Here is a 57671-nt window from a genome sequence, read left to right as displayed (position 1 = left end):
GTCGTCATCGCCCTCATGGTCCACTCGGCCAGCGAAGGACTGGCGCTGGCCGCCCTGCTGGACATGGCAGGGCAGCGCCTGGCTCCGTGGCTGGTGGTCTCCTGCCTCAGCCCGGCCGCCGGCATCCTGATCGCCACCTTCGCCCCGCTGCCCGGCCAGATCGTGCCGCTCCTGCTCGGCACGGTCACCGGTGTGCTGCTGCGCACCGCGGTCGTCGGCCTCAGGCTCGCCGCCGCCGGTCAGGAGGGGGGCCGGCTGTCCAAACGCCACCTGACCATCGCCGCAGGCGTCGCCGTCACCGGGGGCGCCCTCCTGATCGCCACGCACGGCGTACTGGGTGAAGACCACCCGCAAGCCGGGCGCAGACCTCACGTCGCCGGCCATGCGGCACCGGGCTCACCCGCCCCCACGCCTTCCGCCCGGCCGACGACCTCGCCGTCGCCGGCTCCGCTGACCCAGGCTCAGTTGCGCGAAGCGGTGGTCACCGGGCGGATGCCCCTGACCGAGGTGCTGGCCCGTACCGACGACGCCGTCAAAAACGCCTGGGTCGGATGGCTCCTGTCCCTCCTGCCCGGCCACGATCCCGCCGAGATGACCAGGTTGCTGACGGTGGGCGGGATCGATGCCGGCCGCCGCGTCGGTGACCTGACCGAGCAGCAACGCCGCTACCTGCTCGATGCCATCACCAGGTAACCGCCGGCCTCGGTGGGTCTTGTCCTCCCGTCGCGCTACCGGCGCACCATCTCGGTGATCCAGATGGGCGCGAACGGAGACGTGCAACCCGGGGAGGTCGGGTAGTCCTTGAGCACCTCCAGGCGCTCGCCGATGTCGATGGCACGGGCGCGGTGCTCGGCGTGCTCGATCCCGATCTGCGCCAGGCAGTGGTTCATCGCCCACTGCAGGCGGTCCGGGGCGTCCTTCATCTCCGCCTCGATGACGTCGAGCAGCCCCGCGAGGTCGAGGACCTCGGGCTTCCTCGCCACGCGTTCGGTGGTCAGCGCCCAGCCGGCACTCGCGACCACCGGATCCGGATCGGCCGACCAGGCCAGGCGCAGCTCCTCGAAGTGCGGGTTCTTCTTCACCACGTAGTTCACGAGCCAGTCGTGCACCTTGGGCGTGCGCGCCCCGCGCACCATGGCGTCCAGCTCGTCACGCTCGAACGCCTTCGGGCGGCAGATCAGGATCGCCAGCAGTCTCGCCGCGCTGTCATCCGTCTCCCAGAGGCGGCACGCGAGTTCCTGCTGCGTCTTCAGCCGCTTCGCGAGCGCGCGCAGCTTGCCGAGGTTCACACCGTGATCGTCGCCGTGCTTCTCGTTCACCTCGCGTATCCGCGGATCCGCGAGCTCGGCCAGCTCGGCCATCACCTCGGCCACCATCGTCTGGGCCACCTCAGCCTTCCGTCCGTCATGTGCGAGATCCAGCCTACGGCGGAAGCCGGTCTCCCGCCGTACCCGCCGGTTCGGCGGCGGCCACCGGCAGGAGATCCCGCGGATCCGCGGCATCTCCCGGCACCCGTGTCAGTCGCTGACCGGGACGCGCTGAAGCGCACGGGCGAGCCGGGCGAGATCGACGCCTTCGAGGTGGTCGAGAAAGTGCCGGCGCACGCTGGCCAGGTTGCTCGGCCACGCCCGCTCCAGGCGGGCGAGGCCGGCCTCGGTGAGAACGGCGCTCCACCCGCGGGCGTCGTTGTCGCACCTGACCCGTTCGATCATGCCCTGGCCCTCCAGGCGGGTGACCACGCGGGTCATCCCGCTCAGCGAGAGTTCACAGGCGACCGCGAGCTCGCCCATCCGCATCTGCTTCTGCGGCGTTTCGGACAGCCGCATCAGGGCCGTCCACTCGATGAGCGGCAACTGCTGTTCGCGGGTCATGTCGGCGTCGATCGCGCGGGGCAGCGCGTACATCAGGCGAGGCAGCGCACGGATCAGCGCTTCCTCGTCGGGGGTCAGTGGCTGCAACGGCCGCGTCGTGGTCATGGACACATCCTATTTGCTTCACGCAGCAAGCACTAGTACTTTCCTTTCTTGACGAAGCAACCATCTACCGTCAGAGAAGCGGAGCACACCGATGACCAAGATCGGGATCATCCTTGGCAGCACCCGTCCCGGACGCAACGGGGAGGCCGTCGCCCGCTGGGTGCAGCAGGTCGCCGCCCAGCGGACCGACGCGGAGTTCGAACTCGTCGACCTGCTCGACTACAACCTCCCGCACCTCGACGAGGCGATGCCGCCGTCGTTGGGCCAGTACAGCCAGCCGCACACCCTGAGGTGGGCGAACAAGATCGCCTCGTTCGACGGGTTCGTCATCGTGACGCCCGAGTACAACCACTCGACGTCGGGTGCGCTGAAGAACGCCATCGACTTCCTGTACGGCGAGTGGAACAACAAGGCCGTCGGGTTCGTCAGCTACGGCTCGGCCGGCGGCACCCGCGCCGTGGAACACCTGCGCCTGATCGCGGCCGAGCTCCAGATGGCCGACGTACGGAACCAGGTGGCGCTGTCGCTCTTCACCGACTTCGAGAACTTCAGCGTGTTCAGGCCCAACGACTTCCAGCGCGAGTCGCTCACCGCGATGCTGGGTCAGGTCGTCGCATGGAGCACGGCGCTCGCACCGATGCGCGTCCGCTGAACACACCGCCCCGCGAGCCGATCCGACGAGGGCGGACCTCACGATCGACGCGTGCGAGCCGTCCGCGTCGGGCGGCACGGACATCGCGAACCTCTCCGCGACGGCACCCATGAACCGCGATCGGGGCCGGTTCAGGGGCGTCGCGACCCCGGTGACGGCGGAGTACCACCGGCGGAGGGCATCCGCGGGGCCGATCGTGACGGAGGCCGTCCGTCCCGGCCGGCTCGCGCGGTCATCACTTGAACGAACCACGGATCAGGAGTAGCTCCATGGGAACGCTGGACGGGAAGGTAGTGCTGATCACCGGCACCGCGGGAGGTCAGGGTCGCGTCGCGTCGCTGATCTTCGCGAGAGAGGGCGCGAAGGTCGTCGGGTGCGACATCCAGGCCGACGCCAACGACGAGACGGTCGAACTCGTCCGTCGCGACGGCGGTGAGATGACGGGCATCGCGCCGGTCGATCTCACCGATCCGGAACAGGCGCGGCAGGTCGTCGAGGACGCCGTGACCGCCTACGGCGGCCTCGACGTGGTCTACAACAACGCGGCCCTGCAACGTTTCGGCCCGATGCCGGATTTCTCGGTCGACGACTGGCGGGTGGGCATAGCCGGCGAACTCGACATCCCCTTCTTCGTGTCGAAGTTCGCATGGCCGCACCTGGTCCGGCGCGGTGGCGGCGTCATCATCAACGTCGCCTCCATGGCCGGCACGATCGCCGGCGAGGTCCCTCCGATGGTCGCGCACACCGCGGCGAACGCCGGCGTCATCGGCATGACGCGGCAACTCGCGCTCGAAGGCGCGCGCCACGGGATCCGCGCGGTGGCGATCAGCCCCGGGCCCGTCCTGACCCCGGCCAGTGACCGCGACCTCGGCGACGACCAGGCGGCCCGGGACGCGGTAACCGGCAAGACGCTCCTCAAGCGATTCGCCCGGCCCGAGGAGATCGTCGAGGTGGCGGCCTTCCTCGCCTCCGACCGCGCGTCGTACATCACCGGCGCCAACTACCCGGTCGACGGCGGCGCGACCGCCTGGTAGCGCCGCGAAATCCACGCCCGGAGAAGACGGCGGCGCGACCGCCTGGTAGCGCCGCGGGACCCCTCGCCCGGAGAAGGAGGCACGCCGCGGGACCCGCGCTCAGTCGCCCGAGGACGCGGTGGAGCCACGGATGATCAGGCGGCAGGGCATGCGGTGCACGCCGGGGGTGGCCCGGCCGTCGATCGCGGCGAACAGGTGCTGGGCGGCGGTGCGGCCCAGGCTCTCCAGGTTCATGTCGATCGTGGTCAGCGGGGGCCTGGTCTCGGTGGCCAGGACCTCCCAGTTGTCGTAGCCGACGACCGCCACGTCGTCCGGGACGCGGCGCCCGCGCTCGCGGGCCGCCTCGACGAACCCGGCGGCGATCTGGTCGCTGCCGCACACCACCGCGTCCAGCTCCGGATCGGCCCGCAACGCGATCTCGGCGGCCTGCCGCCCCCAGCGCTGCGACCACTCCCCGCTCAGCACCTGCCCGCAGGCCAGGGAGAGCCCGGCCTCCTCCAGAGCCGAGAGGACGCCCTCGGCCCGGTCCCTGGCGGCCTGGTAGTGGGTGGGCCCGGTGATGTGCGCGATGCGCCGTCGGCCGATCGTCACCATGTGCCGTACGGCGGTGCGGGCTCCCTCCACGTCGTCGGGGACGAACGAGACGTCCTGCGGGTCCTCGGACGGCGCATAGGCGTAGACCACGGGCAGCGGCAGGTCTCGGCTGATCGACGGGCGCGGGTCGGTGCTCTGCCCCACCACGATGAGGCCGTCGACCCGGCGGGCGAGCAGGGTGCGCAGGTGGTGCTGCTCGCGGATGGCGTCGCCTCGGGCGTCGCAGAGCAGCACGGACATCTCGCCCGCGCCGAAGGCGTCCTCGGCGCCCAGGAGCACCGGGATGCCGAAACGGCCCACGCTGTCGCTGGTGAGCAGGCCCACGGTGCGGGTCTGGCCGGATATCAGGCCGCGGGCCAGCGCGTTCGGCTGGAAGGCCAGCTTCTCGGCCGCTCGCAGCACCCGTTGCCGGGTCTCCTCGCGGACCTGGGCACGCCCGTTGAGCGCCTTGGAGACGGTCGCGATCGACACGCCGGCCAGCGCGGCCACGTCGGTGATCGTGGCCGCGCGCGACTGCTGAGAACTCATCACTACGAAAACCTTTTCGTTCGAGATGAAATTGTTACCTAGCCACACGTCAGTTGGTTTCTGCAGAAAATAGCCCCGGAGGCCACCCCAGGGCAAGCCATCGAGCTCATCGCGACTATTGACAGCCTTTCATGTTGCGCTTACGTTTCCGAAAACCTTTTAGGTAGGTTTCGGTGCGTCTCGGGGGATGCAGAGGAGAAGATCATGGAAAGCGGGATACCCCGGCGCCGCAGAGGTAAAGCGGCGTTCGCCGTACTGTGCACCGCCGTCCTGTCGGCCGCGTGCGGCCAGGCACAGCCGGCGGCCGGCCCGTCGCAGCCGGCCGCCGTCACCATCACCGTGTGGACCAGGGCGGCGACCGAGTCCCACACCAAGGCTCTGGCCGACGCCTACAACGCCTCCCACACGAACAAGGTCAAGGTGACCGCCTACCCCAACGAGGAGTACCCGGCCAAGATCGCCACCGCCGCGGGCGGCAGGAACCTGCCCGACCTGTTCGCCTCCGACGTGGTGTTCGCGCCCAACTACATCTCGCAGGGGCTGTGGCAGGACGTGACCGACCGGTTCGGCGCCCTGCCGTTCAAGGACAAGGTGGCGCCCGCGCACATCAAGGCCGCCACGCAGGACGGCAAGATCTACGCGGTGCCGCACACCGTGGACATCTCCGTGCTGTTCGTCAACAAGGACCTGTACAAGAAGGCCGGGCTCGACCCGGACAAGGCCCCGGCGACGCTCAAGGAGTTCGCCGAGCAGGCCACCACGATCCGCACCAAGCTCGGCGGCAAGACCTACGGCACCTACTTCGGCGGCAACTGCGGCGGCTGCGACGTGTTCACCTTCTGGCCGTCGGTCTGGGCGGGCGGCGGCGAGGTGATGAACCCCGAGGGCACCCGGAGCACGGTCGACGACCCGCAGATGGCGGCGGTCTTCGACGTCTACGCCAAGCTCTACGCCGACGGCGTGGCCGCCCCCGGCTCCAAGGACGAGAACGGCACGACCTGGCTCGGCGCCCTGCAGGCCGGCACCATCGGCATCGCCCCCGGGCCCTCGGTGTGGCTCGGAATGCTGGAGGAGAAGGGCGTCGACGTCGGTGTCGCGCCCATCCCCGGCGTCGACGGCGGCACGTCCACCTTCGTGGGCGGCGACGTCATCGGGGTCAGCGCGACCAGCGAGCAGGCGGAGGCGGAGGCGGCCTGGGAGTTCCTGTCCTTCACCCTGTCGGACAAGGTCCAGGCCGACCTGCAGGCCAAGGGCAAGTCGACCGTCGCCCGCACCGACCTCACGGCCACCGACCCCAGGGTCCAGGCGATGAACGAGATCATGGCCACCGGCCGGACGCCCTACGCGCTGAAGTTCAACGAGTCCTACAACGACCTCCAGAGCCCCTGGCTCAAGACGCTCCGCGCCGCGCTGTTCGGAACCGACCCGGCCGGGGCGCTCAAGGAGGGCGCCACCGCCATCACCGCCTCGCTGAACCAGCAGTGACGCACCGGTCCCGGCCCGCATCCGGCGGGCACCACCGGTCCTGACGCGCGCCGGGCACCGACCACCGGTCCAGTACGAGCACGCAAGGTGTCCCGGCCGGATCGGCGGCCGGGACACCGGCTGGAGAGAACATGCCAGACCTCCTCGAAACCCGCGCCGTCTCGCGCGAGCGCCTCTCCCTGACCCGCCGCCCCCGCCGCCCTCGCCGCCGTCCCCGGGGGCGTTCGCCCGGCCTGGTCGGGCTCGCCTACGCGGCCCCGGCCGCCCTCGTCGTCGGGCTGTTCTTCCTGCTCCCGCTCGGCCTCGTGGTCTGGATGTCACTGAACAAGTGGCCGCTGCTGGCCCCTCCGACGTTCAACGCGCCCGGCAACTACACCCGTATCGCCGACAACGCGCTGGTCGCCGACGCGGTCGTGTTCACCCTCAGGTACACCGCCGTCGTCACGGTCCTGCTGTTCACGATCTCCTTCGGCCTGGCCCTGCTGGTCCAGAACCGGCGCAGGGGGGCGGGCTTTTTCAGGGGCGCCTTCTTCCTGCCGGCCGCCGTCGGCTGGGCCACCGCGACCCTGCTGTTCTTCGGCCTGCTCAGCGATCAGATCGGCCCGCTGAACGACATCCTGACGGCCGTCGGCCTCATCGACGAGCCCGTGTCGTGGACGGCCGGAGACCCCTCCGTCGCCTTCGGCTCCACGGTCACGCTGGTCATCTGGCGCTGGGCCGGGTTCAACATGCTCATCCTGCTCACCGGCCTGCAGGCCATCCCCACCGAGCTCTACGAGGCCGCGAGGGTGGACGGCGCCACGGCGTGGCAGGCGTTCCGCCGCATCACGCTGCCGCTCATGCGGCCGACCATCGCGCTGGTGCTCTGCCTGATGATCACCGGTTCGATGCTCGGCTTCGAGCAGTTCTACATCCTCACCAGGGGCGGTCCCGGCAACAGCACGACCTCGGTGGTCATGGTCATCGTCCGCGAGGCGTTCATCCGGTTCGACCTGGGGTCGGCGGCCGCCATGTCCGTCCTCATCCTGCTCGCGCTCGTCCTCCTCAACGGGCTCCAGCTCGCCTTCATCCGAAAGAGGAACCCGTGAAACGAGCGGCCCACCATCTCACCGCGGGGATCCTGGCCCTGTTCTTCGTCTATCCGCTCGTATGGAGCGGCTGGTCCTCGATCCGCCTGGGCGACGCCTTCAGCCTCGACAGCTACCGGCGGCTCGCCTCCTACGGGGAGGGCCTGGGCACCTACGTGGTCAACACCGTCGTCCTCGTCACGCTCACCGTGGCCGGGACGCTGGTGGTCGCCACGCTCGCCGGCTACGCCTTCGCGCGCCACCGCTTCCCCGGCAGGGGCGTGCTGTTCGTGCTCATCCTGGCCATCCTCATGGTCCCCTACCCCACCATTCTCATCCCGCTCTACGTGCTGCTCGGCTGGCTGGGGCTGCAGGACTCGCTGGCCGGCCTCGCCCTCGTGATGATCATGTTCCAGCTGCCGTTCGCGGTGTTCATGATGCGCAACGCGTTCGAGTCGGTGCCCCGCGCGCTGGACGAGGCCGCGATGATCGACGGCTGTGGCACCTTCGGGGCGCTGGTCCGGGTGCTGCTGCCCGCGGTCGCCCCCGGGCTCGTCACGGTCGGCCTGTTCGCCTTCCTGGCCTCCTGGAACGACTACGTGGCCCCGCTGATCCTGATCAGCTCCAACGACAGGTTCACCCTGCCGGTCGCGGTGGTCAACATGCGGCTGCACGACTTCGGCGCGGTCGACTTCCCGACCATGCAGGCGGGCGTGGTGTTCATGGCGCTGCCCTGCCTCGCCCTCTTCCTCCTCCTCCAGCGTTACTACGTGCGCGGATTCATGTCAGGAGCACTGCGTGGCTAACCCCGTCGTCCCGTCCTCCGGCGTGCTCACCCCGCTCGGGCTCGATGCCGTACGGCTGGATCCCGGCTTCTGGGGGGACCGCCGGACACTCGACCAGGACGTGATCATCGGCCACTGCCTGGAGTGGATGGACAAGCTCGGCTGGATCGGCAACTTCCGCAGCGAGCCGCGCCGGGGCAGGGAGTTCGCCGACTCCGAGGTGTACAAGCTGCTGGAGGCGATGGCCTGGACCGGCGACCGGCGCTTCGACGAGCTGGCCGCGACCGTGGTCGCGGCCCAGGAGCCCGACGGCTACCTCAACACCCGCTGGAGCGGCGACCGCTACCGCGACTTCGAGTGGGGCCACGAGCTGTACTGCGCGGGCCACCTCATCCAGGCGGGTGTCGCCCGCTGGCGGACGGCGGGAGAGCACCCGCTGACCGACGCCGTCCGGCTCGCCGCCGACCAGGTCTGCCGGCGTTTCATGGAGGGCCACGAGGTGTGCGGCCATCCCGAGATCGAGATGGCGCTGGTCGAGCTGTACCGGCTCACCGGCGCCGAACGCTACCTGGAGATGGCCCGCCGCTTCGTCGAGCGGCGCGGCCGGCCGGCCCTGGCCGACATCGAGCTCGGCCGCGCCTACTTCCAGGACGACGTCCCGGTACGGCGGGCCGCCGCCTTCGGCGGGCACGCCGTCCGGGCGATGTACCTGGCCTGCGGCGCGGTCGACGTGGCCGTGGAGACGAGGGACGCGGAACTGCTCGCCGCGATCGAGGCGCAGTGGGAGCACACCGTCGCCCGGCGCACCCACCTGACCGGCGGCATGGGTTCCCGGCACACCGGCGAGTCCTTCGGCGAGGACTTCGAGCTGCCGCCCGACCGGGCCTACGCCGAGACCTGCGCGGGGATCGGCTCGGTCATGCTGGCGCACCGGCTGCTGCTGGCCACCGGCCGCTCCCGCTACGCCGACCAGGCCGAGCGGACCCTCTACAACCTCGTCGCCGCCTCCCCCGCCCTGGACGGCCGCTCCTTCTTCTACGCCAACCCGCTGCACGTCCGTACCCCGGGCCGGGTCGCCGAGGACGTCAGCCCCCGCGCGGAGAGCGCGTCGCGCGCTCCCTGGTTCCAGGTCTCCTGCTGCCCGACCAACCTGGCCCGCACGTTCGCCTCCCTGCCCGCCTATGTCGCCACCGCCACCCCGGGCGGGATCCAGATCCACCACCCCACGGCCTGCGAGATCAGCCACGACGGGCTCACCGTGCGCGTGGAGACCCTCTACCCCTGGTCCGGCTCCGTCGCCGTCCGCGTGCTGGAGGCTCCGGCCGATCCCCGCCACGTCTCCCTCCGCCTCCCCCCGTGGGCCGCCGGCGCCCCGCACCCCGGAGACACCGTCTCGCGGGGGCCGGAGGACCTGACGCCCGTACGGCGGGGGTCGGCGCTCGTGTTCGGCGAGCGGGTCTGGGCACCCGGCGAGGTGGTCGCGGCCGAGCTGCCCATGGAGGCGCGCTGGGTGCGTCCCGACCCGCGGGTGGACGCGGTGCGCGGCTGCGTGGCCGTCGAGCGCGGCCCCCTCGTCTACTGCGCCGAGTCGCCCCGGGACGAGGTGCGGCTGGCCGAGGTGGTCGTCGACCTCTCGCGGCCCCCCGCCGAGCGCACCGGCGACGAGCTCCGGAGCGGCGCGGCCGGCGACGCCCCGGCCCACGACGGTCCGCCGCACGACGGCGTGGTCCGGGTGGAGGTCCGCGCGTCGCGACGACCGGAAGGTGACAACGGCCGGCCGTACGCAGAGGCCGGCGACACGCCGCGAGAGGAGGAACTCACGCTACGGCTCGTGCCCTACCACCGATGGGGCAACCACGGCCCCGCCACCATGCGCGTCTGGCTTCCCGCCGGCTGAACGCACCCCCGATCCCACCCCCCGACCCGATCGGATCACCAAGCGATGAGAAGAATCGTCATGGCCCTGCTTCTCTTAGCGGGCTCACTCGCCGCCACCTCTCCCGCGCACGCCGACCAGACCATCGGATTCCCCACCTTCAACGGCCCGGCGATCCCGGCCCCGCCGGTCTCCTACACCCCCGGCAACATGATGCGGTCCATCTACGACGCCGAGAGCTCCGGCACCGACTTCTGGATGGACCGGCTGCTGGCCCGCACCGGCAACGACCCGGCCGGCACCTGGCTGATGAGCAGGGGCCGCGCGGTCTTCATGAAGACCCACAACCCCTCGGTGCTCGGCTTCGGCGGCCAGGTGGCGTACTGGGAGAGCATCAGCGACAACAACGCGTACACCGTCGCCGTCACCCCCGGCACCTTCACCGAGCAGGTGAGCCAGCGGCGGCAGGTGCCCAGCCACTGGAGGAGCGTGCACACCAGCGGCTCGGTCACGGTGACCCAGACGAAGTTCGTCACCGACAACAACGTCGCCGTGACGAACCTGTCGATCACCAACGGCGGCGGCGGCCCCACCACCCTGCAGCTGCGGGCGACCTCGCCCTACGCCACCTCCGGCTCGGGGAACGAGCTGACCGGGCAGGTCAACGCCCGCAACAACCTCACCACCCTCTACCCGAGGCTCAGCGGCGACGGCTTCAGCGTCTCGAGCGGCGGGCTCAACAGGTCCGTCACCGTCGCGGCCGGGGCGACCGTGACCGCCAAGGTCGTGATGGGCTTCGTCGCAGGCGAGATCCCCGAGTCGCTGACGGAGTACAACGCCTACAGGGGGTACTCCAACACCACCGCGTTCGCGACCCACGTGCGCGCCTACAACCTGTGGTGGGCGCGGAACGTGCCCTACATCGACGTGGCCGAGCCGGCGATCAAGAAGAACGTCTACTACCGCTGGTGGCTGATGCGCTTCAACCACCTCGACGCCGACATCCCCGGCCAGACCTTCCAGTTCCCCACCTCGACCGAGGGCGTGCTGGGCTACAACAACGCCATCGCGCTCACCCAGCCGATGCACATCGACGACCTCAAGTATCTGCGCGACCCGATCTACTCCTACGGCAACTGGCTCAGCGTCGGCCAGACCTCCAAGAACGGCCGCTTCCTCGACAACCCCGGCGACCCGGAGAACTGGTCCAACAGCTACACGCAGTACATCTCCGAGGCGGCCTGGCGCAGCTACCAGATCCACGGCGGCCAGAGCGGCATCGTGGCCAACCTCGCCCGCTACGCCGAGCAGGACGTCAAGGGCCAGCTCGCCTACTACGACCACGACGACAACAAGCTCATCGAGTACGACTGGGGCGCCCTGACCGGCAACGACGCCGACGCCGTCTCCTTCCACTGGAAGAACGGCAACATGGACCGCGCCGAGTCGGCGTACCAGTACAGCGGCGCGCTCGCCGCGGCCCAGGCCTACGAGGCGATCGGCAACACGGCCAAGGCCGGCGAGATGCGCACGCTCGCCACGCAGATCCAGAACGCCATCGTCAACGTGCTGTGGAACCCGAACCGGCAGCTCTTCGAGCACCGGCTGAAGTCGACGAACGAGTGGGTGCCCTGGAAGGAGATCAACAACTACTACCCGTTCGCGGTCGGCGCCATCCCCAACACCGCCACCTACCGGCAGGCCCTGCGTCTGTACGACAGCCCCGCCCAGTATCCGATCTTCCCCTTCTACACGGCCAACCAGGTGGACAAGGCGGCGGCGGCCGCGGCGGGCAACCCGGGCTCGAACAACTTCTCCACCATCAACTCCACCGTGCAGTTCCGGCTGTACTCGTCGGTGCTGCGCAACTACCCCAACGAGTGGATGAACGCGACCGACTACAAGAAGCTGCTGTACTGGAACACCTGGGCCCAGTACGTCAACGGCAACACCTCCTGGCCCGACGCCAACGAGTTCTGGGCCGACTGGAACGGCTCCTCGGTCAACTACCGCTCCTGGATCCACCACAACATCCTGGGCAGCAGCAACTGGACGGTGATCGAGGACGTCGCCGGCCTGCGCCCGCGTAACGACGCGAAGGTGGAGCTGTCGCCGATCAACATCGGCTGGACCCACTTCACCGTCAACAACCTGCGCTACCGCAACGCCGACCTGACCATCGTCTGGGACGACCCGGCCGACGGGGTGGTGCGCTACCCGGGCGTGCCCGAGGGCTACTCCATCTACGTCAACGGCACCCGGACCGCCACCGTCGGCTCCCTGGTGCCCTTCACCTGGGACCCGGCCACCGGCAACGTCACCACCGGCGGCACGGTCACCCACAGCGCCGCCGCCCCCGGCCTGCAGGCCCCCGGCCAGGTGGCGCAGAGCGGCGCCCGGATGGTGGACATGCTCGCCAAGGCGGGCGTCGACCTGACGGCCAACCTGACCAACCTCGCCGCCGGGGCGACCGCGTCGGCCTCGCACACCGGCTCGGGCGGCAACCTGGCCGGCGCGATCGACGGCCTCCCCACCAACGAGCCGTTCTGGGGAGCGGGAGGCTCCCCCAACGCCCAGGACTGGTACGAGCTGAACCTCGGCTCCGCCAAGACCCTCAACGAGGTTCGGCTGCACTTCAAGGACAGCCGCCCGGCCGGCGGCACCTACCGGGCGCCGTCCTCTTACGACGTCCAGTACCACAACGGCAGCTCCTGGGTCAGCGCGCCGGGCCAGGTCAAGACCCCGGCGGCGCCGCGGGCCAACTACAACGTGGTGCGCTTCTCCCCGGTCAGCGCGCAGCGGGTACGGGTCCTGGCCACCAACGCCTCCGGCGCCAAGACCGGGCTCACCGAGATCAAGATCTACAACCGGGGCGGCGTGCAGCCGCCCGCCAACCTCGCGACCTCGGCGACCGCGTCGGCGTCCTACACCTCCGCCTGGGAGAGCGTCACCGCCCTCAACGACGGCATCGACCCGCCCTCCTCCAACGACACCGTCAACCCCCGCTGGGGCACCTGGCCACAGACCGGCCAGCAGTGGGCCGACCTCACCTGGACCACGGCCAGAACCCTCAACCGCGCCGACGTCTACTTCTTCGACGACGAGGACGGCATCGACATGCCCGCCTCCTGGAAACTGCAGTACTGGAACGGCACCGCCTACGCCGACGTCCCCGCAGCCGGCTCCCACACCCTGGCCAAGAACCAGTACAACACCGTCACCTTCCCCACCCTGTCCACCACCCGCCTGCGCGTCCTGCTCACCGCCACCGCAACCAGCTCCGTCGGCCTCCTCGAGGTCAAGGCCTACGGAACCTGACCCCGCCCGTGGGGGCGCGCCCCCACGGTCCACGCGGGGGAGGGGCCGGTACGGCACGCCCCCCCGGCCGCGCCGGTCTCCCGCCCCGGGTGCCGGCGCGGCCCACGACACGACGGGAGGGACCTGATGGCACCGAACCGCGGCCGGACGCGGGCCAGGTCGGCGGTGCTGCGCGACGTGGCGGCGCTGGCCGGGGTCTCGGCCATGACGGTGTCGCGTACGCTCAACGCCCCCGAGCGGGTGCGCCCGGACACCCGGGCGCGGGTCCTGGCGGCGGTGAAGAGCCTCGGCTACCGGCCCAACCAGGCCGCCCGCCGGCTGGCCACCGGCCGCTCGGGCGTGCTGGGGGTGGTGGGCTTCGACATCACCCTGCACGGCCCGTCCGCCACGCTGTACGCCATCGAACGGGCCGCCAGGCGGCACGGCTACGCGATCAGCATCGCCTGCCTCGACTCGGCCGATCTCGGCTCGATCGGCGAGGGGGTGCGCGGGCTGCGCTCCCAGGAGGTCGACGGCGTCATCGTCGTGGTGCCGCACGAGGCGGCCGCCGGCGTCGTGCGCGACCTCCACCCCGGCCTCGCCCTGGTCGTGGTGGACGCCGGGACGGGCATGCCCGTCCCGGTCGTCATGACCGACCAGGCCGGCGGCGCGGCCACCGCCACCGGGCACCTGCTGGACCTGGGCCATGAGACGGTGTGGCACATCTCCGGCCCGGCCGGCTGGACGGCCACGCGGGAGCGCGTCCAGGGATGGCGTTCGGCACTGGAGGCCGCGGGACGGCCGGTACCCGAGGTGCTGTCCGGCGACTGGAGCCCGCAGTCGGGCCACCGGCTGGGCAGGCGGCTGGCGGAGTGCCCGCACGTCACGGCGATCTTCGTGGCCAACGACCAGATGGCCCTGGGGGTGCTGCGCGCGTTGCGCGAGGCGGGGCGGCGCGTCCCCGAGGACGTGAGCGTGGCCGGCTTCGACGACGTCCCCGAGACCGGCTACCTGCGGCCGTCGCTGACCACGGTCCGCCAGGACTTCCGCGCCCTCGGCGACCACGCCTTCCGCCTGCTGCTCCAGCGGATGGAGGGAGAAACCGGGAAAACCGTCGAGGTCATCGGAACGGAGCTGGTCGTCAGGGAGAGCACCGGGAGGGCGCCCAGAGCTTTTTGAATGATCGCGAGATGACAATGAAACGGTCCGTCCGGCATTTCTGACAATGTATTTTTCAGCCGGTGCGACGCCGTCTTCGGCGCGCCTTTTTCGCCGTTCTCCCGGTTCGCACGGAGCTCACAGAACGCGTACGGAATGAGTCAAGTGGGGACTTGACAGCATTTGCATTGTGGAAAACACTCGGGAAACCTCGGTCGAAACGCGCCGCCCGCTCCCCGAGGGAATTAAGAGGCGCCTTCACAAAAAAATTATGTTAGCGCAAACAAATGTAACGCGAAAACTCCCCCGACCCCCCAGGAGCGCCGCATGAGACGACGATGCACCGCCATCCTCGCCGCGATCGTCGCGATCGCACTCGTCCCCTCCACCACCGTGCCCGCCAGGGCCGCGACCCCGATCACGACCGCGATCTACACGGCCGACCCCGCCGCGCTGGTCGTGGGGAACACCCTCTACCTCTACACCGGCCATGACGAGGCCCCCGCCGGAGGCACCAACTTCGTCATACGCGACTGGCACGTCTACACCTCCACCGACGCCTCCACCTTCACCGACCAGGGGGCGAAGCTCTCCCTTTCCAGCTTCCCGTGGGCCGGCGGCGACGCCTGGGCGAGCGAGGTCGAACCGCGCAACGGCAAGTACTACTGGTACACCTCGATCAACGGCAACGGCCCCGGGTGGATGAACATCGGCGTCGCGGTCGGCGACTCCCCGCTCGGCCCCTTCACCGACGCCAAGGGCGGGCCGCTGATCAGCGACAGCACCCCGAACTCCTCCCCCCTGAACATCGATCCGACCGTCTTCACCGACGACGACGGCCAGGCGTACATCTACTGGGGCTCCTACTACGGCGTCCGCGCGGCCAAGCTCAAGCCCGACATGATCAACCTGGACGGCCCGGTCGTCACCCCCTCGGGGGTGAGCAACTTCTGGGAGGCCCCCTGGATGTTCAAGCGCAACGGCACCTACTATCTCGCCTACGCCGCCAACGACTCCGGGTGCTCCCAGCCCGGCTACGCCTGCGTCCGCTACGCCACGGCGAGCAACCCGATGGGGCCGTGGACCCAGCGCGGCGTCGTGCTCGACCAGGTCACCTCGACCACCAACCACCCGGCGATCATCGAGTTCAACGGCCAGTGGTACATGGTCTACCACAACGCCGGAGCCCCGGGCGGCGGCGACTTCCGCCGCTCGGTCACCCTGGACAAGCTGTACTGGAACGCCGACGGCACCATGCGGAAGGTCGTGCAGACCACGACCCCGATTGGCGGTGGAGGCGGCGGCCAGCCCCCGGCCGGCACCAATCACGCGCTGACGGCGACCGCGTCCACCTCCTACGTCTCCCCGTGGGAGACACTCGGCGCGATCAAGGACGGGTTCGTCCCCTCCGGCTCGGCCGACCACAGCCACGGCGCGTACGGCAACTGGAGCCACCAGGGCACCGAGTGGATCGAGTACCGGTGGCCGGCCGCGCGCAGCCTCGGCAAGGTCGCGACCTACTGGTTCGACGACGACCAGGGCATCGACCTGCCCGCGTCCTGCCAGGTCCAGTACTGGAACGGCAGCGCCTACGTGAACGTGCCCGGCCAGTCCGCCTGCGGCGTCGGCGCGAACACCTACAACGTCACCACCTTCAACCAGATCTCCACGACGCGGCTGCGGCTGAACATCACCTCCAGGACGGGCTACTCCACCGGCGTCCTGGAGTGGATGGCGCTCTAGCACCACATCCCGGCACCACCTCTCCGGCAGCGCCTCTCCAGCACGACACCGTCAACCGGCGCTGGGGCACCTGGTCACAGGCCGGCGAGCAGTGGGCGCTGCTCACCTGGTCCTCCGCGCGGACGCTGACCTCGGCCGACATCTACTGCTTCGACGACAACGGCGGCGTGCGCGTACCGGCGGTGTGGCGGTTGCGGTCCTGGAACGGCAGCGCCTACGTCGACCTGGCCGGGGCGAGCGCCTACAACCGGGCGCTCAACCAGTACAACCACGTCACCTTCACCCCCGTCACCACGACCAGGCTGCGGGTGCTGTTCACCGGCGGCTCGTCGGTCGGCCTGCTGGAGGTCACGGCCAACGGCACCGTGCCCGGCGGCGGCACGGGATGGAACCCGCCGGCGGACCTGGTCAACCCGCTCAACCAGGTGTGGCAGCACTACGAGAGCACCTACCCGCAGCTGCACACCTTCAGAAACTACGGCTGGGACCAGGTCATGGCCAACGGCGGCAGTCTCAACCACTGCGTGCGCTGGGAGTCGAGCGCGCCGGTCTCGGCCGGGCTGCGCGACCGGATCCACGCCTCCCTGGCCCGCCAGGTCAAGAAGTGGACCGACCTGATGACCGGCCACAACGGCTGGCCGTACACCGACGTCCCCGTCAAGGTCGTCGGGTGGGCCGTGCGCGACCGCGCCACGCTGCAGTGGAGCGACAGCTCCGTCGACGTCTACGTCAACAACATCCGCGAGGGCGCCCCGCGGTGCGCCGAGCCGTGCAGGCGCTTCTTCAACCAGAACGGCCAGTACCCGAACTGCCCGGGTGGAGCGGCGCGCCACTACGACATGTCCCTGTGGCTCACCGCCGGGATGGGCGGCGGCGCGGACGGCGACTGGGGCCCGCTCCCCCGCGAAGGTGATCGGCGACCGGAAAATCCCCGGCCATCGAAACCCGGGAAAATCATCTCAAAATTCCCTCCAAGCCCAGCAAAACCCCGTCAAATCCACATGTACCGTTGATTCAGTACGTCTCATTCGCGCACCCGATGCGTCCGCGATGCGTCCGCAAACGATTCACACCACCTGCCACCGGTGGCTCACCACGAATGTCCGTCGCCCCCACGCATCCCACTGAAAATTGACCGGACCATGCGATGACATGCGCGGCGCGGAGGTTGTGGTTGTGGAGCAATGGTCAAGGCGCGAGGACGAACGGCTGCTCACCGGTGAGGGCCGCTACGTCGCCGACATGGACGTACCGGGTTGCCTGGACGCCGTGTTCGTGAGGAGCGACGTCGCGCACGGCGTACTGCGCGAGGTGGACTGCTCCGCCGCCCGCGAGGTGCCGGGAGTGGTGGGAGCCTGGTCGGCCGCGGATCTCCCCGGGGTGCCGCCGTGCGCGCGGCCGACCGGCATGTCGCGGGACCTGCTTCCGGTTCCGTACGTGCCGCTCGCCCAGCTGTCCACGGAGGAGGCCGTGGCCGGCCGGGAGTGGCCGGTGCTGGTGAGGGACCGGGTGCGCTACCCGGGCGAGGCGCTGGCCGTGGTCCTGGGCGAGGACCGCTACCGGGCCGAGGACGGGGCCGCCGAGGTCACCTTCCGGATCGACCCGTTGCCCGCGGTGGTGACGCCGTCCGCCGCCGCGGACGGCACCGTCCGCCTGTTCGACGGGCTGAGCAACGTCGCCCTGCGGGGGGAGGCCGGGAAGCCGATCGGGGAGCCGGTGTGGCGGGAGGCGGCGGTCGTGGTGGAGGGCCGGTACCGCCAGCAGTTGCTGATGCCCACCCCCATGGAGTGCAGGACGATCCTCGCCGTGCCCGAGGGAGACCTGCTGACGGTCTGGTCGGGCCATCAGACGCCGCACCGGTTGCGCCGGGATCTGGCCGCGCTGCTGGGCCCGCGGGTCGAGCGGGTGCGCGTGGTGGTGCCGGACACCGGGGGCGCGTTCGGGTCGAAGAGCACGACCTTCCCGGAGTTCGTCGCGGTCGCCTTCCTGGCGGTGGAGCTCGGACGTCCCGTCCGGTGGATCGAGGACCGGCTGGAGTCCATGATGGTCGCCACCCGGGGCCGGGGTCAGGACCAGAGGGTCCGGCTCGCCGCCGACGCCGACGGGCGCCTGCTCGCGTACGAGCTGAACATCGACGCCGACATCGGCGCCTACCCCCACCTCGCGGCCGGGCTGCCCATGCAGACCGCCTGGATGGCGACAGGTCCGTACGCCACCCCGAGGGTGCACGCCACCGTCCGCTCGGTGCTCACCAACACCATGGTGACCTACCCCTATCGAGGCGCGGGGCGCCCCGAGGCGGCGATCGCGCTGGAGCGGTCGATGGACACGCTGGCCCGCCGGCTGGGAATGGACCCGGCGGAACTGCGGCGGCGCAACTTCATCCCGCCCGAGGACTTCCCCTACGAGACGCCCACCGGGCGGCACTACGACAGCGGGAACTACGCCGCCGCGCTCGACCTGGCGCTGGAGGCCCTCGGCTACGACGGATGGCGGGCCGAGCAGGCCCGCCGCCGGACGGACCCGGAGGCCCTCCCCCTGGGGATCGGCCTGTCCTGCTACGTGGAACGCTCCGGTGGCGAATCAGGGGGACTGCACGAGTTCGCCGGCGTCGAGGCGCACGAGGACGGCACGGTCACCGCCCGCTGCGGCACGGCCTCCAGCGGCCAGGGCCACGAGACGGTCTTCCCCGCGCTGGTCGCCGAGACCCTCGGCGTGGACGGGGCGCGGGTCCGGCTGGTCGAGGGCGACACCGACGAGCAGCCGGACGGGGTGGGCTCCTTCGCCAGCCGGTCGGCGCAGGTGGGCGGCGCGGCGCTGCGGAACGCCGCCACGCTGCTCGTCGAGGAGGCGCGGGCGCGGGCCGCGGCCCTGTGGGAGGTGCCGGAGACGGAGGTGGCGTGGTCCGACGGCACGGTGCACACCGTCCACGGCGGCTCGGCGGCGATGGACCTGGCCGAGCTGGTGAAGGCGACCGGGCCGATGCGGGTGGACGGCCGGTTCGAGTCGGGCATGGCGTTCCCGTTCGGCACCCACGCGGCGGTGGCGGAGGTCGATCCGGAACTCGGCACCGTGCGCGTGCTGCGGCTGGTGGCGGTGGACGACTGCGGGGTGGTGCTCGACCCGGCCATGGTGCGCGGGCAGGCCTTCGGGTCGGCCGTGCAGGGCATCGGCCAGGCGCTGTACGAGGGCATCCCCTTCGGGGAGAACGGCGTGCCCCTGCTCGCCGAGGCGCTGCTGGACTACCTGCTGCCGACATCCGCCGAGATCCCGCCCATCGAGCTCAGGGACACCCGCACGCCGAGTCCCAGCACGCCGCTGGGCGCCAAGGGGGCGGGAGAGTCGGGCTGCATCGGCACTCCGGCCGCGATCGTCAACGCGGTGGCCGACGCGCTGCGGGTGGCCGACCCCGATCTGCTGCAGATGCCGCTCACCCCGGACGTGGTGTGGCGGGCGGCCCGCGCCCCGAAACTCCCGGAGGAGGTCCGGTGAAGCCCGCCGCCTTCGACTACGTCGTGCCGCGCACGGTGCGCGAGGCCGTCGACGCGCTCGGTTCCGGGCCGGGTGCCCGGATTCTCGCCGGTGGCCAGAGCCTCGTCCTGGAGATGCGCCTGCAGCGCATCCGCCCCGAGCTGGTGGTCGACATCAACCGCGTCGCCGAGCTCGACCGCATGAGCGTCGACGACGGCACTCTGCGGGTCGGCGCCCTGATCCGCCACGCCGCCTTCGAGCCGGAACGGGAGAACAGCGTGCCGGGCCCGCTCGGCACGCTGTTCTCCCGCGCCGTCGTCAACGTCGCCCACCCGCCCATCCGCTCCCGCGGCACCCTGGTGGGCAGCCTCGCCTGGGCGCACCCGGCCGCGGAGTGGTGCGCCCTCGCCCTCGCCCTCGACGCCGGCATCGAGGTGCACGGCGCCGGCGGCCCGCGCGAGATCGCGGCTCGCGACTACTTCCTCGGGCCGTTCCTGACCTCGCGCACGCCGGACGAGCTCATCACCGCCGTACGGTTCCCGCTGCTCTCGGACGACACCGGCGTCGGCTTCGTCGAGCACCGGCGCACGCACTTCTGCTTCGCCCAGGTGGCCGTGGCGGCGACGCTCACCGCGCCCGACGGGGTGATCACCGAGGCGAGGATCGGGCTCGTCAACTGCGCCGACCGGCCGGTGCGGGCCCGCGCCGCCGAGCAGGCGCTGATCGGCGCCGAGATCACGCCCCCGGCCGGTCGCCGGGTGCCAGGCGACCATCCGTTCGCCCGCGCGGGCCGCGCCGCCGCCGAGCAGGACGCCGCGCCCCGGCCCGAACCGTACGCCGACGTGGAGTACCGGCGCCAGGCCGTCGCCGTCCTGGTCGGCAGGACCCTGTGCGAGGCGGCGAGGGACCGGCTGTCGCGGGCCGGCACGTCCGGAGGAGGCCACCGATGAGGATCACCGTCACGGTGAACGGCGAGGAGCGCGCGCTCGACGTGGAGCCCCGGCGCGTGCTGGCCGACGTGCTGCGCGAGGACTGCCGTCTCACGGGCACGCACCTGGGCTGCGAGCACGGCGTCTGCGGGGCCTGCACGGTGCTGGTCGACGGCGAGGCCGTCCGGTCGTGCCTCATGCTGGCCGTGCAGTGCGACGGCGGCTCGGTGCGTACCGTCGAAGGGCTGTCCGGCCCCGGCGGCGAGCCCCATCCGCTGCAGCGGGCCTTCTCCGCCGAGCACGCCCTGCAGTGCGGTTTCTGTACGCCGGGCTTCCTGATGGTGGCCGCCGGGGCGCTGGAGTCGGACCCCGCCCTCGGCGACGACCCGGAGCGCGTCGCCGCCCTGGTCGGCTCCAACATCTGCCGGTGCACCGGCTACGAACCCATCCGGCGCGCGATCGCGCGGGCCGCGGGCGAGTGGCCGGAGAGCCCGTCCCGAGGTGACCTCCGATCCTGAGGTCACCTCGGCCAGAGCGGCGTCGGACGCGGTCGGGTCAGAGGGGTGTGTTCATGTCGGCCTGGATCTGTGCCGCGGTGAGCGCGGTGGTGTAGACGCGGACCTCGTCGATCAGTCCCGTGAAACCGCTGTGCCCGATGAGCAGGGGGCCGAAGACGTCCGCCCTGACGGGGCCGACTCTCGGGTAGCTCTCGGCGACCGGTGTCCCGTTCACGTACAGCCGGATGACGTCACCGTCGAACGTCCCCGCCAGATGCACCCAGGTGTTCAGCGGGAGCGGCGGCCTGTTCAGGGTGGTGTTGGACGCCACCGACGCGTACGGCCCCTGCTCCGGATCCGAGGGGCCCATCGAGAGACCGTACTCGCCGGGGCCCCAGGGTGGGCTCTTCAGAAGGATGCTCTGGCCGGCCGCGGACCCGGCGCCGGTCGGGTAGACCCACGCCTCCATGGTGAGCGCCGTGTCCGCGCGCAGGGACACCGAGTCGGGAACCCGCACCCCGCCCGTGTGGGAACCACCGAACGACAGGGCCTTGCCGAACCTGCCGGCGGCCCAGGTCGTCCCGGCGGCGGTCCCGGTGTTGCCCGCCCCCGACGCGTCCCCCACCGTCGTGCCCGCGCCCTCGTTCATCCCGTACGCGGCCACGAGACAGTCGGCGGGAGCGCAGGTGGTGGGGTCGGCGGGCGCCGACTCGGACAGTTCACCCGGCTGATCCGCGTTGTCGATCGCCCGGACCCGGTAGTAGTAGTGCTCTGGCGACAGGCCGGTGTCGACCGCGGAGAGCGTGGACGCGCCGGTTCTGGCCACCAGTATCGTTCCGCTGCCCAACTGGGCGTTCCAGGAGGTCGACCGGTAGACCTCGTAGCCGCTCACGGCCTCGTCGTCGGTGGCCGCGGTCCAGGTGACGACGGCCTGGCCGGCGCCGCCCCGCGCGACCGCCGTCGGCGTGCTCGGCGGCAGATCGGGGATCCGGGCCCGCAACTCGTTGGACGCGGGCCCGAACTGTCCCGCGCCGTCGACCGCGATCACCCGGTAGTGGTAGGTCCCCTCGTCCAGGGGATGATCGGTGTAGAGGGCCGTCTGGATGGTCGCGATCCTGGTCCGGGCGGTGGGCGTGAACCCGGCCGTCGTCGAGCGGTGCACCTGGTAGGTGCCGACGCCCCAGTAACCGCCGGCGAAGGTGAACCTCAGTTCGGCCCGGTCGGCACGGCCGCCGCCGACGAGCGGTCCCGGGGCCGAGGGCGGGTTGCCCGGGGCGGTGACCGTCACCTGGACCTGCGCCGACGGGGGGCTCGCCTGGGAGGCGGTGTCGATCGCGACGACGCGGTAGTAGTACACCCCGGACGGGGCGCCCGCGTCCCCGAGGAACGTCGCGTAGTCGAACGTGGGCGACCCGATCCAGGTGTCGTCCGACGGGGTGAACCCCGAGACGGTCGAGCGGTGGACGTCATACCTGCGCACGCCCTTGTCGTCGGTCGACCCCGTCCACTCCAGCTGCACGCTGGCCTGGTACGCGGACGCGGTCAGACCGGTCGGGGTCGTCGGCGGCGCGTCGGTCCCGGTGATGGGATTGTTCATGTCCAGCTGTATCTGCGCCCGTGTCCTGGCCACGTTGTAGACGCGCACCTCGTCGATCGCGCCCTTGAAGTACGCGCCCCACGCCGGATGGCCGCCGATGTGGAGGGAGCCGTCCCCCGCTCGCACGGCACCGGCCACCGGCATGGACCGGTCGAGTTCACCGTCGATGTAGAGGCGCAGCCGGCTGCCGTCGTAGGTGGTGGCGAGGTGGCGCCAGCCGTTCAGCGGGAGGCCCCGCCGCGCCTTCACCGTGCGGACCGTGCCCGTGTTCACCGATGCCGAAGGAGGCCTCTCGTCATACTGCGCGCCGTCGGACTCCGACAGCGCGTAGCCCGGCCGGTCGCCGGCGTCCTTGACCAGCACCGGGTGCCGGCCGCTGTTGGAGGGGTTGACCCACGCCTCGACCGTCAGCGCGGCGGTGGGACGCAGGCTCGCCGAGGAGGCGATCGTGACCAGGCTCGACACGCCGTCGAAGGCGAGAGCCTTGCCGTACCTGCCCGGCACCCACGAGGTACCGGCGGCCGTGCCGTTGTTCGCGTTGCCGGACGCGTCGCCGACGGCCGTTCCGGTCCCCTCGTTCAGTCCGTACGCGGCGACGAGACCCGGTTCGGGCGCCCCGGCGTGCGCGGTGGCGTGTGCGGTGGCGGGCGCGACGAGATTCGCGCACACGGTGATCGTGAAGACGATTGACATGCGAAAGCGAGACAGCCTTGCCATGAACTCCCCGTAGCGGTCGGAAAACCGTTGCGACGGCCCCCGCAGCCGCCGTTACCGCTCGCATTATGTGTCTCTTTGTGTAACAAAATCATGACATAAGAACATTATTCTGACGGCTGGAACGATCGACCGCGCCCCGATCGAACGCCGGCTCACCGACCTGTACGTGAGGCCGGGGAGGAGACGCGGCAGCGGCCCACGGCTCCGCCCGGCCCCAACGGGGAACGAGCGCGTCCGGCGCTCAGGCCTGCTCGCTCAGCGTGATCGCGGCGGCGGGGCAGACCGCGGCGGCCTCGCGGACCAGGGCGTGCCGGTCCGCGCCGGGTTCGGGTTCGAGCAGGACGACGATGCCGTCGTCGTCACGCTGGTCGAACACCTCCGGCGCGATCAGCACGCACTGGCCGGCGCCGCAGCACTTGTCCTCGTCCACGGTGACCTTCATATCGGGTTCCTCTCTGCCGGCCGGGTGGGGCGGTGCCCGGTCACCAGCGGACCGGCACCGTGCGAAGGCCTCCGACGGCCAGCCCCTCGACTCGTTCCAGCTCCTCCACCGGAACGGCCAGCTCCAGGGACGGAAGCCTGCGCAGCAGCACCTCGAGCACGACCTGCAGCTCGGTGCGCGCCAGTGACTGGCCCAGGCAGGAGTGGGCGCCCGCGCCGAAGGCCAGGTGCGGGTTCGGGCTGCGGCTCAGGTCCATCTCGGCGGCGGCCTCGAAGACGCTCTCGTCCCGGTTGGCCGCGGCCATGCTGCACACCACGGTGGTGCCGCGGGGCAGGGTCGTGCCGCTCACCTCGGTCTCCTCGGGCAGGTAGCGCGGCAGGCCGAAGCCGGAGTTGGCGTCGAGCCGCAGCGTCTCCTCCACCGCCGTGCGCACCAGCGTGGGGTCGGCGAGCAGCCGCTCCCACCGGTCGCGGTCGGCCAGCAGCATGGAGACCATCTTACCGATCATGTTGGCGGTGGTCTCGTGCCCGGCGACCAGCAGTCCCATGCCGGTGACCAGGATCTGGATGTCGGACAGCCCGCCGTCCTCGGGGCCGCCGGCCGCGATCAGCTCGCTCAGCAGGTCCTCCCCCGGCTCGACGCGCTTGGCGGCGACGTGCTCGGACATGTACTGGAAGAACTCCGCCTGGGCGGTTTCGGTCTCGGCCTTGGTGTAGCGGGTGAGGTTCAGCAGGGTGTCGGACCAGTACGAGAACCGGTCCCGGTCGGCGGCCGGCACGCCGAGCATGTCGCAGATGACGTACACCGGCAGCGGGAAGCCCAGGTCCGCCCTGAGGTCGCCGGGTGCGCCGCGCTTGACCATGTCGTCGATGAGCTCCTCGGCGATCCGGGCCATCGAGGGCCGCAGGGCGGCCATCCGCTTGGCGGTGAACCACTTGCCGACCAGGCGCCGCCAGTGCTGGTGCTCCTCGCCCCCGTCGGGGATGATCTGCGCCAGCTCGCTGCTGAAGACCCCGCCGCCCTCCGCCGACAGCCGCGCCGCGTCGGGGGCGGTGAGCTGGCGGGTGAAGCGCGGGTCGGCGAGCACCTGCCTGACGTCGGCGTAGCGGGTCAGCAGCGTCGCCCGGTCGCCGCTGGGCAGCTCCACGTGCGCCACCGGGCACGTGCCGCGCAGCTCGGCCCATTCCGCGGGCGGCTCCAGCGCCTTGTCGTTGGGGATCGGGTAGCGCAGGACCTGCTCGTTGGCACTCATGCGTCATCTCCTTGCGAACGGATGGATCGGGCGGGCCGTGTCGTGCGTGCCTGTACCGTGCTCCGCTGTCACGCGGGCGTGAGGGGAGGAGCCGCACGCCGGGTGACGAATGCACCCTCACGCTACCCTACAGATGTCGGGAAACCTACAGATGTAGGTTGACGGTAAAGTAAGGACGTGGCCACGACCAAGAACAGCAACTCCCCCTCCGGTGACCGGCGCGTGCGCCGCACCCACACGGCCCTGGCACGCGCGCTGATCGAGCTCGTCGAGGAGCGGGACCTCTCCCGGATCACCGTCGCCGACGTCGCCGAACGCGCCGGCGTGAGCCGCTCGACCTTCTACGACCACTACCGCGACGTCCACGAGCTCGCCGAGGCCGCCTGCACCGCGATGATCGACGGGCTGATCGAGTCCCTGCCCGGTCCCGGCCCGGAGACGGCGGACCCGGCGCCGGAGGCGACCCAGTCGCTGGAGGCGTTCTTCGCCAGCCTCGCCGAGCACGCCGGGCTCTACCGCACCCTGCTGGGGCCGCAGGGCAGCGCACGCGTCGTCGACCACATCCGCCGCCGCATCGCCGCGTCCGTCCACGAGCGCCTCCACCAGATCACCGCCGGCGATCCGGCGGGACACTCCGGCCCTCCGTCGGACATCCCGCACGACGTCCCGGCCGCGTTCACCGCGGGGGCGCTCATCGGCGTGGCCGCCGACTGGCTCCAGCGCGGATGCCCGCGGACCCCCGCCGAGATGGCCGCCCTGACCTGGCCGCTCTTCAGCGCGCTCCACCGCGTCGACGCCGGCGCGCCCACCTGAGGCCGCCCGCCGCGTCCCTGGGGCCGTCCCGGGGGAGCTTCGAGCCCGTGCGAACCGCCGGCGCGCCCGCGGCGGCCGGTGGCATCCGGCGGCGGCCCGGCCCCTCGGATCAGCGGCGCGTCCGGCGGTGACCGGGCCCTCGCGTCAGCGGCAGAACGGCGCCATGCCGAGCGCCGACTTCACCCCGCCGAGCAGGTGCTGGACGAAGTACCGGTCGCCCTCCATCGGCTCGTCGGTCCACGCCTTGACGTCGTGGCCGAGAGTCGTGAGCCAGGCCTTGCCGCCGTCGTAGTACTGGCACCAGCTGACCGGGTGGTCGTCGCCGTGGCCGGGGTGGCCGAGGCCGCCGCGCACCCCCGGGCGAGCATGCTCTCGTCCACCTTGGCCGGCACCCTGACCCGCGTCGGGAACGGCACCAGGTTGTACCACTCGTCGGAGAACGCCCAGCGCTTCGGCAACCCCTGGGTGGAGCGGAACCGGGGGAGGCCGCGGAACCGGGGGAGGTGACGGTGAGCAGGAGTGCCGCCGCGCCGAGGGCGGCGATGGACAGGAACGCACGCCTGACGCGCATGAGCACCTCATGTGCTTCGGTCCACTAGATGGATCGCTTGGTCCACTGGGGGATCTTGAGCGTATCCAGCGCCGATGCCCTGAACAAGCTCTTGCTTCACCGCCGCGTCCGGCCTATCGTGCGCCCGGTCCCTGGATCCGGCGATCCGCCTGATGGACCCCGCGACAACGGCGCCGGCGGAAGGACACGGCTTTCCCACCAGCTTTCCCACCAGCGCGACGACCGTCACCGGGTCCCGAGGCCGGCCGAGATGAGCGGTCACCGCGCCCTGAGGTCGGTGGGCAGGATGGAGGGCGGCATGGGCCCCTTGTTGCGGCGGCCCTGGCCCGACTCCTCCCAGGCGTGCGCGAGGATGCCCACGCTGCGGCTCAGCACGAACAGGCCGCGGGCCAGCGGTGCGGGGAAGCCCAGCTCGGCGCAGATGACCGCGGTGGCGCCGTCGATGTTCATCGGCACCGGGCTGATCAGCTCCTCCACCTGCCTGGCCGCGCGCAGGTGGGCGCCGACCACCACGCCGCCGGCCACCGCCTCGTCCACCAGGGCGAGCAGCGGGTCGCGGCGCGGGTCGCGGGTGTGGAAACGGTGCCCGAACCCGGGCAGATACTTGTCACGGGCCCGCCGGCGGGCCACCGTGGCGGCCGCGTCACCGGTGCGCACGACCTCCTCCAGCATCTCCACGCACTGCTCCCCCGCGCCGCCGTGCACGTCGCCCAGCAGGTTGACGCCGGTGGCGACGGCGTTGTTCAGCCCGACGCCGCAGGTGATCGCCATCCGGGCCGCGGCGATCGACGGGGCGTGCGGGCCGTGGTCCACCGAGGAGACCAGCGCCGCCTCCAGCAGCGCGGCCTGCCGCTCGTCCGGCAGCCGGCCGCGGAGCATGAGCCAGATCATCTCGGCGAAGCCGACCTTCCCGATCAGCTCCTGCACCGGCCTGCCCTGCAGCTCGATGACGTCGGGCTCGATCCGGGACACCGCCGTCCCCCACCAGTCGGCAGTGTCGCTCATGTCGCTCATGTCGCTCATGTCGCCCACGCCGCTCATGACGTCACTCCGAACTCCGCGTTGTGCTGGCCGAGGAGGGGGGCCGGACCGCGCGGGCGCAACGCGGCGCCGTCGACGAGGACGCCGTTGCCCGTGACCGTCACGCGGCGCTCGTCGCCGCCGGGAAACGGCAGCTCCGTGAGGAAGCCGCGCCCGCGGAGCTGGCCGAGCGCAAGCGCCTGGGCCACGGTGAGGACGCGGGCGGCCGGTACGCCCCCTCGGGAGAGGATCTCCTCCCACTCCAGCGCCGTCCTGGTCCGCAACGCCAGGTTGAGCTCGCGGTTCAGCGCCCGGCGGTGGGTCTTGCGCGCCTCCCTCGCGGCGAACCGGGGATCGGCGGGCAGGTCCGGCCGCCCGACGAGGCGGCACAGCGTCTCGAACTGGACCTGCTGGTTGGCGGCGATGTTCAGCGGCCCGTCGGCCGTCTCGAAGGTGCCCGACGGCGCGGCGGTGGCGTTCTGGTCGCCCATCGGCTCCGGCTCGACCCCGCTGACCAGGTAGTTGGAGGCCGTCCAGCCCATCGCGGAGATGGACGCCTCCAGCATCGACAGGTCCAGGAAGCAGCCGGCCCCGCCGCGCGCGCGCCCGGCCAGGGCGGCGGAGATCGCCAGGGCGGCCATCAGCCCCCCGATCGAGTCGCAGATCGGGAAGCCGACGCGCAGCGGCACCGTCTCGGGGGTGCCGGTGACGCTCATCATGCCGGACAGCCCCTGGACGATCTGGTCGTAGGCGGGCGCCCCGCTCATCGGGCCGTTCTGGCCGAACCCGGAGATCGCGCAGTAGACCAGGCCGGGGTTGAGCTCCCGCAGCCGGTCCCAGCCGTAACCGAGCCTGGCCAGGACCCCGGCCCTGAAGTTCTCCAGCAGGACGTCGGCGCCGGCCACCATGGCCTCGAACGCCTGCCTGCCCGCCGGGCTCTTCAGATCGATCTCGACCGACTTCTTCCCGGCGTTCTGTGCCAGGAAGGAGGCGCCGAGCCCCTCCCGGTTGAGCTCGGGGTCCGGGCCGAGACGGCGGGCGAGATCCCCGTCGCCGGGCATCTCGACCTTGACCACCTCCGCGCCGAACAGCATCAGCTGGTAGCTGCAGTACGGCCCGGCCAGAACGTTGGTCAGGTCCACGACCTTGATGCCGTCCAGTGGCAACTGCTGCATTCACGCTCCATAAGGTCAGGTCAGGGGATGGTCGAAGCCGCGGTCCGACATGCGCTTGGCCGCCTCCCGCAGGTCCGCGGCGAACTCCTGGACACGCTCCTCGCCGAAGCGGACCGTCGGACCGCTCAGCGAGAGCGCCGCCACGGTCGCGCCCGCCGCGCCCGTCACGGGGACGGCCACCGCCGACAGGCCCGGCTCGCGCTCGCCGTGGCTCTCCGCGTAGCCGTCCCCGGCCACTCCGGCGATCCACTCCCGCAACGTCGCCAGGTGCTCCTCGCCGTACGGCGAGGACTGGCAGACCCGCGCCAGCAGCCTCGCCGGGGCGTCCCTGAGCAGGACCTTCGAGGCGGCTCCCGCCCACAGGGGCAGCTCGTCTCCGACCCGCACGACGTGGCGCAGCGGCTGCGGGCTCTCCTGCTGGGCGATGCAGATGCGGTGGACGTCCCGCAGGACGTAGAGGTTGACGGTCTCCCGGTGCCGCTCCCCCAGCTCGCGCATGAGCTGCACGGTCTCCGGGGGCAGCTCCCAGGCGTCGCGCGCGAGATGCGCCCAGCGCCACAGGGCCGGCCCCGCCGCGTAGCCCTTGCGCGTGGCCCACAGCAACCCCATGTGCTCCAGGGTCTGCAGCAGGCGCAGCGCCGTCGTCTTGGCCAGCCCCGTCTCGTCGACGACCTCGCGGATCGTCAGCGTCCGGCGGTCGTCGGTGAGCAGGGACAGGATGTCGAACGCCCGCTGGACGCTGCGCACGCCGCCACCGCTGTCACCGGAGACCGCCGGGTTGTTCATCGAAGGCACGGGTCCTCACTTGTGAGTCGAAGGTGAACCTTTTCCGCTCACTCTCGCATGCGGTCCGTACGCTAACACTAGTCCGCTCAGCGGTCCAGGTGAACCACTACGCGGATCGATTGCCCCCTTGCCAGAACCTTTACCCTCCTCATACCGTGAGGCAATCCACAGTGCGGTTCTTGAGAACCGCCAAGCGGATCTCTATGGAGATGACATGGACGCAGTCCAGGAAGCCGAATGCCTGATCGCCGGGAAGTGGCTGGGTGCGGGCCCCCGTTCCGACCGCGTCGGCCCCTACGTGCGGCGGGTCGTGAGCCGGGCCCGGCTCGCCGGTCCCGACGACATCGCCACCGCGCTCGACTACGCGCGCCGGGGTGCCGGGACGGTCGCGCGGCTCGCCCCGGCCACCCGCGCGACGATCCTGGAGCGCGCCTCGGCCGCGGTCACCGCCCGCGCCGAGGAGTTCGCCCGGCTCCTCGCCCTGGAGCTGGGCAAGCCGCTCAAGGACGGCCGCGGGGAGATGCTGCGGGTGGCCGACACGTTCGCCGTCGCGGCGGCCGAGGCCAGGGCGATCGGCGGCGAGGTCCTGCCCGTGGCGGGCTGGGCCCGCGGGGTGGGCAACACCGCCATCACACAGCGCGCCCCGGCCGGCCCGGTGCTCGCGATCACGCCGTTCAACGCCCCGGCGAACCTGCTCGCCCACAAGCTGGCCGCCTCCCTCGCGGCCGGCAACACCACGGTCGTCAAGCCGCCGCCGCAGGCCCCGGCCGTCTCGGCCGCCCTGGTCCGGCTGCTGCTGGAGGCCGGGATGCCGGAGGAGGCCGTCCAGGTCCTGCACGGGGGCGGGGACGTCGGCGCGCGGCTGTGCGCCGCGCCGGAGATCGCCGTGATCAGCTTCACCGGCGGCGTCACGGCCGGCGCCGCCGTCGCCCACGCCGCCGGGCCCAAGCGGGTGCTGCTGGAGCTCGGCGGCAACGCCGCCACCATCGTCTGCGAGGACGCCGACGTGGCGGAGGCAGCGCGTATCTGCGCGCGCACCGGATACAGCAACTCCGGCCAGAGCTGCATCTCCGTCCAGCGCGTCTACGTGCAGCGCAGCCGGTTCGAGGAGTTCGCCCAGGTCCTGACCGGCGAGGTGCGGGCGCTGAGGGTGGGAGATCCGCTCGACCCGGCGACCGACGTCGGCTCGATGGTGGACGACGAGGCCGCCGAGCGGGTGGCGCGCTGGGCCGGGGAGGCGGCGCGCGCCGGCGCGACGGTGACGACCGGCGGCGGCCGGACGGGCGCGGTGATGGAACCGACCGTGGTCGTCGCGCCGCCCGCCGACGCGAGGGTCGTCCGCGAGGAGGTCTTCGGCGCGCTCGTCGCCGTGCTCCCCTACGACGACTTCGACGAGGTCGTCCGGGAGTGCAACCGCAGCGGCTACGGCCTGCAGGCCGGGCTGTTCACCCACGACGTGCGCCGCATCGTCACCGCCTGGCGCGAGCTGGAGGTCGGCGGCCTGGTCGTGAACGGCTCGTCGAACCTCCGCCTGGACCACCTCCCGTTCGGCGGCGTGAAGGACTCCGGCATCGGCCGCGAGTCGCCCCGCTGGATGATCGAGGACTTCACCGTGACCAAGACCCTGCTCCTTCGCGGGCTGACCATCTGGGGAGACCAGTGACCGCCGACCACCTGGGAAGACCCGTGACCGCCGACCACCTGGGAAGACCCGTGACCGCCGGCCGTCCGGAAAGACCGGTGACCACCGTCGCGCATGCGCTCGTCGCCCAGCTCGAGGACCTCGGCGTCGAGTACGTCTTCGGCACCTGCGGCCACACCAACATCGCCGTGCTCGACGCGCTGGCCGACAGCCGTATCCGCTTCGTCATCGCCCGCCACGAGCAGGCGGCGGCGCACGCGGCCGACGGCTACGCCCGCGCCTCCGGCAGGCCCGGCGTGCTGCTCGTGCACGTCGGCCCCGGCCTGACCAACGCCGCCACGGGGGTGATGACCGCCGCGCTCGACTCGGTGCCGATGGTGGTGATCTCCGGCGACATCCCGTCCTACTACCACGGCCGCCACCCGCACCAGGAGATCAACCTGCACGCCGACGCCGACCAGGCGTCGGTCTTCCGGCCCTTCGTCAAGCGCGCCTGGAACGTGCACCGGGCCCAGGACGTGGGCCGGTCCGTCGAGCGGGCCTTCTGGACGGCGACGACGGGCAGGCCGGGGGCGGTGCTGGTCAACGTGCCGATGGACGTCCTCTCGCGGCCCGCGGCGCCGTACCCGCCGGTCAGCCGCGCCGCGCCGCCCGGCCTGCCCGCCGCGACGGCGGAGCGGATCGCCGAGGCCCTCGCGGGCGCCGAGCGGCCGCTGCTGTACGTCGGCGGCGGCCTGCGCGAGGACGCCGGGGCGCTGCTGTCGCTGGCCGAGCACCTGGACATCCCGATCGCGCACTCGCTGATGGCCAAGGGCACCGTCCCCGACGCGCACCCGCTGGTGCTGGGCATGCCGGGGTTCTGGGGGCTGGAGCTGACCAACGCCTACGCCAGGGACGCCGACGTGGTGCTGGCGCTGGCCACCCGGTTCGCCGAGACCGACGCCAGCTCGTGGGATCCCCGCTTCACCTGGACGCTCGGCGACCGCGGCAGGCTGATCCAGATCGACATCGACCCGGCCGAGATCGGCCGCAACTACCCGGTCGAGATCGGCGCCGTCGCCGACGTCGGGCTCGCGGTGCGGGCGCTGGCCGAGGCCGTCACGGCACATCCGCCGGCGGACCGGCCCGAGCTGCGCGAGCGCATCCGCGAGGCCAGGACGGAGCTGTTCGCCGGGAGCCGGGAGCGGGGCCGCGGCGACGCCTTCCCGCTGCGGCCCGAGCGCATCCTCGCCGACCTGCGCGACGCGCTGCCGCCCGGCGCGATCCTGGTGACCGACGTGGGCTGGAACAAGAACGGCGTCGCGCAGTGCTACGAGCTGCCGGCCGAGGGCCGCTTCATCGCCCCCGGCGGCGCCTCCACCATGGGGTTCGGCCCGGCCGCCGCCGTCGGCGTCCAGCTCGCCCGCCCCGACGGCGTCGTGGTCGCGCTCATCGGCGACGGCGGCATGGGGGCCCAGCTGCCCGCCCTGCCGCTCGCCGTCGAGCAGGGCGCTCCGGTGATCTTCGTGGTGATGAACAACAGGGCGCACGGCACCATCTCCGACCTGCAGTCCGCGAACTTCGGCCGCAGCCACGGCTGCGACTTCACCGACCCCGCCGGGCTCCCCTACAGTCCCGACTTCGCGGCGCTGGCCGCCGCGTGCGGCGCCGACGGCCACACCGTCGCCGCGCCGCACGAGTTCGGGGCGGCCCTGCGGGCGGCGGTGGCGAACCGGCGGCCCGCGCTCATCGACGTGCCGATGGTCAACGAGCCCGTGCCGACCCCCGGCCACTGGAACATCAAGGACATCTATCAGGGCGTTTTCCCCGACTGAAACCGTTGCCCGTTCGGTATTTCCCCGGGTTTCGCCAGGCCGTATAACTAACGTACTAGTCCGTGCATTACGGGGCCGTGTCGATCACCGCACTTTCCTCCACCCCCCAATGAGGTGAATCACTTGTTCTCCGCAAGAGTTTCCGTTTCCGCCCTGACGCTGACGGCGCTGGTGGCGCTCGCCGCCTGCTCCGCCCCCGGCCAGCAGGCCGCCCAGGAGGCGGACGCCACCGGCCCCATCAAGATCGCCAACATCAACGCGCAGAGCGGGCAGCTGAGCCCGCTCGGCCAGTGGGAGCACAAGGGCGTCAAGCTCGCCGTCGACGAGGCCAACAAGGCGGGCGGCGTCGACGGGCGGCAGATCAAGCTCGACCTCTTCGACAGCCAGGGCGACCCGACGGTGGGCACCAACCTGGCCAGGAAGATCTCCAGCGAGGGCTACATCGCGATGCTCGGCACCGCCGAGAGCGCGGTCACCCTGGCGATGGCCCCGATCCTCAAGGACGCCCAGATCCCGAACATCACCTCGGGACAGTCGCCCAAGCTCGCCGACCTCAAGAGCCCGTTCCTGTTCCTGAACGCGCCGACCAGCGTCACGTTCGACGAGACCCTCGCCAAGTACCTGGTGGACGACAAGGGCTACAAGAAGATCGCGCTGATCAGCAACAACGGCGCGTACGGCGCCGGCGAGCACGACGCGTTCCTGGCCGCGCTCAAGTCCAGGAACGTCACCGCGATCGCCGACGAGGTCGTCACCCCCGACCAGAAGGACTTCAACGCCAACCTCGCCAAGATCCGCGAGCAGGAGCCCGAGGTGCTGTTCATCGGCGCCGAGGAGGTCCAGTCGGGCCTGATCGCCAAGCAGTCGCGCGAGCTGGGCCTGAAGGCGCTGTTCGCGGGCGGCGCACCGATGGGCACCGACGTGTACGCGACCACCGCGGGCCTGGACAACGCCGAGGGATCCGTCGTGAGCTCGCCGTACCTGAGCAACGAGGCCAGCGAGCCCATCAAGGCGTTCGCCGCCAAGTACAAGGCCGCCTACAACGAGGACGCCCGCATGCACGTCGCCAAGGCCTACGACGGCGCGTCGATCCTGATCGAGGCGCTCAAGCAGACCAAGGGCGCGGGCGGGCGGCCGCTCGCCGACGCCATCCGCGGCGTGAAGCGCGCCGGGCTGCTGGGCGACTACGACTACGACGAGTCGGGGGTCGGCATCCACGCCACCAAGATCGGCCTGGTCAAGGGCGGCACGGTCGTTCCCGAGGACGCGAGCTGACGTGCAGGTCTTCCTCCAGACCCTGATCGGCGGGGTCACGTTCGGAGCGGTGTACGCGCTGGTGGCGATGGGCTTCTCGATCGTCTACCGGACGATGGGACTGGTCAACTTCGCGCACGGCAGCGTCGTGATGATCGGCGCGTACGCCGCCTCCACGTTCTACCTGGCCACCCAGCTGCCGTTCGCGATCGCGATCACCGTGGCCATCGCGGTCACCGCCCTCATCGGGCTGGTCATCGAGCGCTTCCTGCGTCCGCTGGAGAACAAGGACTTCACGCTGATGCTGATCGGCACGATCGGCTTCGGCGCCGTCCTGGAGGCGGGCGCGGTGCTCGTCTGGGGGGCGACCGGGCACGCGGTCCCCTCCCCCGTGCCGACCGAGCCGTTCGACGTGGGCGGGATCCGCATCCCGACCTACAGCCTGCTGGTGATCGCCGTCGCGGCGACCGCCACCGGCCTGCTCGCGCTGTTCCTGCAGCGCACCAAGCGCGGCGCGGCCATGCAGGCGGTGGCCATGGACCACCAGGCGGCCACCGCGGTCGGCATCCACGTCGGCCGCAGCAACGCGATGGCCTTCGCGATCGGCGCGGGCCTGGCGGCGCTGGCGGGCAGCCTGATCGGGCCGATGCTGTACGTCAACCCGACCATGGGCGGCACCCTGGGCATCAAGGGGTTCGCCGCGGCCATGCTCGGCGGGTTCGGCAGCATGCCCGGCGCGATCGTCGGCGGCATGACCTTCGGGCTGCTGGACGCCTTCGCGGCCGGCAACTTCCAGGAGTACTCCGAGCTGGTCACGTTCCTGGTGTTCGCGGTCATCGTGATGATCCGCCCCACCGGCATCTTCGGAGAGACGACGGTGAACCGCGCATGAGACGTCTGGCATACCTCGTCCCCCTCGCGGTGGCCGCCTGGCTGCTGCCGTACGGGCTCGGCGGCTACTCCATGCACGTGGTGAACGTCGCGATCATCTTCGCGATCCTCGCCATCGGCCTGGGCCTGACCATGGGCGTGGCCGGGCAGATCAACCTGGCCCAGGTCGCCTTCTTCGGCGTCGGCGCCTACACCGTCGCCATCCTGTGCACGCGGGCGGGCTTCGGCTTCTGGAGCGCGGCGGCGCTGGCCCTGGTCGTGTCCGTGGTCTTCGGCGTGCTGGTGGGCGTCCCGGCGCTGCGGATGCAGTCGCACTATCTCGGCATCGTCACCCTCGGCCTGGCGCTGGCCTTCACCAACTGGGTCACCAACGCCCACATCGCGGGCCGCGCCGAGGGCATCAGCGACATCCCGGCGCCGGTGCTGTTCGGGCTCGACCTGTCCAGCGCGTACCTCTTCTACTACGTCGAGCTGGTGGTCTTCGTCCTCTCGCTGGCGTTCGCGCTGTTCGTCACGCACTCGCCGCTCGGCCGCAGGCTGCGCGCGATGCGCGACGACGACCTGGCGGCAGGCGCGCTCGGCGCGGAGATCCCGCTGCTGCGCATGACCGCCTTCGTGCTGTCCGGCCTGTACGGCGGCCTGGCCGGGGTCCTGTACGCCGGGCTCATCCGCTTCGTGGCGCCCGAGTCGTTCAACATCGCCAACATGTTCCTGTTGCTCGCGATGGTGATCATCGGCGGGCGGGCCAGCATCCTCGGCTGCGTCGTCGGCGCCGTCGCGCTGGCCATGGTGCGCGAGGCGCTGCTGGACGCCTCGGCCTACGCCCAGCTCGGCTACGGCCTCGTGGTGGTCCTCGTGGTGGTCTTCGCCCCTACGGGGCTGGCCGGGCTGCCCCGCCGGCTCCGGTCCCTGCTGCGGCGCCGCGACCAGGGAACGCGGGTGCGGCTGCACCCCTTCCAGCCCTACGACCGGGCCGCGGACGGCGCGGAGGGAACGGCCGGCGCGGGCGTGCTGGAGGTCCGGGGCGTGACGATGCGCTTCAAGGGGCTGACCGCCCTCGACGACGTCTCCCTCACGGTCACCGCCGGCGAGATCCGCGGCGTCGTCGGCCCCAACGGCTCGGGCAAGACGACCCTGTTCAACATCGTCAGCGGCTTCTACACACCCAGCGCGGGCGCGGTGCGCCTGCACGGGGACGACGTGACCGGGGCGAGGCCGTACCGGCTCTCCCAGCGCGGGGTCGCCCGCACCTTCCAGAACCTGCGCCTGTTCGAGGACCTCGACGTCCGGGAGAACGTGCTGCTCAGCCTCGACCGCACCAGGACCTCCTGGATCTGGCGCTACCTGGCGCTGCCCTGGAAGGTGTTCGGCTACGAGCGGGCGCTCGGGGCGCGCGCCGACGAGATCATGGCCAGGTTCGGGCTGACGGACTACGCCGCCGCCGTCCCGCGCTCGCTGCCGTACGGGATCCAGCGCCGCATCGAGATGGCCCGCGCGATGGCGATGTCGCCCTCGCTGCTGCTGCTCGACGAGCCCGCCGCCGGGCTGAACGGCGAGGAGGTGCGCCAGCTCGGCGACATCGTCCGCTCCATCAGGGACTCCGGCGTCACCGTGGTGGTGATCGAGCACAACATGGGGCTGGTCATGTCGCTGTGCGACCACGTCACCGTGCTGTCCGGCGGCAAGGTGATCGCCGACGGCACCCCCGCCGAGGTCGCGGTCGCCCCCGCCGTCGTGCAGGCGTACCTCGGCGACTCCATGGCCGCCCCCACCGAGTCCGCCGTCGAGGAGGCGACCCGATGACGACACTCACCGTCGAAAACCTGTCGGTCCACTACGGCGGCGTCCGCGCCGCCCACGGCGTGAGCTTCACCGTCGAGCCGGGGCAGGCGCTGGGCATCATCGGCGCCAACGGCGCCGGCAAGTCCTCCACCCTCAAGGCCGTGATGGGCCTGGCGCCCCGCCGGGCCACGGCGATCCGTTTCGGCGAGCACGACCTGCTGCGCGCCGCGCCGCACACCCTGGTGCGGCACGGGCTCGGCTACGTCCCCGAGGGCAGGCACGTCTTCCCCGGCCTCACCGTGGAGAAGAACCTGCTGCTCGGCGCCTACACCAGCAGCTGGAAGAGCACGCCCATCGACGAGGTGTTCGAGCTGTTCCCCGTCCTGGCCGAGATGCGCCACCGGCTGGCCGGCGCGCTGTCAGGCGGGCAGCAGCAGATGCTGGCCGTCGGCCGGGCGCTCATGTGCCGTCCCAAGATGATGCTGCTCGACGAGCCCTCGATGGGCCTGTCGCCGATCCTCGTGGCGGAGATCGCCGGCGTCCTCAAGCGGCTCAACGCCGACGGGCTCGCCATCCTGCTGGTCGAGCAGAACGCCAAGCTCACCTTCGACGTCACCACCACCTGCCTGGTGATGGAGAACGGGGAGATCGCCGCCACCGGCACCTCGGCCGAGCTGCGTGACGATCCCCGGGTGCGGCGTATCTACCTGGGCCTGTGACGGCCCGTTCGGGGGCGCTGCCGTGCTCGCCCCGGCAGACCGGGCCACCGCGACCGCCCACCGGCGCGACACCGGCTTCCCGAAGATCGGCGGGAACCTGGCGAACCAGAACTACAGCGGGCTGCGCGACCTGCACCGCGGCAACGTCGAACGATTACGGGCCGCCTGGGTCAACGACATCGAGGGCGGCCTCATGGCGGGCAACAGCCAGAGCACCGCCGTGGCCGTGGACGGCGTGCTCTACATCGAGTCGGCCCTGGGCAACGTCACCGCGGTGGACGGCCGCACCGGCGCCGTCAGATGGAAGTACCCGCAGACCCGCGGGGCGGTCACCCGGCGCGGCGTCGCGGTCGGCGCCGGCCGGGTCTGCACCTGCGCCAACGACAACTGGCTCATCGCCCTCGACCAGCGCACCGGGCAGGTGGTCCGGGAGCGGCAGCACAACGGTTACGGCAACCTGGAGAAGGTCGCGGTGACCTACCACGACGGCATGCTGTACTGCGGCACCAACGACGGCCCGCGCGGTGCCGCGCTCGCCTTCGACGCCGGGACCGGCGACCTGGTCTGGCACTTCTGGGGCACCCCCGGACCTGGCGAGTTCGGCAACGACACCTGGGAGGGCGACTCCTGGCAGACCGGCGGCGCCACCCCGTGGATGCACTGCGCCATCGACCCGGACCTGCGCCTGGTCTACTGGACGTTCGGCAACGCCAGGGGTGCCCGCTCCTCCCAGGACGGCTCGGAGCGCGGCGGCCAGAACCTGTTCGCCAACTCGATCGTGGCGATGGATCTGAAGACCGGCGCCTACCGCTGGCACTTCCAGTCCATCCACCACGACATCTGGGACATGGACAACGTCATGGCGCCCGTCCTGCTCGACGCGCGCGTCCACGGCCGGACCCGCAAGCTCGTCGTCTACGGCAGCAAGACCGGCATGTACTACATCCTCGACCGGGCCGACGGCTCGGCCCCGCTGGGCATCGACGAGCTGCCCGTGCCCCAGGAGCCCCGGCAGAAGACCTGGCCCACCCAGCCCTTCCCCCGCCAGGGCGGCTGGACCGAGCTCACCCCCGTACGGCAGCCGCTGGGCACCGAGATCCCCGGCCTCCCGCACCGCGCCGTCCCGAACTACCGGATCGGCTCCCTGTACACCCCGCACTGGGACGAACCGATCCTCACCATTCCCGGGCACGGGGGCGGCGCCGACTGGAACCACCAGTCCTACAGCCACAGCACCCGGCTGGTGTACACCGGCTTCGGCTACGTCGCGGCGGCGCACTCGCTGACCGAGCCGTCCAACGGGCTGCGGCCGCCCGGCGAGTACATGACCGGCGGGGTGGTGGCCGTGGACCCGGGCACCAACCGGGTCCGGTGGAAGCGGAACATGCCGTACTCGCTGGCGCACGGCAACAGCATCCTCACCACGGCCTCCGACCTGCTGTTCATCGGACAGCCCGACGGCAACCTGCTCTGCCTGGACGCCCGCGACGGCCGCGAGCTGTGGCGCTGGCAGACCGGCGCCGCCGTCAGCAGCAGCCCGATCTCCTACGAGATCGACGGGGAGCAGTACATCGCCGTCTACGCGGGCGGCACCAGCATCCCCTACGGCGACTCGGCCACCCGGGGCGACCACCTGTGGGCCTTCAGGCTGGCCTCGCGTCCCGGCCGTGACGCTCGTGCCGGTGAAAGCCGCCTATCCCCGGATGCCGGGCAGCCCCGCAGCTGCTGCGGATGTCCCTGCGGGCACTCCGACGCACTTGGGCCACCAGAGGTGCGCATCGCAGCCGGGCGACCGGCGGGCGCGCGGCCCGAGCTCACCTCATCCGTCTGGCCGCGCGGGTGAGCCGGAACGGCGGGCCGCTCAGCCGGAGATCACCGCGACGTCGGGCCCCAGCGGCGGGAAGCGCTCCAGCACCTCCGGGTCGTGGCCGGCGACCACGAGATGCGGGCCGCCCGCCAGCTGCCCGATCCTGTCGAAGGCGCCGTACATGCCGGTCATGCTGTGCAGGATCGGGAAGGGCCGGTCGTCCTCCAGGTTCTCGTAGAAGTGGGCGGCGTCGGAGGCCAGGACGACGGCGCCGCGCGCGGTGTTGACGCGCACCACCTGCATGCCCGCGGTGTGCCCGCCGACCAGGTGGACGCTCAGGCCGGGCACGACGTCGGCGTCGCCGTCCACCAGCGTCACGCGCCCGTCCTCGCGGGCGGCCAGCAGGTGGGCCAGGTCGTCGTCGTTCAGCAGCCGGCGTTCCCTGGAGAGGCGGTCGGCCCAGGGGCCGGTCCAGTAGTCGAGCTCCGCCCGCTGCAGGACGTAGCGGGCGGAGGTGAACTCGCGCGCGGTGCCGGTGTGGTCGTAGTGCAGGTGGGTCAGCACCACGTGGCCGACGGAGTCCGCGGGTACGCCCAGCGCGGCCACGGCCTCCACCGGCGAGGCGCGGTAGTCCAGCCCCTCGACGTCCTGGGCGCGCGTGCGGCCGATGCCGGTGTCGACGACGACGGTGTGCCGCTCGGAGACCGCGAGCCACACGTAGTACGAGGTGGGGTGCGACTGCCCCGCGCGGGCGTCGTAGCCGTGGAAGTGCTCCCCGCGCCGGGCGTCGCGTACGGCGTAGCGCAGGGCGTAGACGCGGAACTCGTTCATACCTTCAACGGCTCCGCGCGCTTGAGACCGAGCTGCTCGGTGGGGACCCGGTAGGTCTCCCGGCCGGTCGCCACCGCGGCCACGTTGACGAGGCACAGCACCGCCACGATGACCGACACGCCGAACCAGCTCTCCTTGCCCGTGCCCGCGAGCGCGGTGGCCACCGTCGGCGCGAAGCCGGCGATCGCGAAGCCGAACTGGGTGCCGACCGCCATGCCGGACAGCCGCACCTTGGTGGTGAACATCTCGCCGTAGAAGGAGGGCCAGACCGCGCTGGTGGCGCTGTGCACGACACCGAACATCGCGATGCCCAGCACGAAGATCAGGGCGTAGCTGCCGGTGGAGATCGACCACAGGTAGGCGAACATCAGCACCGCGCAGCCCAGCGACCCGCCGATGAAGACCGGCTTGCGGCCGACCCTGTCCGACAGCATGCCCCACAGCGGGATGGTGATCACCGCAGCGACGTTGGCCAGGACGCCCACCCACAGCATGGGGCCTCGCTCCAGCCCCACGGTGTTGACCGCGTAGGACAGGGCGTGCACGGTGAAGATCGTGCTCACCGAGGCGATGACCGCGGCCACGACCACCCGCAGCACGTCCTTCCAGTGGTCGCGGAAGAGCACGGCCAGCGGGAGCTTGGCGACGGTGTTGCCGGCGACCTCCTGCTCGAACGCGGGCGTCTCCTCCAGGGTGCGCCGGATGACCAGCCCGACCACGGCCACCACGATGCTCAGCCAGAACGGCACCCGCCAGCCCCAGCTCAGCAGCTGCTCCTCGGGCAGCGCGGCGATCGGCAGGAAGACGGCGGTGGCGATGATCTGCCCGGCCTGGGTGCCGTTGAGGGTGAAGCTGGTGTAGAAGGCGCGCCGTCCCTCGGGGGCGTGCTCGAGCGTCATGGAGTTGGCGCCCGCCTGTTCCCCGGAGACGGAGAAGCCCTGCAGCAGGCGCAGAAGCACCAGCAGGATCGGCGCGAGCACGCCGATCTCGTCGTAGGTGGGCAGGCAGCCGACCAGGAACGTCGACACGCCCATCATCACCAGGGTGATGACCAGCACCTTCTTGCGGCCGAACCTGTCACCCACGTGCCCGAGGACGAAGGCGCCCACCGGCCTGGCCAGGTAGCCGACGCCGAAGGTGGCCAGCGCCAGGAGCGTGCCCGTCGCGGGCGAGGACTCCGGAAAGAAGATCTTGCTGAAGACCAGCGCGGCCGCGGTGCCGTAGATGAAGAAGTCGTAGTACTCCAAGGCACTGCCGATCCAGGCCGCCGCGGCCGCCTTGCGGGGTTTACCCTGCACTGTCACGGGCGCTCCTCATGCTGGGAGATTAGGGGGATGGCGCGATGGCAGGAAACTAACTCACTGGTTCGTACATTACAAGGGTGTTGCCAATCGGTTACCTGCCGGATCCGTGCCCGCGTTCGCCCGCGGCGGCGCCCGGGCGCAGGGTCACGCCGGACGCGGAGTCACACCGTCACGCCGGGGAAGCCGGGGCCGGGCGCCCCTCCCCGCCCTCCCCGCGCAGGTAGCCGACGACCATCTCGCCGACCATCCGGCGCAGCCTGGCCCGATGCTCGGGCGCGGTCATGTCGCGGCCGAACAGCGCGCCGAACGTGTGCTGGTTGGCCACCCGGAAGAAGCAGAACGAGCTGATCATCATGTGCACGTCGATGGCGTCGGCCTCGGTGACGAAGTCACCGGACTCCTGGCCCGCGTCGAGGATGCGTCCGATGAGGTCGAGCACCGGGGTGGCGAGGCCGGCCAGCGCCTGCGACTTGCGGATGTGCTCGGCCTGGTGGATGTTCTCGATGGCGACGAGCTGGATGAAGTCGCGGTGCGCGTCGTGGTGGTCGAAGGTCAGCTCGGCCAGCGTGCGGATGGCCTCGACCGGGGCCAGGTGCTCGACGTCGACCGTGCGCTCGGCCGCGCGGACCTCGGCGTACGCCTTCTCCAGCACCGCGATGTAGAGCCGTTCCTTGCTGCCGTAGTAGTAGTAGATCATGCGCTTGGTGGTGCGCATCCGGGCGGCGATCTCGTCGACCCGCGCACCGGCGTAGCCGTGGCGCGCGAACTCGTGCTGGGCGACCTTGAGGATCTCCGCTTTGGTACGGTCAGCGTCCCGCTGGCGTTCGGTGGTGGCGGGCTGCGAGGTCATTGGCCCATCTTAGAGTGACTCCTCCGCTCCCTGAAGGAAGCGGCTTCTCACTGGGCCTCCATGGCCCGCGTGCTGTGCGGCGAGCCGGATCGGGGCGTTGGCGGCGCCGTAGCCCCGGTAGCCGCCGACACGCTGGACGATCTCGAAGAAGACCCGTCCCACGGTGACCGTGTACATGTGCAGGAACTCGCCGTGCTCGTCCCTGTCGTACAGCACGCCCAGCCGTCGGAGCTCGGGATCGACGTCGTGGCGGTCCTCCAGGTCGTCGTAGTAGTTGTCCGGGATGGGCAGCAGCAGCTCCGGATGCCCGGCGCGCAGCCTGCGGGCGACGGCCAGCAGGTCGTCGCTGGCCAGGGCGACGTGCTGCCACGGGGTGCCGCCCGTACCGACCTGGGCGATGTTGAGCACCATCCGCACCTGTCCGGCGGCCCCGGCGGCTCCGGCGGCCTCTGTGAACTCTGTGGACTCTGTGGCCTTGTCCGTGGCGCCCGCGCCGGGCACCGGCGTCGTGGACATCGCCCTGCTGCGCAGTAGGCCGTAGGGGTCGGGCAGCTCCAGGCTCTCCTGCGGGTGCAGGCCCAGCACGCTGCCGTAGAACAGCGCGGCCTCGTCGAAGTGGTGCCAGGGCTGGGTGAGTGCCACGTGGTCGATGTGGGTGATCTGCCCGGGAACGGCCTCGACGGCCTCGACGGCACCCGAGTCGCCGAAGTCGCCGAGCCAGGCGGTGTCGCAGAAGAAGAGCGCGGTGCCGTCCGGGGCGGCGATCGCGTCCAGCGAGGCGTCCTGCGGGGCACGCTCGCGCGGGAGCACCGGCGCCAGCAGCGTCTCGGCGTGTTTGACGGCCCGCGCGGGGTCGGGACTGTCCAGGCCGATGGCGACCAGGGCGGGGTCGGCTCCGGTGGCGTTGAGCAGCATCCGGGCCCCGCCCTGGCTCCACAGCTCGACCGGTTTGCTGGTGTGGGAGCCGGTACGGGTGAAACCGAGCGCGTCCAGCACGCCACTCAGGGAGCCCGCGTCGGCGAGCTCGGCGAAGGCGAAGCCGGTGGGCACGGCGGGGTGCGCGGCGCCGTGCAAAGCCTGTTCCAGGGCGATGAGCGAGCGCATGCCGTCCCGGGCGGTACGGCCGGTGTCGGCCTGGCGGAAGTGGTCGTTGAACACCTCCAGCGACAGCGGCCCGGCGTATCCGGTGTTCAGCACGTGCTGGACCAGGCCGGCGACGTTCATGGTGCCCTGGCCGGGAAAGCAGCGGTAGTGGCGGCTCCACCGCAGCACGTCCATGGCCGGCATCGGCGCGTCGGCGAGCTGCAGGAAGAAGATCTTCTCACCGGGGATGGCCTCGATGCCGATCGGGTCGGAGCCGCGCGACAGGATGTGGAAGCTGTCCAGGCAGGTGCCCAGGTTGGGGTGGTCGGCCATCCGGACGATCCGCCAGGCGTGCAGGTACTCGTTGACGTGCCGGCCCCAGGCCAGCGCCTCGTAGGCGATCCGGATGCCGTGTTCGGCGGCCCGCTCGGCGAGCCGCCGCAGTTGCTCCGCGGCGAGGGCGTCGTCGCCGATCGTGGCGGGCGAGACGTTCGAGCAGACCAGCAGCAGGTCCGCGCCGAGGCGCTCCATCACCCGGAACTTGCGCTCGGCCCGCTCCAGGTTGGCCGCCAGCATGGGGGCGGGCACGGCCTCGAAGTCGCGGAACGGCTGGTAGAGGTCGATGCCGAGGCCCAGGTCGGCGGCGCGGGCGCGGATCTCCTCGGGTGAGTGCGGGCAGACGAGCAGGTCGTTCTCGAAGATCTCCACACCGTCGAACCCGGCGGTGGCGATCGCGATGAGCTTCTCGGTGAGGGTGCCGCTGACGGAGACGGTGGCGATGGACGTGCGCATGGCTCCCTCTCGGGTGGTGACCGGGTCGATCGGGTGGACGAGTGCTCAGGTCGTACCGAGGTCGGGTGGACGGGTTCTCAGGTCGTACCGAGGTCGGGTGGGCGGGTTCTCACGTGGCGACCAGGTCGGTCAGGTGGGCGAGCATCCGCTCGCTGTCCGGGGTGCGGCCGGTGAAGAGGCGGAAGGCGTGGGCGGCCTGGAAGACGACCATGCCCCCGCCGTCGAGCGTCCGGCAGCCCAGGGCGCGGGCCTGTTTGAGCAGCTCGGTCTCCAGCGGCCGGTAGACGATGTCGGCCACCCACAGCCCGGGGTGGAGCAGCTCGACCGGCAGCGGCAGCCCGGGATGGAGCGCCATGCCGGTGGGGGTCGCGTGCGCCAGGCCGTCGGCGCGGGCGAGCAGCCCGGGCAGGTCGTCCCGGGTGGCGGGGCGGGCCCGTTCCGGCCCGAAGCGGTCGCTCAGCCGGGCGGCCAGCGCCGTCGCCCGCGCGGGGTCGGCGTCCACGACGGTGACCTCGCCGGCGCCCATGGTCAGCAGCGCGTGCGCGATCGCCGCTCCCGCGCCTCCCGCGCCGAGCTGGACGATGCGCCGGGTGGGCGCGTCCGGCAGGCCGCGGTCGAACGACTCGGCGAAGCCCGTCCAGTCGGTGTTGTGACCGACGGCCCGCGCGCCGTCGAAGACGACCGTGTTGACGGCGCCCAGCATGCGGGCGTCCGCCGACAGCTCGTCCAGGTGCGGGATGACGGCCTGCTTGCACGGGTGGGTGATGTTGAGCCCGTCGTAGCCGAACCGGCGGGCCGTACGGACCAGTTCCCCCACGTCGTGCCCCAGGCTGTCGGTGTCGAGCAGCCGGTAGACGTACCGCAGCCCGTGGTGGGTGGCCTCGCGCTCGTGCAGCGGAGGGCTGAGCGAGGGGCCGATGCCCGAGCCGATCAACCCGGTCAGGTACGAGGCCATCAGTTCTCCCTCTTCAGCAGGTGCGCCAGGTGGGTCAGCGCGAGGACGTATCCGTGCGCCCCGGCGCCACAGATCACGGCGTCGGCGACCTCGGAGACGAACGACGTGTGCCGGTACGGCTCACGCCGGTGGATGTTGGTGAGGTGGACCTCGACGACGGGCAGGGCGACGGCCGCCAGCGCGTCGCGCAGGGCGACGGAGGTGTGCGTGTAGCCGCCCGCGTTGATCACGATCGCGGCCGGGCCCGGCTCGTGGACGGCGTCGATCAGCACGCCCTCGTGGTTGCTCTGCCGGAAGTCCACCTCGAGCCCGAGCGTGGCGCCGGTGCCGAGGCAGCGCGCCCGGATGTCGGCGAGCGTCGCGCCGCCGTACAGGTGCGGCTCGCGGCGGCCGAGGAGGTTGAGATTGGGCCCGTTGAGGACCAGGACGCTGGGCATCGTTCTCCAATGTACGTACTAGTACGTTAGCTGGCTAGACAGGGGCGTGCACGGGGCTGGAGCAGCGGCGGGGACACCCTTCCCGTTCACGTCTCACCGCATGTACGAACTAGTGAGTTCGTTATAGCGCATGACGCCCCGGCTTTCCAGTCGTCCGGCCACCGGCCGGCCGTGGTGGCGTTACGCCGGGGTGCCGCTCCGGGACGCCGCCCGGCTCTGCCGCCGGTATCCGCCCGGCGCGGTGCCGTACTCCCGCTTGAAGGCGTTGGCGAAGGCGAACTCCGAGGTGTAGCCGATCCGGGTGGCCACCTCGCCGAGCGAGGCGTCGGACTCGCGGAGCAGCCGGGCGGCGGTGGTCATCCGCCACCAGGTCAGATAGGCCAGGGGCGGCCGGCCGACCAGGGTGGTGAAGCGCCGGGAGAAGGCCGCCCTGGACAGCCCCGCCCGGGCACCGAGCGTCTCGACCGTCCACGGGAGCGCGGGGTCACGGTGCAGGGCGTGCAGCGCGGCGCCGATCGCCGGGTCGGCCAGGGCTGCCGCCCAGCCGGTGGCCGTACCGCGTGCGGACTGCTCGTCGAACCAGGCCCGCAGGATGTAGAGCAGCAGCATGTCGAGCAGGGCGGGCACGATGGTGTCCACGCCGAGGCGGGGAGCGTCGAGCTCGCCGCCGAGGAGGTCGACGGCGGCGCGCAGCTCGGGGCGGTGCCCGAGACGAGCGGGCAGGTGGACGATCTCCGGCAGGTCGCCCAGGAGCGGGTGCGCCCGGCCGGGATCGAGCCGGTATCCACCGCAGAGGGTCACGGTGACCGCCTGCGAGCCGTCGCGCCCGGCCTCTCCCACGGTCGCGGAGGCGTAGCGGTCCTCGAACCGGGAGTCGTTCAGCGGGTCACAAGCGGGCTCGGTCAGCGGGGTGGCGGGGCTGTCGGCGAGCGCGTAGCCACCTCCGTGCGGCAGGAACACCACGTCACCGACGTTCAGCGCGACGGGGGCGCCGCCGTCCGGGGGGATCAGCCGGCACGACCCCTGCAGGACCACCTGGAAACCGGCGGAGCCGCGCACGGCGGGAAACCGCTGCCCCCAGGGGGCGTACCACCGGACGCGCGCCGAGCGAGGCTCCCCCGCGCGCGTCGCGGCGATCACGTCGCTGAGCACATCCATCGAGAAAGCCTATCCATGCAGCTCTTACGAAGACGTACGCGTATGAAGACAAGATCTGCGCGCATTGGATGTCTCTTCGCGTGCCCATACGGTTGGCGCACACGATGCGATCGACCGTTGGGGGCCTTCATGGCGGGACAACGCAGGATCCTGGTGATCGGGGCGACCGGCACGGCAGGCCGGCAGGTCGTCGCCCAGTCACTGAAGGCGGGTGCCGAGGTGCGCGCGGCGGCCCGCGATCCCGGGACGGCCGGCCTTCCCGACGGCGCCGAGGTCGTGCGCGTCGACCTGGCCGATCCGGACGGCCTGCGCGCGCCCCTGGACGGGGTCGAGGCCGTGTTCCTCCTCTGGCCGTTCGCCACGGCCGAGGGGATGCCCGCGATCCTGGATGCGGTCGCCGCGCGTGCCCGCCGCGTCGTCTACCTCTCCTCGGCGGCCGTACGCGACCACGAGCGGCGGATCGAGCGGATGATCGAGCGATCCGGGCTGGAATGGACGTTCCTGCGACCGCACGCCTTCGCCGCCAACGCCCTGCGGTGGGCCGGGCGGATCCGCGCCGAGGCGGTCGTGCGCGAGCCGTACGGCGCGGCCGCCATGCCCCCGCTGCACGAGCGGGACCTCGCGGCGGTCGCGGTACGCGCGCTCACCGGCGACGGGCACGACGGCGCGACCTACGAGCTGACCGGGCCCGAGACGCTGACCCAGGCCGAGCAGGCGACCGTCATCGGCGAGGTGATCGGCCGCCCGGTGCGCTGGGAGGAGATCTCGCCGCAGGCCGCGCGGCGGCGGATGCTCGACCGCGGCTGGCCACCCGAGGCCGTGGACGGCGTCCTGCGGGCCCAGGCCGAGATGGTGACCGAGCCGGCAGCGGCCACCCCCACGGTGGAAGAGGTCACCGGAGCCCCGGCACGCACGTTCCGCGCATGGGTGACCGACCACGCGGACCGGTTCCGCGCCCCGTGAAGACCGCGCCCCCGGAGACCACCGCCCGTGAAGGCGGGCATCTCGCGAAGGCCGCCATACGGTGGAGGCGGGCATCTCGCGAAGGCCGCCGGCCTCCACGAGGTGGCGGCCCGGAGTCAGCCGAAGTCGAAGAAGATCGTTTCCTTCTCGCCCTGCAGGTGGATGTCGAAGCGGTAGCGGTCCTCCCCCTCCCGCGCGGCCAGCAGCGTGTGCGCGCGCTCGGATGGCAGCGCGTCGAGGAAGGCGTCGTGGGCGAGGTAGACGCGGGTGTAGAGGTGGTGCAGCAGTCCGCGGGCGAACACGCACACGCTGATGTAGCCGTTGCCGGGCACGAGCGTGCGCAGCGTCCAGCGGCCGTCGGCGTCGGTGGGCACCCGGCCGAAGCCGGTGAAGTCGACACCGTGCCTGCCGATGACCGCGCCGGTCACCGGGTCGCGGCGCAGCGTGCCGGGCGCGCCGGTGAGGTCGCCGGACGGGGACGCCTGCCAGAACTCCAGCAGCGCGTCCGGCACCGGGGCGCCCGCGCCGTCGTAGACGTACCCGTGCACGGTGATCCCGCCGGTCGCGATGTCACCGCCGCCGGGAAACGGGAGCGCGTAGCCGTAGAAGGGGCCGACGGTCTGCGAGGGGGTGGGATTCACCGGCCCTCCTCCGTCCAGGTGGCGGCGGGGCCGTCCAGGACGATGTCCCACCGGTAGCCGAGGGACCACTCGGGAACGGACAGGTCGTGCTCGTAGGCGGCGATCATGCGCTGCCGGGCCCGCTCGTCGGTGACGGAGTTGAAGATCGGGTCGTAGGGGAACAGCGGGTCGTTCGGGAAGTACATCTGGGTGACCAGTCGCTGGGTGAAGGCCGTGCCGAAGACCGAGAAGTGGATGTGCGCGGGGCGCCAGGCGTTGGCGTGGTTGCGCCAGGGGTAGGCGCCGGGCTTGATCGTGGTGAAGGCGTAGCCACCGTCGTCGCCGGTGAGACAGCGGCCGACGCCGGTGAAGTTGGGATCGAGCGGGGCCGGGTGGTCGTCGCGCTGGTGCGGGTAGCGGCCGGAGGCGTTGGCCTGCCATATCTCCACGAGCTGGCCGCGCACCGGGCGGCCGTCCCTGTCGAGGACGCGGCCGTGCACCGTGATGCGCTCACCCAGCGGCTCGGCGAGGTGCTGCCTGGTCAGGTCGGCGTCGAGCGCGGTGACGTCGGTGACGCCGAAGACCGGCCCGGACAGCTCGGCCGCGTCCGGGTCCTTGACCTCGATCAGCGGCTGTTTCGGGTGGCGGAGCGCGGTGCTGCGGTAGGGGCCGTAGTCGCGGGAGGGGTGGTGCGCCTCCCGGCCGTCACCGGCGTTCCGGAGCTCGCGGAGCTCGCGGAGCTCGCGGAGCTCGGCGATCTCGCGGTCGATGTCGGCCTGCGTGAGGGGTGTTGACATGAACTCCTACCTTTCGGGAACGACGGCCGGGCCCTGACCGGCGCCGATGCGCGGGGAGGCGGGAGCGGGGCGGGCCGTCCCGGCCACGGCGGAGACGCTCCTCACGCCCTCACCTCCGCGTCCGTACGATCGCGCAGCTCCGCCGGGCTCACCCCGGGGGCGGTCTCCACCAGCGCCAGCCCCTCCCCCGTGACGTCGAGGACGCCGAGGTCGGTGATGATCCGGTGGACGCACCCCTTGCCCGTGAGGGGCAGCGAGCACTCCTCGACGATCTTCGGCGAGCCGTCCTTGGCGACGTGATCCATGATCACGATGACCCTGCGGGCGCCGTGGACCAGGTCCATCGCGCCGCCCATGCCCTTGACGAGCCTGCCGGGGACCATCCAGTTGGCCAGGTCGCCGCGGGCCGAGACCTGCATCGCGCCCAGCACCGCCACGTCGATGTGGCCACCGCGGATCATGCCGAACGACAGCGAGGAGTCGAAGAACGACGCGCCGGGGAGCACGGTCACGGTCTCCTTGCCCGCGTTGATCAGGTCGGGGTCGACCGCGTCCGGCGCGGGATAGGGGCCGACGCCGAGGATGCCGTTCTCCGAGTGCAGGATCACGTCCGTGCCCGCGGGCAGGAAGGAGGGGATGCGGGTGGGCAGGCCGATGCCGAGGTTGACGTGGTCGCCGTCGCGCAGCTCGGCCGCCGCGCGCGCGACCATCTGGTCACGGCTCCAGCTCATGAGGTGGTCTCCCCTCGCTCCGCGGGCACGGAGGTGGTACGCCGTTCGACGGCCTTGTCGGCGGCCTGCTCCGGGGTGAGCGGCACGACGCGCTGGACGAACACCCCGGGCAGGTGGATCTCGTCGGGGTCGAGCTCGGTCAGCTCCTCGACCTCGGCGATCGTGACCCGCCCGGCCATCGCGGCCAGCGGGTTGAAGTTCCTGGCGGCCTTGCCGAACACGAGGTTGCCGTGCCGGTCTCCCCTGGCCGCCCGCACCAGCGCGAAGTCGGTGGTGATGCCGTGCTCCAGCACGTAGGTCCGGCCGTCGAACTCGCGCACCTCCTTGGGCGGTGAGGCGAGCACCACCGAGCCGTCCGGGCCGTGCCGCAACGGCAGCCCGCCGTCGGCGACCGGCGTGCCGACCCCCGCCGGGGTGTAGAAGGCGGGGATGCCGCAGCCGCCCGCGCGCAGCCGCTCGGCCAGGCTGCCCTGCGGGGTGAGCTCCACCTCCAGCTCCCCCGTCAGGTACTGCCGGGCGAACTCCTTGTTGTCGCCGATGTAGGAGGCGGTCACCCGGCCGATCCGGCCGGCCTCCAGCAGGACGCCCAGGCCGCCGCCGTCCACGCCGCAGTTGTTCGACACCACGCCGATCCCGCGCACCCCCGTGTCGTACAGGGCCTGGATCAGCACGTTCGGGATGCCGCTCAGGCCGAACCCGCCCACCGCGAACGACGCGCCGTCGCGCACGTCCGCCAGGGCCTCCGCGGCCGTGGCGATCACCTTGTCTCCGCGCACGACACTCCGTTCGGCCGGTTGTTCGCTCTGCGAACTTTAGTTCATTATCGCGCACTTGAGTATGTGTACCGGCGACCGTCCTGTCAAAGCACCCCCGTCGGCGCGGAAGGAACCGGCCCGCCTTCCGGGAGGGACGGCCCTCCCGGAAGGCGGGCCGGCCGCCGTGCCGCGTGCGCCGGCCGCGTCAGGCCGCGCCGGCGCGGGCGGCGGTGACGACCACCGTGGTGTAGGGCATCGTGAAGCCGCCCCCCATCGCGTCGACGGCGGCGCCGGCGCCCTCCAGCACCTCCGCCAGCCTGTCCTGCGGGAGCCGGGTGAGAGCGCCGGAGGTGGGCAGCTGGTCCAGCCACGTGTCCCGGGTGTAGGAACACTCCCAGTCGAACCGCCACTGCTCCGGGTCGCCGAACCCGCCCGCCTCCCGGATCCCGTCGGCGGCCTTGGCGAACAGCGCCTGGTATCCCTCCAGGGCGTTCCCCTTCTCCTGGAAGACGAACGGCGAGTCGGGCACCACCCGCCGGTAGACCGCGGCGAAGTCCTCCGCCAGGCCGGGCGGAAGCTGGAACACGTGCCAGAACGCCGCCAGCCGCCCGCCGGGCCGCAGCACCCGCGCCGCCTTGGCGGCTCCCGCCACCGGGTCCACCCAGTGCCAGGCCGTCCCGGCGACGACCGCGTCGAACATCCGGCCGGCGGGGTCCCAGGCCTCGAACGTCGCCACCTCGACCTCGACCCCGCCGCGCCGCGCGAAGTCGGCCATCCGCGCGTCGGGCTCGACGCCGAGGACCTCGCAGCCGGCCGCCTGGAACTGCCGGGCCTCTATGCCGGTGCCGCAGCCGACGTCGAGGACGCCGGGGCCGGGGCAGGCGGCGACGATCCGGTCCACCATGGCGTCGGGATAGCGGGGACGGGTGCGGTCGTAGCGTTCGGCGTCCACGCCGAACGACTCCGCCACCTGCCGGTGTCGATGAAGGTCGTTCCCAGGAAGAGGCGCTCCGGCCGGCGGTATAGTGGGCATGCGCCCACGCTAGTGGGCACATGCCCACTCGTCAACGGGCGGGCTCCTCGACCGGGAAGAGGGATGCACGGTGCCGACGGGGGTGGCCATGCGCGACGCGCGCGAGCAGCTGTTCGACGCCGCCGAGCGCGTCCTGCTCAGGGACGGGCCGAACGCGCTGACCAGCCGGGCGGTCACCACCGAGGCCGACTGCGCCAAGGGGGTCCTGCACCGGCACTTCGCCGACTTCGACGCCTTCCTCGCCGAGCTCGTGCTGGACCGCGCCGCCCGGATCGGCCCTCAGGCCGCCGCCCTGTACGACTCCGCCGGGACCGGCACCGTCGCCGGCAACCTCACCGGCGCGCTGACGGAGCTGTTCGAGACCGTCGCCGTGGCGATCGTCGGCCTCGTCATCTCCCGGGACGACCTGCGCGCCCGGCTGAGCCGGGCCGGGTCGACCGGCGTCCCGATCCTGGCGGAGGCCGGGGCCATGCTCGCCTCCTACCTCACCGCCGAGTGCGAGATGGGCCGCATCGCGGCGGACGCCGACGTCGACACGCTCGCGTTCACGCTGGTCGGTGCCGGACACCTGCTGTACGCCGGCGCGGGGGGCACCCCGCCCGAGGCCGGAGCCGTCCATCGGATCGTGAGCACGGTCGTCGCCGACGTGGTGCAAAGACGGCTGCTGTGAGCCGCCCGCCGCGCCGGCCCTCCCTCCGATCGCGGCTCGCGGGACCGCACCCATCCGCCACCCCGCCGGTCAGTCCATCTCGACGTCGTCGAGGAGCCTGAGCAGGCGCGAGAGCACCCGGACGCAGCCGGCGATCTCGGCGTCGGTGAGGTCGTCGCCGACCTGATGGAGCATCGCGCGCTCGCGGGCGATCACGGCGCCGATGGCGGCCTCGCCCTCGGCGGTCAGCCGGATGAGCGAGGACCGCTTGTGCGCCGGGTTCTCGACGGACTCGACGAGGCGCCGGGCAGCCGCCTCGTTGACCATCCGCTGCACGAACTGGCGGCTCAGCGCCTGCGCCCGGCCCATCTGCGGGACGGTCATCGGCCCGTGCCCGTGGAGCATGTTCAACACGGCCCGGACCCCGACCGACAGCCCCTCGCCCGGCACGTCCTGTTCCACCTTGCGCTGCGCCCGCCGGTACAGCGGCCCCACCAGATCGAACACCCCGGCGAGCCGGTCGGCCGGCTCCACCGGCGCCACATCCTGCCCTGTTTCCCTCACCCCACCATGATGACACCTAGGTTGTCATCTCAGCGACAAAATGACAACCTAGGTGTCATGAATGATCTGTTCTGGCACGAAACCGGCTCCGGCCCGCCCCTCGTCCTGCTGCACGGCGGCTTTCTCGGCCACGGCATGTGGGACGCGCAGATCCCGGCCTTCGCCCCGTCCCACCACGTCATCGCGCCCGACGCCCGCGGCCACGGCCGGTCCGCCAACGCGACCGAACCGTTCCGCCACACCGACGACGTCGCCGCGCTGCTCCGTCACCTCGGTACCGGCCCCGCGGTCCTCGTCGGCGTGTCCATGGGTGCCGGCGTCGCGGTCGACACCGCTCTGGAGCACCCCGAGCTGGTCACCGCCCTGGTCATCAGCGGTGCCGGCACCAGCGAACCGTATTTCACCGACCCGTGGACCACCCGCAACTTCGCCACCTTGAACTCCGCGATGGCCGCCGGTGATCTGGCGGCCTCGATCGAGGCGCTCACGCTGTTTGCGGCGGGCCCGCACCGGACCCTCGACGAGGTCGACCCCGACGTCGTACGCCGCCTGCGCCACATGACCGCGGAGACCATGGGCAAGCACACCTCCGACGAACCCGACCTGCTCGTCCCGGTGCGCGACACCTGGGCCCGCGCCGCCGGGATCGGCGTCCCGGTGCTGGCCGTCCACGGCTCGGCCGACTCGCCCGACCACATCGGCATGGCCGACCGCCTCGCCGGCACCGTCGCCGACGGCCGCGCCGTCTCGGTCGACGGCGCGGCCCACTACCCCAACATGGAACGTCCCGGCGTCTTCGACGAGATCCTCGCGGACTTCCTCCGCGCCCTGTGACCGCGCCGTTACGCGAGGCCGGCGGGTCAGGGTGGTCCGCGCCCGGCATCCGCTCCCGCCCGGCTCACTTCACGCGAGAGGTGACCGGCCCCGGCCGGAACGGCCGGGGCCGGTCCCCGCCTCAGGTCCGCCGGACGCCGATGAGCCGCTGCAGCAGGATGAAGGCGAACAGCAGCAGGCCAATGAAGATCTTGGTCCACCAGGAGCTGAGGGTCCCCTCGAAGCTGATGATCGTCTGGGTCAGGCCGAGCACGAGGATGCCCAGCACGGTGCCGAAGAGATAGCCCGAGCCGCCGGTGAGCAGCGTGCCGCCGATGACCACCGCCGCGATGGCGTCCAGTTCCATGCCGACGGCGTGCAGGCCGTACCCGGACAGCATGTAGAAGGACAGCAGGATCCCGCCGAGCGCGGAGCACAGCCCGCTGATCGTGTAGACGGCGATCTTCGTCCGTCCCACCGGAAGGCCCATGAGCAGCGCGGACTGCTCGCTGCCGCCGACGGCGTAGACCGTGCGCCCCAGCCGCGTGTGGTGCAGCACGTACGCGGCCACCAGCACCACGATCGCGGCGATCACCACGCTCGGCGAGATCCACATCTCGCCGCCCAGGTCGATCCTGGTCTGCGCGAAGGCGGTGAAGATGCCGTCGGTGATCGGGATCGAGTCGGTGCCGATCGTGTAGCACAGCCCGCGGGCCAGGAACATCCCGGCGAGGGTCGCGATGAAGGGCTGGACCTCGAAGTAGTGGATGATCGCCCCCATCCCGAATCCCAGCGTCGCGCCGATGGCCAGCACCAGCACGATCACCACCGGTGCCGGCCAGCCCTGGTTCGTGACGAGGCTGGCCGTGACCATCGTGGACAGCGCCACCACCGCGCCCACCGACAGGTCGATGCCGCCGGCGAGGATCACGAACGTCATGCCGACGCCGACGACGAGCAGGAACGCGTTGTCGACGAAGACGTTGAGGATCACCTGGCCGCTGGCGAACCCCTCGTACCGGATACCGCCGGCCGTGAACATCGCGATGAGCAGGCCCGCGGTCACCATGACCGGGACGTACCTGCGGGGGATCGCGATCCGCCCGGCCGGGCCGGTCGTGATGGTCGTCATCCGTTCCTCACCGTCTCTTCCCGTACCTGCTCGCCGGTGGCCGTGCCCGCGAGGGGGCGGTCGGGTCCGCCCCCGGGAGCGGGCGGCGGCGGTGCGGGATCGTCCCGCTCCCACTGGAAGATCCTCCGCCGGAAGGCCGGCGACTGCAGCAGGCAAACGATCGTCACCACGAGCGCCTTGAACAGCAGCGTCGTCTCCGGCGGCACGCCGATCGAGTAGATCGTGGTGGTCAGGGTCTGAATGATCAGCGCTCCCAGCACGGTGCCGCCGAGGGAGAACCGGCCGCCCGCCAGCGAGGTGCCGCCGATGACGACGGCCAGGATGGCGTCAAGCTCGATCCACAGGCCGGCGTTGTTGCCGTCCGCGCTGGACACGTTGGAGCTGATCATCAGCCCCGCGATGCCCGCGCACAGCCCGCAGAAGGTGTAGGTCACGATCAGCACGCCCCGGGAGCGGATCCCCGACAGCCTGCTGGCCTCGGCGTTGCCGCCGACCGCCTCGATGAACATGCCCAGCGCCAGCCTCCGGGTGAGGAAGGCGGTCAGCGCCGTCAGCGCGATCACGATGAGGATGCCGAACGGCAGCGTGAGCCAGTAACCGCCGCCGACCAGCTTGTACGGGGCGCTGTTGATCGTGATGATCTGCCCGTCGGTGATCAGCTGGGCCAGGCCCCGTCCCGCGACCATGAGGATCAGCGTCGCGATGATCGGCTGGATGCCGACGGCGGCCACCAGGAACCCGTTCCAGGCTCCGAGCGCGAGCGCCACCACCAGCGTGACGCCGATCGCCGACAGCACGCCGGCGACGGAGTTCTGGTCGGCCAGGCCGCTGATCTGCATGCAGGCCAGCGCCCCGCCGATCGCCACCACCGAGCCGACCGACAGGTCGATGCCGCCGGTGGCGATGACCAGCGTCATGCCCAGCGCGACCAGGATCAGCGGCGCCCCGAAGCGGAGGATGTCGATGAGGCTGCCGTAGAGGTGCCCGTCCCTCATCTGCACGTGCAGGAAGTTGTCGGTGAACACCACGTTGAGCGCCAGCAGCGCGACCAGGATCACGACGGGCCACAGCAGCCGGTGTCGTGCCAGGGCGCCGGCGCGGTCTCGTACAGAACTCATGCCGGCGCTCCGCTCGCGATCTTCTGCATCAGGACGTCGGTGGTGAGCGCGTCGTCGTTGTCGAGCTGGGCGACCAGCGTGCGGTCGCGCAGGACCCCGACCCGGTGACTGAGCCGCAGGACCTCCTCCAGCTCGGCGGAGATGAACAGCACGGCCATGCCTCCGTCGGACAGTTCGGCGACCAGCCGCTGGATCTCAGACTTCGCGCCGACGTCGATCCCCCGGGTGGGCTCGTCGAGGATGAGCAGCCGGGGTTCCATGATCAGCCAGCGGGCCAGCAGCACCTTCTGCTGGTTGCCGCCGCTGAGGGTGCGGACCGGCTGCTCGGGGTCGCCCGGCCGGATGTTCAGGGCGGTGATGTACTTGGCGACCAGCTCGTCCTGCCTGCGCCGCGACAGCGGCCTGCTCCAGCCGCGCGAGGCCTGCAGCGCGAGGACGATGTTCTCCCGCACCGTGAGCTCGTCGACGAGTCCCTCCGCCCGCCGGTTCTCCGAGCAGAAGGCGATCTTCCGGTTCATCGCCGCCCGCGGCGTGCGCAGCGCGACCTGCCTGCCGCCGACGCTCAGCGAGCCGGCGTCGGCGTGGTCGGCGCCGAACAGCAGCCGCGCCAGCTCGGTGCGGCCGGAGCCGAGCAGCCCGGCCAGCCCGACGACCTCCCCCTCCCTGATGGTCAGGGTGAAGGGGGCGATGGCGCCCGCCCGCCCGAGGTCGTGAGCCTCGACAAGCGGCTCCGCGACCCGGGCGGGCGGCTTCTCGTCGAGTTTCTCCAGGGCGGCCAGCTCCCGCCCGATCATCTTGGCGACCAGGTCGACCTGGGAGAGCTCGCGGGTGAGGTACTCCCCCACGAGCTTCCCGTCGCGCAGGACCGTCACGCGGTCCGACACCTCGTAGATCTGGTCGAGGAAGTGCGAGACGAACAGGATGGCGATGCCCTGATCCTTCAGCCGGCGCATCACCCGGAACAGCTGGGCCACCTCACCGGCGTCGAGGCTGGAGGTCGGCTCGTCGAGGATGAGCACCTTGGCGTCGATGTCGACCGCCCTGGCGATCGCGACCATCTGCTGCACGGCCAGCGAGCACGACGCCAGCGGCGCCGACACGTCGACGTGCAGGTCCAGGCGGCCCATCAGCTCCTTGGCACGCCGGCGCATCTCCTTCCACCGGATGCGGCCGAACCTGCGCGGCTCCCGGCCCACGAAGATGTTCTCCGCGATCGAGAGGTTCCCGCACAGGTTGACCTCCTGGTAGACCGTGCTGATGCCGGCCTGCTGGGCGGCTGACGGGCTGGAGAAGGCGACCGGCTCTCCGGCCAATTCGATCTCGCCCTCGTCGACGCCGTACACGCCGGTGAGGACTTTGATCAGCGTCGACTTCCCCGCGCCGTTCTCTCCCATCAGCGCGTGCACCTCGCCCGGCAGCAGCCGGAAGCCGACGTCGTCCAGGGCCTTGACGCCGGGGAATCGTTTGCCGATCCCGCTCATCCGTACGATCGGTGCCGGTGCGTCCATGCCGCGCTCCTTTCTTCTTTCCAGGGGTGGGCGGCTCAGTACTGGCGGGTGGGCAGGGCTTCCTTGGCCTGCTCCTGGGTGAAGGTGGTCTCCTCGGTCACCACGCGGGCCGGGACCTGCTCACCGGCGACGACCTTCTTGGCCAGGTCCATCAGCTGGGGGCCGAGCAGCGGGCTGCACTCGACGATGTAGCTGATCTTCCCG

The 57671-nt window shown here is 71.5% G+C and carries 51 protein-coding genes (1 of these 51 running past the window's edge); 25 read left to right on the top strand and 26 right to left on the bottom strand.

Translation table 11 applies throughout. From position 1 onward, the window contains the following. A protein-coding gene (locus tag AB0F88_RS25665; protein ID WP_362688930.1) for a hypothetical protein crosses the window boundary here: on the top strand, positions 1-693 show its 3' portion. It extends 486 nt beyond the left edge of the window; the window shows 693 of its 1179 coding nt (coding positions 487-1179); the start codon falls outside the window, past its left edge; it ends in the stop codon at positions 691-693. Positions 694-728: 35 nt separating this feature from the next. Here the strand turns inward: AB0F88_RS25665 and AB0F88_RS25660 are convergent, their stop codons facing one another. Together AB0F88_RS25660 and AB0F88_RS25655 are read right to left on the bottom strand one after the other, a co-directional pair. Next, a complete protein-coding gene (locus AB0F88_RS25660) occupies positions 729-1388 on the bottom strand; it encodes a DNA alkylation repair protein (protein ID WP_362688927.1) in 660 nt (219 codons plus the stop codon). A 129-nt stretch (positions 1389-1517) separates the two neighbouring features. Beyond that, a complete protein-coding gene (locus tag AB0F88_RS25655) occupies positions 1518-1976 on the bottom strand; it encodes a MarR family transcriptional regulator (RefSeq protein ID WP_362688924.1) in 459 nt (152 codons plus the stop codon). A gap of 91 nt (positions 1977-2067) precedes the next feature. Between AB0F88_RS25655 and AB0F88_RS25650 the strand changes: the two genes are divergently transcribed. Together AB0F88_RS25650 and AB0F88_RS25645 are read left to right on the top strand one after the other, a co-directional pair. After that, positions 2068-2628 carry an NAD(P)H-dependent oxidoreductase gene (locus AB0F88_RS25650; RefSeq protein WP_362688921.1) on the top strand — a complete coding sequence of 187 codons (561 nt, stop codon included), beginning with the start codon at positions 2068-2070 and terminating at the stop codon, positions 2626-2628. Positions 2629-2897: 269 nt separating this feature from the next. Continuing rightward, positions 2898-3662, top strand: coding sequence for an SDR family NAD(P)-dependent oxidoreductase (locus AB0F88_RS25645; protein WP_362688918.1), 765 nt, complete (start codon positions 2898-2900; stop codon positions 3660-3662). Positions 3663-3761: 99 nt separating this feature from the next. Here AB0F88_RS25645 and AB0F88_RS25640 read toward each other — a convergent pair whose 3' ends face one another. After that, positions 3762-4784, bottom strand: a complete 1023-nt coding sequence (locus AB0F88_RS25640) for a LacI family DNA-binding transcriptional regulator (RefSeq protein ID WP_362688915.1) — start codon at positions 4782-4784, stop codon at positions 3762-3764. Between the two features lie 204 nt (positions 4785-4988). Between AB0F88_RS25640 and AB0F88_RS25635 the strand changes: the two genes are divergently transcribed. The 11 genes from AB0F88_RS25635 to AB0F88_RS25585 all read left to right on the top strand — a co-directional run bounded on the left by AB0F88_RS25635 (position 4989) and on the right by AB0F88_RS25585 (position 21113). Next, positions 4989-6269, top strand: a complete 1281-nt coding sequence (locus tag AB0F88_RS25635) for a sugar ABC transporter substrate-binding protein (protein WP_362688912.1) — start codon at positions 4989-4991, stop codon at positions 6267-6269. A gap of 131 nt (positions 6270-6400) precedes the next feature. Then, positions 6401-7357 (top strand): sugar ABC transporter permease, encoded by a 957-nt coding sequence (locus AB0F88_RS25630; protein ID WP_362688909.1) that lies wholly within the window; start codon positions 6401-6403, stop codon positions 7355-7357. Next, on the top strand, positions 7354-8142 hold the full coding sequence (locus AB0F88_RS25625; RefSeq protein ID WP_362688906.1) for a carbohydrate ABC transporter permease: 789 nt from the start codon (positions 7354-7356) through the stop codon (positions 8140-8142). The genes AB0F88_RS25630 and AB0F88_RS25625 overlap by 4 nt, the downstream gene beginning before the upstream one ends. Next, the gene (locus tag AB0F88_RS25620; protein ID WP_362688904.1) at positions 8135-10018 is read left to right on the top strand and encodes a beta-L-arabinofuranosidase domain-containing protein; all 1884 of its coding nucleotides are present in this window, start codon (positions 8135-8137) and stop codon (positions 10016-10018) included. The genes AB0F88_RS25625 and AB0F88_RS25620 overlap by 8 nt, the downstream gene beginning before the upstream one ends. A gap of 45 nt (positions 10019-10063) precedes the next feature. Beyond that, positions 10064-13315 carry a discoidin domain-containing protein gene (locus tag AB0F88_RS25615; protein WP_362688901.1) on the top strand — a complete coding sequence of 1084 codons (3252 nt, stop codon included), beginning with the start codon at positions 10064-10066 and terminating at the stop codon, positions 13313-13315. Between the two features lie 126 nt (positions 13316-13441). After that, positions 13442-14473, top strand: a complete 1032-nt coding sequence (locus AB0F88_RS25610; RefSeq protein WP_362688898.1) for a LacI family DNA-binding transcriptional regulator — start codon at positions 13442-13444, stop codon at positions 14471-14473. 306 nt (positions 14474-14779) lie between these two features. Next, the gene (locus tag AB0F88_RS25605) at positions 14780-16195 is read left to right on the top strand and encodes a glycoside hydrolase family 43 protein (protein ID WP_362688895.1); all 1416 of its coding nucleotides are present in this window, start codon (positions 14780-14782) and stop codon (positions 16193-16195) included. After that, complete coding sequence (locus AB0F88_RS25600) at positions 16180-17208, top strand: hypothetical protein (protein ID WP_362688892.1); 1029 nt, start codon at positions 16180-16182, stop codon at positions 17206-17208. The genes AB0F88_RS25605 and AB0F88_RS25600 overlap by 16 nt, the downstream gene beginning before the upstream one ends. Positions 17209-17371: 163 nt before the next feature. Further along, a complete protein-coding gene (locus AB0F88_RS25595; protein ID WP_362688889.1) occupies positions 17372-19687 on the top strand; it encodes a xanthine dehydrogenase family protein molybdopterin-binding subunit in 2316 nt (771 codons plus the stop codon). Beyond that, complete coding sequence (locus AB0F88_RS25590) at positions 19684-20616, top strand: FAD binding domain-containing protein (RefSeq protein ID WP_362688886.1); 933 nt, start codon at positions 19684-19686, stop codon at positions 20614-20616. Before AB0F88_RS25595 ends, AB0F88_RS25590 begins: the two co-directional genes overlap by 4 nt. Beyond that, a complete protein-coding gene (locus tag AB0F88_RS25585) occupies positions 20613-21113 on the top strand; it encodes a (2Fe-2S)-binding protein (protein WP_362688883.1) in 501 nt (166 codons plus the stop codon). The genes AB0F88_RS25590 and AB0F88_RS25585 overlap by 4 nt, the downstream gene beginning before the upstream one ends. A gap of 37 nt (positions 21114-21150) precedes the next feature. Here the strand turns inward: AB0F88_RS25585 and AB0F88_RS25580 are convergent, their stop codons facing one another. The 3 genes from AB0F88_RS25580 to AB0F88_RS25570 form a co-directional block, all read right to left on the bottom strand. Next, complete coding sequence (locus AB0F88_RS25580; protein ID WP_362688880.1) at positions 21151-23382, bottom strand: LamG domain-containing protein; 2232 nt, start codon at positions 23380-23382, stop codon at positions 21151-21153. Positions 23383-23647: 265 nt separating this feature from the next. After that, complete coding sequence (locus AB0F88_RS25575; RefSeq protein ID WP_362688877.1) at positions 23648-23848, bottom strand: ferredoxin; 201 nt, start codon at positions 23846-23848, stop codon at positions 23648-23650. A 40-nt stretch (positions 23849-23888) separates the two neighbouring features. Beyond that, entirely contained in the window at positions 23889-25100 is a 1212-nt protein-coding gene (locus tag AB0F88_RS25570) for a cytochrome P450 (RefSeq protein ID WP_362688874.1), read from the bottom strand. Between the two features lie 177 nt (positions 25101-25277). On the opposite strand from AB0F88_RS25570, the gene AB0F88_RS25565 reads away from it, so the two are divergent. Beyond that, complete coding sequence (locus AB0F88_RS25565) at positions 25278-25913, top strand: TetR/AcrR family transcriptional regulator (protein WP_362688871.1); 636 nt, start codon at positions 25278-25280, stop codon at positions 25911-25913. A 144-nt stretch (positions 25914-26057) separates the two neighbouring features. On the opposite strand, the gene AB0F88_RS25560 is transcribed toward AB0F88_RS25565, so the two are convergent. From AB0F88_RS25560 to AB0F88_RS25545, 4 genes are all read right to left on the bottom strand, one after another. Then, positions 26058-26267: a ThuA domain-containing protein gene (locus tag AB0F88_RS25560; RefSeq protein ID WP_362688868.1), complete on the bottom strand. Its 210-nt coding sequence runs from the start codon at positions 26265-26267 to the stop codon at positions 26058-26060. A gap of 475 nt (positions 26268-26742) precedes the next feature. After that, positions 26743-27525, bottom strand: coding sequence for a citryl-CoA lyase (locus tag AB0F88_RS25555; RefSeq protein ID WP_362688865.1), 783 nt, complete (start codon positions 27523-27525; stop codon positions 26743-26745). After that, entirely contained in the window at positions 27522-28679 is a 1158-nt protein-coding gene (locus AB0F88_RS25550) for a CoA transferase (RefSeq protein ID WP_362688862.1), read from the bottom strand. The genes AB0F88_RS25555 and AB0F88_RS25550 overlap by 4 nt, the downstream gene beginning before the upstream one ends. A gap of 15 nt (positions 28680-28694) precedes the next feature. Beyond that, a complete protein-coding gene (locus tag AB0F88_RS25545; protein ID WP_362688859.1) occupies positions 28695-29465 on the bottom strand; it encodes an IclR family transcriptional regulator in 771 nt (256 codons plus the stop codon). Positions 29466-29679: 214 nt separating this feature from the next. Between AB0F88_RS25545 and AB0F88_RS25540 the strand changes: the two genes are divergently transcribed. From AB0F88_RS25540 to AB0F88_RS25510, 7 genes are all read left to right on the top strand, one after another. After that, positions 29680-31128 (top strand): aldehyde dehydrogenase family protein, encoded by a 1449-nt coding sequence (locus AB0F88_RS25540; protein WP_362688856.1) that lies wholly within the window; start codon positions 29680-29682, stop codon positions 31126-31128. 77 nt (positions 31129-31205) lie between these two features. Then, positions 31206-32921, top strand: coding sequence for a thiamine pyrophosphate-binding protein (locus AB0F88_RS25535; RefSeq protein WP_362688852.1), 1716 nt, complete (start codon positions 31206-31208; stop codon positions 32919-32921). Positions 32922-33044: 123 nt separating this feature from the next. Further along, entirely contained in the window at positions 33045-34196 is a 1152-nt protein-coding gene (locus AB0F88_RS25530) for an ABC transporter substrate-binding protein (RefSeq protein ID WP_362688849.1), read from the top strand. Position 34197: 1 nt separating this feature from the next. Further along, positions 34198-35067: a branched-chain amino acid ABC transporter permease gene (locus tag AB0F88_RS25525; protein ID WP_362688847.1), complete on the top strand. Its 870-nt coding sequence runs from the start codon at positions 34198-34200 to the stop codon at positions 35065-35067. Then, the gene (locus AB0F88_RS25520) at positions 35064-36869 is read left to right on the top strand and encodes a branched-chain amino acid ABC transporter ATP-binding protein/permease (RefSeq protein ID WP_362688844.1); all 1806 of its coding nucleotides are present in this window, start codon (positions 35064-35066) and stop codon (positions 36867-36869) included. The genes AB0F88_RS25525 and AB0F88_RS25520 overlap by 4 nt, the downstream gene beginning before the upstream one ends. Then, entirely contained in the window at positions 36866-37567 is a 702-nt protein-coding gene (locus tag AB0F88_RS25515; RefSeq protein WP_362688841.1) for an ABC transporter ATP-binding protein, read from the top strand. The genes AB0F88_RS25520 and AB0F88_RS25515 overlap by 4 nt, the downstream gene beginning before the upstream one ends. 22 nt (positions 37568-37589) lie before the next feature. Then, positions 37590-39410: a PQQ-binding-like beta-propeller repeat protein gene (locus tag AB0F88_RS25510; protein WP_362688838.1), complete on the top strand. Its 1821-nt coding sequence runs from the start codon at positions 37590-37592 to the stop codon at positions 39408-39410. Positions 39411-39428: 18 nt separating this feature from the next. Here the strand turns inward: AB0F88_RS25510 and AB0F88_RS25505 are convergent, their stop codons facing one another. From AB0F88_RS25505 to AB0F88_RS25475, 7 genes are all read right to left on the bottom strand, one after another. Continuing rightward, positions 39429-40205: an N-acyl homoserine lactonase family protein gene (locus AB0F88_RS25505; RefSeq protein WP_362688835.1), complete on the bottom strand. Its 777-nt coding sequence runs from the start codon at positions 40203-40205 to the stop codon at positions 39429-39431. Next, a complete protein-coding gene (locus AB0F88_RS25500) occupies positions 40202-41509 on the bottom strand; it encodes an MFS transporter (RefSeq protein WP_362688832.1) in 1308 nt (435 codons plus the stop codon). The genes AB0F88_RS25505 and AB0F88_RS25500 overlap by 4 nt, the downstream gene beginning before the upstream one ends. A gap of 169 nt (positions 41510-41678) precedes the next feature. Continuing rightward, positions 41679-42359, bottom strand: coding sequence for a TetR family transcriptional regulator (locus tag AB0F88_RS25495; RefSeq protein ID WP_362688829.1), 681 nt, complete (start codon positions 42357-42359; stop codon positions 41679-41681). Between the two features lie 9 nt (positions 42360-42368). Continuing rightward, complete coding sequence (locus tag AB0F88_RS25490) at positions 42369-44234, bottom strand: TIM barrel protein (RefSeq protein WP_362688827.1); 1866 nt, start codon at positions 44232-44234, stop codon at positions 42369-42371. Between the two features lie 109 nt (positions 44235-44343). Next, on the bottom strand, positions 44344-45189 hold the full coding sequence (locus AB0F88_RS25485) for a shikimate dehydrogenase (protein WP_362688824.1): 846 nt from the start codon (positions 45187-45189) through the stop codon (positions 44344-44346). Continuing rightward, positions 45189-45626 (bottom strand): type II 3-dehydroquinate dehydratase, encoded by a 438-nt coding sequence (gene aroQ / locus AB0F88_RS25480; RefSeq protein WP_362688821.1) that lies wholly within the window; start codon positions 45624-45626, stop codon positions 45189-45191. Before aroQ ends, AB0F88_RS25485 begins: the two co-directional genes overlap by 1 nt. A 180-nt stretch (positions 45627-45806) precedes the next feature. Continuing rightward, complete coding sequence (locus tag AB0F88_RS25475; protein ID WP_362688818.1) at positions 45807-46784, bottom strand: AraC family transcriptional regulator; 978 nt, start codon at positions 46782-46784, stop codon at positions 45807-45809. A gap of 129 nt (positions 46785-46913) precedes the next feature. On the opposite strand from AB0F88_RS25475, the gene AB0F88_RS25470 reads away from it, so the two are divergent. Next, positions 46914-47747: an NmrA family NAD(P)-binding protein gene (locus AB0F88_RS25470; RefSeq protein ID WP_362688815.1), complete on the top strand. Its 834-nt coding sequence runs from the start codon at positions 46914-46916 to the stop codon at positions 47745-47747. A 116-nt stretch (positions 47748-47863) separates the two neighbouring features. Here AB0F88_RS25470 and pcaG read toward each other — a convergent pair whose 3' ends face one another. From pcaG to AB0F88_RS25445, 5 genes are all read right to left on the bottom strand, one after another. Beyond that, positions 47864-48388, bottom strand: coding sequence for a protocatechuate 3,4-dioxygenase subunit alpha (gene pcaG, locus AB0F88_RS25465; protein WP_362688812.1), 525 nt, complete (start codon positions 48386-48388; stop codon positions 47864-47866). Next, the gene (gene pcaH / locus AB0F88_RS25460) at positions 48385-49164 is read right to left on the bottom strand and encodes a protocatechuate 3,4-dioxygenase subunit beta (RefSeq protein ID WP_362688809.1); all 780 of its coding nucleotides are present in this window, start codon (positions 49162-49164) and stop codon (positions 48385-48387) included. The genes pcaG and pcaH overlap by 4 nt, the downstream gene beginning before the upstream one ends. Positions 49165-49265: 101 nt before the next feature. Further along, positions 49266-49895 (bottom strand): CoA transferase subunit B, encoded by a 630-nt coding sequence (locus tag AB0F88_RS25455; protein WP_362688806.1) that lies wholly within the window; start codon positions 49893-49895, stop codon positions 49266-49268. Next, positions 49892-50671, bottom strand: coding sequence for a CoA transferase subunit A (locus AB0F88_RS25450; protein ID WP_362688803.1), 780 nt, complete (start codon positions 50669-50671; stop codon positions 49892-49894). Before AB0F88_RS25450 ends, AB0F88_RS25455 begins: the two co-directional genes overlap by 4 nt. A 184-nt stretch (positions 50672-50855) precedes the next feature. Further along, on the bottom strand, positions 50856-51683 hold the full coding sequence (locus AB0F88_RS25445) for a class I SAM-dependent methyltransferase (RefSeq protein ID WP_362688800.1): 828 nt from the start codon (positions 51681-51683) through the stop codon (positions 50856-50858). A 70-nt stretch (positions 51684-51753) separates the two neighbouring features. On the opposite strand from AB0F88_RS25445, the gene AB0F88_RS25440 reads away from it, so the two are divergent. Continuing rightward, positions 51754-52353: a TetR family transcriptional regulator gene (locus AB0F88_RS25440; RefSeq protein ID WP_362688797.1), complete on the top strand. Its 600-nt coding sequence runs from the start codon at positions 51754-51756 to the stop codon at positions 52351-52353. A gap of 69 nt (positions 52354-52422) precedes the next feature. Here the strand turns inward: AB0F88_RS25440 and AB0F88_RS25435 are convergent, their stop codons facing one another. Then, a complete protein-coding gene (locus AB0F88_RS25435) occupies positions 52423-52896 on the bottom strand; it encodes a MarR family transcriptional regulator (RefSeq protein ID WP_362688794.1) in 474 nt (157 codons plus the stop codon). 57 nt (positions 52897-52953) lie between these two features. Here AB0F88_RS25435 and AB0F88_RS25430 point away from each other — a divergent pair, with 57 nt between their 5' ends. Next, positions 52954-53730, top strand: a complete 777-nt coding sequence (locus tag AB0F88_RS25430; RefSeq protein WP_362688791.1) for an alpha/beta hydrolase — start codon at positions 52954-52956, stop codon at positions 53728-53730. A 121-nt stretch (positions 53731-53851) separates the two neighbouring features. On the opposite strand, the gene yjfF is transcribed toward AB0F88_RS25430, so the two are convergent. Genes yjfF through AB0F88_RS25415 form a run of 3 tightly spaced genes read right to left on the bottom strand, consistent with a single transcriptional unit; the run spans position 53852 to position 57467 of the window. Then, entirely contained in the window at positions 53852-54841 is a 990-nt protein-coding gene (gene yjfF / locus AB0F88_RS25425; RefSeq protein WP_362688788.1) for a galactofuranose ABC transporter, permease protein YjfF, read from the bottom strand. Then, positions 54838-55959 (bottom strand): ABC transporter permease, encoded by a 1122-nt coding sequence (locus AB0F88_RS25420; RefSeq protein ID WP_362688785.1) that lies wholly within the window; start codon positions 55957-55959, stop codon positions 54838-54840. Before AB0F88_RS25420 ends, yjfF begins: the two co-directional genes overlap by 4 nt. Beyond that, positions 55956-57467 carry a sugar ABC transporter ATP-binding protein gene (locus tag AB0F88_RS25415; protein ID WP_362688782.1) on the bottom strand — a complete coding sequence of 504 codons (1512 nt, stop codon included), beginning with the start codon at positions 57465-57467 and terminating at the stop codon, positions 55956-55958. Before AB0F88_RS25415 ends, AB0F88_RS25420 begins: the two co-directional genes overlap by 4 nt. Between the last annotated feature and the right edge of the window lie 204 nt (positions 57468-57671).

Origin of the sequence: Streptosporangium sp. NPDC023963, from assembly GCF_040639135.1 — a bacterium.
Lineage (GTDB): Bacteria > Actinomycetota > Actinomycetes > Streptosporangiales > Streptosporangiaceae > Streptosporangium.
The sequence above is the reverse complement of the archived record's forward strand: the minus strand, read 5'-3'. Positions and strand labels throughout refer to the sequence as shown.

What these genes read in the sequence shown, in the direction of transcription:
- AB0F88_RS25605 (WP_362688895.1), top strand. Translation starts at nt 14,780, where the DNA reads ATGAGACGACGATGCACCGCCATCCTCGCCGCGATCGTCGCGATCGCA.
- AB0F88_RS25550 (WP_362688862.1), bottom strand. Translation starts at nt 28,679, where the DNA reads ATGCAGCAGTTGCCACTGGACGGCATCAAGGTCGTGGACCTGACCAAC.
- AB0F88_RS25520 (WP_362688844.1), top strand. Translation starts at nt 35,064, where the DNA reads ATGAGACGTCTGGCATACCTCGTCCCCCTCGCGGTGGCCGCCTGGCTG.
- AB0F88_RS25615 (WP_362688901.1), top strand. Translation starts at nt 10,064, where the DNA reads ATGAGAAGAATCGTCATGGCCCTGCTTCTCTTAGCGGGCTCACTCGCC.
- aroQ (WP_362688821.1), bottom strand. Translation starts at nt 45,626, where the DNA reads ATGCCCAGCGTCCTGGTCCTCAACGGGCCCAATCTCAACCTCCTCGGC.
- AB0F88_RS25610 (WP_362688898.1), top strand. Translation starts at nt 13,442, where the DNA reads ATGGCACCGAACCGCGGCCGGACGCGGGCCAGGTCGGCGGTGCTGCGC.
- AB0F88_RS25415 (WP_362688782.1), bottom strand. Translation starts at nt 57,467, where the DNA reads ATGGACGCACCGGCACCGATCGTACGGATGAGCGGGATCGGCAAACGA.
- AB0F88_RS25540 (WP_362688856.1), top strand. Translation starts at nt 29,680, where the DNA reads ATGGACGCAGTCCAGGAAGCCGAATGCCTGATCGCCGGGAAGTGGCTG.
- pcaH (WP_362688809.1), bottom strand. Translation starts at nt 49,164, where the DNA reads ATGTCAACACCCCTCACGCAGGCCGACATCGACCGCGAGATCGCCGAG.
- AB0F88_RS25585 (WP_362688883.1), top strand. Translation starts at nt 20,613, where the DNA reads ATGAGGATCACCGTCACGGTGAACGGCGAGGAGCGCGCGCTCGACGTG.
- AB0F88_RS25650 (WP_362688921.1), top strand. Translation starts at nt 2,068, where the DNA reads ATGACCAAGATCGGGATCATCCTTGGCAGCACCCGTCCCGGACGCAAC.
- AB0F88_RS25645 (WP_362688918.1), top strand. Translation starts at nt 2,898, where the DNA reads ATGGGAACGCTGGACGGGAAGGTAGTGCTGATCACCGGCACCGCGGGA.
- AB0F88_RS25495 (WP_362688829.1), bottom strand. Translation starts at nt 42,359, where the DNA reads ATGACCTCGCAGCCCGCCACCACCGAACGCCAGCGGGACGCTGACCGT.
- AB0F88_RS25485 (WP_362688824.1), bottom strand. Translation starts at nt 45,189, where the DNA reads ATGGCCTCGTACCTGACCGGGTTGATCGGCTCGGGCATCGGCCCCTCG.
- AB0F88_RS25580 (WP_362688880.1), bottom strand. Translation starts at nt 23,382, where the DNA reads ATGTCAATCGTCTTCACGATCACCGTGTGCGCGAATCTCGTCGCGCCC.
- AB0F88_RS25470 (WP_362688815.1), top strand. Translation starts at nt 46,914, where the DNA reads ATGGCGGGACAACGCAGGATCCTGGTGATCGGGGCGACCGGCACGGCA.
- AB0F88_RS25570 (WP_362688874.1), bottom strand. Translation starts at nt 25,100, where the DNA reads ATGAGTGCCAACGAGCAGGTCCTGCGCTACCCGATCCCCAACGACAAG.
- AB0F88_RS25630 (WP_362688909.1), top strand. Translation starts at nt 6,401, where the DNA reads ATGCCAGACCTCCTCGAAACCCGCGCCGTCTCGCGCGAGCGCCTCTCC.
- AB0F88_RS25640 (WP_362688915.1), bottom strand. Translation starts at nt 4,784, where the DNA reads ATGAGTTCTCAGCAGTCGCGCGCGGCCACGATCACCGACGTGGCCGCG.
- AB0F88_RS25575 (WP_362688877.1), bottom strand. Translation starts at nt 23,848, where the DNA reads ATGAAGGTCACCGTGGACGAGGACAAGTGCTGCGGCGCCGGCCAGTGC.
- AB0F88_RS25555 (WP_362688865.1), bottom strand. Translation starts at nt 27,525, where the DNA reads ATGAGCGGCGTGGGCGACATGAGCGACATGAGCGACATGAGCGACACT.
- AB0F88_RS25430 (WP_362688791.1), top strand. Translation starts at nt 52,954, where the DNA reads ATGAATGATCTGTTCTGGCACGAAACCGGCTCCGGCCCGCCCCTCGTC.
- AB0F88_RS25655 (WP_362688924.1), bottom strand. Translation starts at nt 1,976, where the DNA reads ATGACCACGACGCGGCCGTTGCAGCCACTGACCCCCGACGAGGAAGCG.
- yjfF (WP_362688788.1), bottom strand. Translation starts at nt 54,841, where the DNA reads ATGACGACCATCACGACCGGCCCGGCCGGGCGGATCGCGATCCCCCGC.
- AB0F88_RS25515 (WP_362688841.1), top strand. Translation starts at nt 36,866, where the DNA reads ATGACGACACTCACCGTCGAAAACCTGTCGGTCCACTACGGCGGCGTC.
- AB0F88_RS25505 (WP_362688835.1), bottom strand. Translation starts at nt 40,205, where the DNA reads ATGAACGAGTTCCGCGTCTACGCCCTGCGCTACGCCGTACGCGACGCC.
- AB0F88_RS25420 (WP_362688785.1), bottom strand. Translation starts at nt 55,959, where the DNA reads ATGAGTTCTGTACGAGACCGCGCCGGCGCCCTGGCACGACACCGGCTG.
- AB0F88_RS25445 (WP_362688800.1), bottom strand. Translation starts at nt 51,683, where the DNA reads ATGCCCACTATACCGCCGGCCGGAGCGCCTCTTCCTGGGAACGACCTT.
- AB0F88_RS25455 (WP_362688806.1), bottom strand. Translation starts at nt 49,895, where the DNA reads ATGAGCTGGAGCCGTGACCAGATGGTCGCGCGCGCGGCGGCCGAGCTG.
- AB0F88_RS25635 (WP_362688912.1), top strand. Translation starts at nt 4,989, where the DNA reads ATGGAAAGCGGGATACCCCGGCGCCGCAGAGGTAAAGCGGCGTTCGCC.
- AB0F88_RS25545 (WP_362688859.1), bottom strand. Translation starts at nt 29,465, where the DNA reads ATGAACAACCCGGCGGTCTCCGGTGACAGCGGTGGCGGCGTGCGCAGC.
- AB0F88_RS25490 (WP_362688827.1), bottom strand. Translation starts at nt 44,234, where the DNA reads ATGCGCACGTCCATCGCCACCGTCTCCGTCAGCGGCACCCTCACCGAG.
- AB0F88_RS25475 (WP_362688818.1), bottom strand. Translation starts at nt 46,784, where the DNA reads ATGGATGTGCTCAGCGACGTGATCGCCGCGACGCGCGCGGGGGAGCCT.